This window comes from Microbacterium sp. CFSPD4_SD4, assembly GCF_057364585.1.
The window spans coordinates 1-56,233 of sequence record NZ_JBNFOC010000002.1 but is presented as its reverse complement, the minus strand read 5'-3'; the positions used below and the strand labels follow the sequence as shown (position 1 = coordinate 56,233).

The 56,233-nt window shown below is 70.2% G+C and carries 50 protein-coding genes and 1 pseudogene (1 of these 51 cut by a window edge); 34 read left to right on the top strand and 17 right to left on the bottom strand.

What is annotated here, in order from left to right; genetic code table 11:
- On the top strand, positions 1-1,030 hold the 3' portion of the coding sequence (locus AC2W7E_RS04220) for a thiamine pyrophosphate-binding protein (protein ID WP_485988609.1). It extends 587 nt beyond the left edge of the window; 1,030 of the gene's 1,617 nt are visible here — the last part of the coding sequence; its start codon lies off the left edge, out of view; the stop codon is at positions 1,028-1,030.
- A 32-nt stretch (positions 1,031-1,062) separates the two neighbouring features.
- Complete coding sequence (gene speB, locus AC2W7E_RS04215; protein WP_062637285.1) at positions 1,063-2,010, top strand: agmatinase; 948 nt, start codon at positions 1,063-1,065, stop codon at positions 2,008-2,010.
- A gap of 9 nt (positions 2,011-2,019) precedes the next feature.
- Here speB and AC2W7E_RS04210 read toward each other — a convergent pair whose 3' ends face one another.
- Positions 2,020-2,892, bottom strand: coding sequence for a serine protein kinase RIO (locus tag AC2W7E_RS04210; RefSeq protein ID WP_062765598.1), 873 nt, complete (start codon positions 2,890-2,892; stop codon positions 2,020-2,022).
- A 249-nt stretch (positions 2,893-3,141) separates the two neighbouring features.
- Between AC2W7E_RS04210 and AC2W7E_RS04205 the strand changes: the two genes are divergently transcribed.
- Positions 3,142-4,338: an MFS transporter gene (locus AC2W7E_RS04205; RefSeq protein WP_126893942.1), complete on the top strand. Its 1,197-nt coding sequence runs from the start codon at positions 3,142-3,144 to the stop codon at positions 4,336-4,338.
- 127 nt (positions 4,339-4,465) lie between these two features.
- Here the strand turns inward: AC2W7E_RS04205 and AC2W7E_RS04200 are convergent, their stop codons facing one another.
- The gene (locus AC2W7E_RS04200; RefSeq protein WP_485988608.1) at positions 4,466-5,431 is read right to left on the bottom strand and encodes a helix-turn-helix transcriptional regulator; all 966 of its coding nucleotides are present in this window, start codon (positions 5,429-5,431) and stop codon (positions 4,466-4,468) included.
- An 84-nt stretch (positions 5,432-5,515) separates the two neighbouring features.
- On the opposite strand from AC2W7E_RS04200, the gene AC2W7E_RS04195 reads away from it, so the two are divergent.
- Positions 5,516-5,977, top strand: coding sequence for a DUF3817 domain-containing protein (locus AC2W7E_RS04195; RefSeq protein WP_085605135.1), 462 nt, complete (start codon positions 5,516-5,518; stop codon positions 5,975-5,977).
- A gap of 33 nt (positions 5,978-6,010) precedes the next feature.
- On the opposite strand, the gene AC2W7E_RS04190 is transcribed toward AC2W7E_RS04195, so the two are convergent.
- Positions 6,011-6,814, bottom strand: a complete 804-nt coding sequence (locus tag AC2W7E_RS04190; RefSeq protein WP_249520840.1) for a MerR family transcriptional regulator — start codon at positions 6,812-6,814, stop codon at positions 6,011-6,013.
- 210 nt (positions 6,815-7,024) lie between these two features.
- Here AC2W7E_RS04190 and dnaK point away from each other — a divergent pair, with 210 nt between their 5' ends.
- The 6 genes from dnaK to AC2W7E_RS04160 all read left to right on the top strand — a co-directional run bounded on the left by dnaK (position 7,025) and on the right by AC2W7E_RS04160 (position 12,310).
- Complete coding sequence (dnaK, locus tag AC2W7E_RS04185) at positions 7,025-8,887, top strand: molecular chaperone DnaK (protein ID WP_485988607.1); 1,863 nt, start codon at positions 7,025-7,027, stop codon at positions 8,885-8,887.
- Positions 8,888-8,889: 2 nt separating this feature from the next.
- Positions 8,890-9,534: a nucleotide exchange factor GrpE gene (locus AC2W7E_RS04180; RefSeq protein ID WP_485988606.1), complete on the top strand. Its 645-nt coding sequence runs from the start codon at positions 8,890-8,892 to the stop codon at positions 9,532-9,534.
- Positions 9,535-9,541: 7 nt separating this feature from the next.
- Positions 9,542-10,525: a DnaJ C-terminal domain-containing protein gene (locus AC2W7E_RS04175; protein ID WP_025102669.1), complete on the top strand. Its 984-nt coding sequence runs from the start codon at positions 9,542-9,544 to the stop codon at positions 10,523-10,525.
- Positions 10,526-10,619: 94 nt separating this feature from the next.
- A complete protein-coding gene (locus AC2W7E_RS04170) occupies positions 10,620-11,033 on the top strand; it encodes a heat shock protein transcriptional repressor HspR (RefSeq protein WP_062637270.1) in 414 nt (137 codons plus the stop codon).
- A 47-nt stretch (positions 11,034-11,080) separates the two neighbouring features.
- The gene (locus tag AC2W7E_RS04165; protein WP_025102667.1) at positions 11,081-11,740 is read left to right on the top strand and encodes a GntR family transcriptional regulator; all 660 of its coding nucleotides are present in this window, start codon (positions 11,081-11,083) and stop codon (positions 11,738-11,740) included.
- A 126-nt stretch (positions 11,741-11,866) separates the two neighbouring features.
- On the top strand, positions 11,867-12,310 hold the full coding sequence (locus AC2W7E_RS04160) for a DoxX family protein (protein ID WP_060921594.1): 444 nt from the start codon (positions 11,867-11,869) through the stop codon (positions 12,308-12,310).
- A 4-nt stretch (positions 12,311-12,314) separates the two neighbouring features.
- Here the strand turns inward: AC2W7E_RS04160 and AC2W7E_RS04155 are convergent, their stop codons facing one another.
- Genes AC2W7E_RS04155 through AC2W7E_RS04140 form a run of 4 tightly spaced genes read right to left on the bottom strand, consistent with a single transcriptional unit; the run spans position 12,315 to position 16,167 of the window.
- Complete coding sequence (locus AC2W7E_RS04155) at positions 12,315-12,746, bottom strand: ATP-binding protein (RefSeq protein WP_025102665.1); 432 nt, start codon at positions 12,744-12,746, stop codon at positions 12,315-12,317.
- Positions 12,736-13,068, bottom strand: coding sequence for an STAS domain-containing protein (locus tag AC2W7E_RS04150; protein ID WP_025102664.1), 333 nt, complete (start codon positions 13,066-13,068; stop codon positions 12,736-12,738). The genes AC2W7E_RS04155 and AC2W7E_RS04150 overlap by 11 nt, the downstream gene beginning before the upstream one ends.
- Positions 13,052-15,016, bottom strand: a complete 1,965-nt coding sequence (locus AC2W7E_RS04145) for a glycosyltransferase family 2 protein (protein ID WP_485988605.1) — start codon at positions 15,014-15,016, stop codon at positions 13,052-13,054. Before AC2W7E_RS04145 ends, AC2W7E_RS04150 begins: the two co-directional genes overlap by 17 nt.
- Positions 15,013-16,167, bottom strand: coding sequence for a PP2C family protein-serine/threonine phosphatase (locus tag AC2W7E_RS04140; RefSeq protein ID WP_085605112.1), 1,155 nt, complete (start codon positions 16,165-16,167; stop codon positions 15,013-15,015). Before AC2W7E_RS04140 ends, AC2W7E_RS04145 begins: the two co-directional genes overlap by 4 nt.
- A 198-nt stretch (positions 16,168-16,365) precedes the next feature.
- On the opposite strand from AC2W7E_RS04140, the gene AC2W7E_RS04135 reads away from it, so the two are divergent.
- The 17 genes and pseudogenes from AC2W7E_RS04135 to AC2W7E_RS04055 all read left to right on the top strand — a co-directional run bounded on the left by AC2W7E_RS04135 (position 16,366) and on the right by AC2W7E_RS04055 (position 33,078).
- Entirely contained in the window at positions 16,366-17,286 is a 921-nt protein-coding gene (locus AC2W7E_RS04135; RefSeq protein ID WP_025102661.1) for a carbohydrate ABC transporter permease, read from the top strand.
- A pseudogene (locus AC2W7E_RS04130) lies at positions 17,286-18,238 on the top strand (carbohydrate ABC transporter permease). Before AC2W7E_RS04135 ends, AC2W7E_RS04130 begins: the two are co-directional and overlap by 1 nt.
- A gap of 26 nt (positions 18,239-18,264) precedes the next feature.
- Positions 18,265-19,629: an extracellular solute-binding protein gene (locus AC2W7E_RS04125; protein WP_485988604.1), complete on the top strand. Its 1,365-nt coding sequence runs from the start codon at positions 18,265-18,267 to the stop codon at positions 19,627-19,629.
- 85 nt (positions 19,630-19,714) lie between these two features.
- Positions 19,715-20,200 carry an NUDIX domain-containing protein gene (locus AC2W7E_RS04120; RefSeq protein WP_485988603.1) on the top strand — a complete coding sequence of 162 codons (486 nt, stop codon included), beginning with the start codon at positions 19,715-19,717 and terminating at the stop codon, positions 20,198-20,200.
- Entirely contained in the window at positions 20,178-20,963 is a 786-nt protein-coding gene (locus tag AC2W7E_RS04115) for a class I SAM-dependent methyltransferase (protein WP_485988602.1), read from the top strand. The genes AC2W7E_RS04120 and AC2W7E_RS04115 overlap by 23 nt, the downstream gene beginning before the upstream one ends.
- A gap of 94 nt (positions 20,964-21,057) precedes the next feature.
- Positions 21,058-22,017, top strand: coding sequence for a tripartite tricarboxylate transporter substrate binding protein (locus AC2W7E_RS04110; RefSeq protein WP_231729519.1), 960 nt, complete (start codon positions 21,058-21,060; stop codon positions 22,015-22,017).
- A 59-nt stretch (positions 22,018-22,076) separates the two neighbouring features.
- Positions 22,077-22,616 carry a tripartite tricarboxylate transporter TctB family protein gene (locus tag AC2W7E_RS04105; protein WP_025102656.1) on the top strand — a complete coding sequence of 180 codons (540 nt, stop codon included), beginning with the start codon at positions 22,077-22,079 and terminating at the stop codon, positions 22,614-22,616.
- Entirely contained in the window at positions 22,613-24,283 is a 1,671-nt protein-coding gene (locus AC2W7E_RS04100; protein WP_085605100.1) for a tripartite tricarboxylate transporter permease, read from the top strand. The genes AC2W7E_RS04105 and AC2W7E_RS04100 overlap by 4 nt, the downstream gene beginning before the upstream one ends.
- The gene (locus tag AC2W7E_RS04095) at positions 24,280-25,149 is read left to right on the top strand and encodes a dihydrodipicolinate synthase family protein (RefSeq protein WP_303709339.1); all 870 of its coding nucleotides are present in this window, start codon (positions 24,280-24,282) and stop codon (positions 25,147-25,149) included. Before AC2W7E_RS04100 ends, AC2W7E_RS04095 begins: the two co-directional genes overlap by 4 nt.
- 182 nt (positions 25,150-25,331) lie before the next feature.
- Positions 25,332-26,048, top strand: coding sequence for a FadR/GntR family transcriptional regulator (locus tag AC2W7E_RS04090; RefSeq protein WP_067245866.1), 717 nt, complete (start codon positions 25,332-25,334; stop codon positions 26,046-26,048).
- An 86-nt stretch (positions 26,049-26,134) separates the two neighbouring features.
- Positions 26,135-27,382 carry an ABC transporter substrate-binding protein gene (locus AC2W7E_RS04085; RefSeq protein WP_485988601.1) on the top strand — a complete coding sequence of 416 codons (1,248 nt, stop codon included), beginning with the start codon at positions 26,135-26,137 and terminating at the stop codon, positions 27,380-27,382.
- A gap of 8 nt (positions 27,383-27,390) precedes the next feature.
- Positions 27,391-28,344: a carbohydrate ABC transporter permease gene (locus tag AC2W7E_RS04080; RefSeq protein ID WP_085605087.1), complete on the top strand. Its 954-nt coding sequence runs from the start codon at positions 27,391-27,393 to the stop codon at positions 28,342-28,344.
- The gene (locus AC2W7E_RS04075) at positions 28,341-29,195 is read left to right on the top strand and encodes a carbohydrate ABC transporter permease (protein ID WP_025102649.1); all 855 of its coding nucleotides are present in this window, start codon (positions 28,341-28,343) and stop codon (positions 29,193-29,195) included. Before AC2W7E_RS04080 ends, AC2W7E_RS04075 begins: the two co-directional genes overlap by 4 nt.
- 39 nt (positions 29,196-29,234) lie before the next feature.
- Positions 29,235-30,320 carry a mandelate racemase/muconate lactonizing enzyme family protein gene (locus AC2W7E_RS04070; protein ID WP_025102648.1) on the top strand — a complete coding sequence of 362 codons (1,086 nt, stop codon included), beginning with the start codon at positions 29,235-29,237 and terminating at the stop codon, positions 30,318-30,320.
- A 14-nt stretch (positions 30,321-30,334) separates the two neighbouring features.
- Positions 30,335-31,162, top strand: a complete 828-nt coding sequence (locus AC2W7E_RS04065; RefSeq protein WP_485988600.1) for an SDR family oxidoreductase — start codon at positions 30,335-30,337, stop codon at positions 31,160-31,162.
- Positions 31,156-32,067: a dihydrodipicolinate synthase family protein gene (locus tag AC2W7E_RS04060; RefSeq protein ID WP_485988599.1), complete on the top strand. Its 912-nt coding sequence runs from the start codon at positions 31,156-31,158 to the stop codon at positions 32,065-32,067. The genes AC2W7E_RS04065 and AC2W7E_RS04060 overlap by 7 nt, the downstream gene beginning before the upstream one ends.
- A gap of 27 nt (positions 32,068-32,094) precedes the next feature.
- Positions 32,095-33,078 (top strand): LacI family DNA-binding transcriptional regulator, encoded by a 984-nt coding sequence (locus AC2W7E_RS04055; protein WP_485988598.1) that lies wholly within the window; start codon positions 32,095-32,097, stop codon positions 33,076-33,078.
- Positions 33,079-33,089: 11 nt separating this feature from the next.
- On the opposite strand, the gene AC2W7E_RS04050 is transcribed toward AC2W7E_RS04055, so the two are convergent.
- Positions 33,090-33,803, bottom strand: coding sequence for a hypothetical protein (locus AC2W7E_RS04050; RefSeq protein WP_485988597.1), 714 nt, complete (start codon positions 33,801-33,803; stop codon positions 33,090-33,092).
- Between the two features lie 202 nt (positions 33,804-34,005).
- Here AC2W7E_RS04050 and AC2W7E_RS04045 point away from each other — a divergent pair, with 202 nt between their 5' ends.
- Both AC2W7E_RS04045 and AC2W7E_RS04040 read left to right on the top strand, forming a co-directional pair.
- Positions 34,006-35,523: an FGGY-family carbohydrate kinase gene (locus AC2W7E_RS04045; protein WP_485988596.1), complete on the top strand. Its 1,518-nt coding sequence runs from the start codon at positions 34,006-34,008 to the stop codon at positions 35,521-35,523.
- Positions 35,520-37,154 carry a fucose isomerase gene (locus AC2W7E_RS04040; RefSeq protein ID WP_126893959.1) on the top strand — a complete coding sequence of 545 codons (1,635 nt, stop codon included), beginning with the start codon at positions 35,520-35,522 and terminating at the stop codon, positions 37,152-37,154. Before AC2W7E_RS04045 ends, AC2W7E_RS04040 begins: the two co-directional genes overlap by 4 nt.
- Positions 37,155-37,167: 13 nt before the next feature.
- On the opposite strand, the gene AC2W7E_RS04035 is transcribed toward AC2W7E_RS04040, so the two are convergent.
- Positions 37,168-37,446: a hypothetical protein gene (locus AC2W7E_RS04035; RefSeq protein ID WP_060922290.1), complete on the bottom strand. Its 279-nt coding sequence runs from the start codon at positions 37,444-37,446 to the stop codon at positions 37,168-37,170.
- 115 nt (positions 37,447-37,561) lie between these two features.
- Positions 37,562-39,424 (bottom strand): heavy metal translocating P-type ATPase, encoded by a 1,863-nt coding sequence (locus AC2W7E_RS04030; protein WP_485988595.1) that lies wholly within the window; start codon positions 39,422-39,424, stop codon positions 37,562-37,564.
- Positions 39,425-39,559: 135 nt separating this feature from the next.
- On the opposite strand from AC2W7E_RS04030, the gene AC2W7E_RS04025 reads away from it, so the two are divergent.
- Entirely contained in the window at positions 39,560-40,492 is a 933-nt protein-coding gene (locus AC2W7E_RS04025) for an endo-beta-N-acetylglucosaminidase H (protein WP_485988594.1), read from the top strand.
- A 1-nt stretch (position 40,493) separates the two neighbouring features.
- Here AC2W7E_RS04025 and AC2W7E_RS04020 read toward each other — a convergent pair whose 3' ends face one another.
- From AC2W7E_RS04020 to AC2W7E_RS04005, 4 genes are read right to left on the bottom strand one after another with little or no spacing between them, the layout of a single operon-like run.
- A complete protein-coding gene (locus tag AC2W7E_RS04020) occupies positions 40,494-43,703 on the bottom strand; it encodes a glycoside hydrolase domain-containing protein (RefSeq protein WP_485988593.1) in 3,210 nt (1,069 codons plus the stop codon).
- Complete coding sequence (locus AC2W7E_RS04015; RefSeq protein WP_126893963.1) at positions 43,700-44,632, bottom strand: carbohydrate ABC transporter permease; 933 nt, start codon at positions 44,630-44,632, stop codon at positions 43,700-43,702. Before AC2W7E_RS04015 ends, AC2W7E_RS04020 begins: the two co-directional genes overlap by 4 nt.
- A complete protein-coding gene (locus AC2W7E_RS04010) occupies positions 44,629-45,516 on the bottom strand; it encodes a carbohydrate ABC transporter permease (RefSeq protein ID WP_025102636.1) in 888 nt (295 codons plus the stop codon). Before AC2W7E_RS04010 ends, AC2W7E_RS04015 begins: the two co-directional genes overlap by 4 nt.
- Before the next feature lie 41 nt (positions 45,517-45,557).
- On the bottom strand, positions 45,558-46,859 hold the full coding sequence (locus AC2W7E_RS04005; protein ID WP_485988592.1) for an ABC transporter substrate-binding protein: 1,302 nt from the start codon (positions 46,857-46,859) through the stop codon (positions 45,558-45,560).
- A 177-nt stretch (positions 46,860-47,036) separates the two neighbouring features.
- Between AC2W7E_RS04005 and AC2W7E_RS04000 the strand changes: the two genes are divergently transcribed.
- Complete coding sequence (locus AC2W7E_RS04000; RefSeq protein WP_485988591.1) at positions 47,037-48,341, top strand: glycoside hydrolase 5 family protein; 1,305 nt, start codon at positions 47,037-47,039, stop codon at positions 48,339-48,341.
- Positions 48,342-48,441: 100 nt separating this feature from the next.
- Here the strand turns inward: AC2W7E_RS04000 and AC2W7E_RS03995 are convergent, their stop codons facing one another.
- On the bottom strand, positions 48,442-49,467 hold the full coding sequence (locus AC2W7E_RS03995) for a LacI family DNA-binding transcriptional regulator (protein WP_025102633.1): 1,026 nt from the start codon (positions 49,465-49,467) through the stop codon (positions 48,442-48,444).
- 134 nt (positions 49,468-49,601) lie between these two features.
- On the opposite strand from AC2W7E_RS03995, the gene AC2W7E_RS03990 reads away from it, so the two are divergent.
- Positions 49,602-52,616 carry an alpha-mannosidase gene (locus tag AC2W7E_RS03990; protein ID WP_485988590.1) on the top strand — a complete coding sequence of 1,005 codons (3,015 nt, stop codon included), beginning with the start codon at positions 49,602-49,604 and terminating at the stop codon, positions 52,614-52,616.
- A 100-nt stretch (positions 52,617-52,716) separates the two neighbouring features.
- Here AC2W7E_RS03990 and AC2W7E_RS03985 read toward each other — a convergent pair whose 3' ends face one another.
- Positions 52,717-53,304: a hypothetical protein gene (locus AC2W7E_RS03985; RefSeq protein ID WP_025102630.1), complete on the bottom strand. Its 588-nt coding sequence runs from the start codon at positions 53,302-53,304 to the stop codon at positions 52,717-52,719.
- A gap of 121 nt (positions 53,305-53,425) precedes the next feature.
- Between AC2W7E_RS03985 and AC2W7E_RS03980 the strand changes: the two genes are divergently transcribed.
- Together AC2W7E_RS03980 and AC2W7E_RS03975 are read left to right on the top strand one after the other, a co-directional pair.
- Complete coding sequence (locus AC2W7E_RS03980; RefSeq protein WP_062636139.1) at positions 53,426-54,655, top strand: glycosyltransferase; 1,230 nt, start codon at positions 53,426-53,428, stop codon at positions 54,653-54,655.
- Between the two features lie 5 nt (positions 54,656-54,660).
- A complete protein-coding gene (locus AC2W7E_RS03975; RefSeq protein WP_485988589.1) occupies positions 54,661-55,887 on the top strand; it encodes a glycosyltransferase in 1,227 nt (408 codons plus the stop codon).
- A 4-nt stretch (positions 55,888-55,891) separates the two neighbouring features.
- On the opposite strand, the gene AC2W7E_RS03970 is transcribed toward AC2W7E_RS03975, so the two are convergent.
- A partial coding sequence (locus AC2W7E_RS03970; protein ID WP_485988588.1) for a hypothetical protein occupies positions 55,892-56,233 on the bottom strand: 342 nt, incomplete at its 5' end.

Below are 56,233 nucleotides of genomic sequence, written 5' to 3'. Positions count from 1 at the left end.
CGTCTCCGGGGATCCGATCGCGCTCGCCGAGGCCGCCCGGCTGCTTTCCGCCGCCGGCCGCCCGGTGATCGTGGCCGGTGGGGGTGCGGTGGACGCCGCGCACCAGATCGCCGCGGTGGCGGAGCGGCTCGGAGCCCCCGTGCTCACGACCCTGAACGGCAAGGCGGTGCTCGACGAACGGCACCCGCTCTCGCTCGGCTCGAACCTGCGCCTCGCTGCCGCACGGGCTGTGGCCGAAGACGCCGACGTGCTGCTCGTGGTCGGCTCGAAGCTGGGCGAGGCGGAGCTCTGGGCTCCGCGGCTCGAGGCACGCGGCGCCGTGATCCGCGTCGACATCTCTCCGGAGCAGCGGGACAAGAACCTCACCGCGACGGTCGCTCTCACCGGAGACGCCGCCGCCGTGACCGACGCCCTCCTGCCCCTGCTGCCGGACCCCGCCCGTCCCACCCGCGACCTCACGGCCGAGCGGGCCGCGATCGAGGCCGAGTCGCGGGAGACCGCGCCGGACACCGTCGCGCTCGCCGAGATCATCGCCGACGCCCTCCCTGCCGACGCGATCGTCGCCGGCGACTCCTCCCAGATCGTCTACATGGCGCTCGGCAGCGTGCTGCGGCAGGAGCAGCCGCACTCCCTCCTCTACACGCCGACTTACGCCACGCTCGGCTACGGCCTCCCCGCCGCGATCGGCGCGGCCGTCGCGCAGACCGAACGCCCGGTCGTCACCGTCATCGGCGACGGCGCTCTGATGTTCTGCGTGAACGAGCTCGTCACCGCCGTCGAGCAGCGTCTCGACGTCACCGTGGTGTGCGTCGACAACGGCGGGTACGCGGAGATCCGCCAGAACGAGCTCGACCGGGGCATGACCCCGATCGGCGTCGACCTCGTGCAGCCGGACTGGGCCGCGCTCGCCACCGCCTTCGGGGCGACCGGGCGACGGACGGCATCACGCGCCGACATCGCCCCCAGCATCCGCGCGGCCATCGCCGACGGCGGGGTGCAGCTCGTGCACATCCCGCAGCACGCCCTCTGAGACCCACACCTCCCGACGAACAGGAACGAGAAATGACCGACAACATCGGCCCCGTCGACGCCTCCGTGAACCCGCGGTACTCCGGCATCGCCACCTTCGCCCGCCTGCCCCGCATCGAGGACGTGCCGCGCGCCGACATCGCGGTGGTCGGCATCCCGTTCGACTCCGGCGTGAGCTACCGCCCCGGCACCCGTTTCGGCCCGTCGCATGTGCGGGAGTCGTCCCGGCTGCTCCGGCCTTACAACCCCGCACAGGACGTGTCGCCGTTCCAGCTCGCCCAGGTGGTGGATGCGGGGGACATCCCGGTGAACCCGTTCGACCTCACCGAGGCGGTGACCGAGGTCGAGCGCGCAGCCGTGGCCCTCGGCGACCAGGTGCAGCGCCTCGTCACGATCGGCGGCGACCACACCGTGGCCCTTCCCCTGCTGCGGGCGGTGGCCGCGAAGCACGGACCGGTCGCGGTCCTCCACTTCGACGCCCACCTGGACACGTGGGACACCTACTTCGGGGCCCCCATCACGCACGGCACCCCCTTCCGCCGCGCGAGCGAGGAGGGGCTGATCGACCTCACCGCGAGCTGCCACGTCGGCACCCGCGGACCCCTGTACTCGAAGCAGGACCTCGAGGACGACGAGCGCCTCGGCTTCTCCATCGTCTCCAGCGAATACATCGAGGAGCACGGGGTGGAGGCCGCGATCGACCGCATCCTCACCCGCATCGGCGACAAGCCGCTGTACGTCTCGATCGACATCGACGTGCTCGACCCCGCGCACGCGCCCGGCACCGGGACCCCCGAGGCGGGAGGGCTCACGAGTCGCGAGCTGCTGCGCATCCTCCGGGCGCTGCGCGACCGCGACATCGTCGGCGCCGACGTCGTGGAGGTGTCGCCCGCGTACGATCACGCCCAGATGACCGGGATCGCCGCGAGCCACGTCGTGTACGAGCTGGTGACCCTTCTCGCCGCCCGACTCGCCTCCTGACACCCGGGGTCAGAACAGCGTCCCGAGGAGGTCCGCGAACAGGGCCTCGGCGTCGCACTCCACCCGTCGCCGTGCGAACCAGTCGCACACGTTGACGCAGTCGCGGTGCAGGAGGTCGAGGCCCTGCGGATTCGCGATCACGTCGACGATCTGCGGCAGGTCGATCACCCGCACCCGCCCCTCGTGCACGAGGAGGTTGTAGGCGGAGAGGTCGCCGTGCGCGAAGCCTGCGGCGGCGAAGACCCGCATGAGTTCGACCACCTGCGTGAAGTACTCCTGCATCTCGGCGTTCGACCCGCGCACCTGGGCGAGCCGGGGTGCCGCGATGCCCCGGTCGTCGCCGAGGAACTCCATGAGCACCTCGGTGCCGCTGACCTGCACGGGATAGGGGACCGGGGCACCGCGCTCCCACATCCGGCACAGGGCCTCGAACTCCGCGAGCGACCACTGGGCTGCGGCGACCTCCCGTCCGTGGGCGGTCTTCTTGGCGAGGGCGCGCGTGTCGCGGGTGTTCCGCGTGCTGCGGCCCTCGGTGTAGACGGCGGAGCGCTGGAAGCTCCGGTTCTCGATGCCGCGGTAGCGCTTGGCGGCGAGGAGGGTGCGCTGCGTCGGGTCGTCGGGCACGGCGCGCTCCAGCAGGAACACGTCGGCCTCCTTGCCGGTCTTCAGGATGCCGAGCTCGGTGTCCAGGGCGCCGGCGGAGGTCACCACCCAGGCGGGGCGGGGGTCCGGCCCTCGCTCGGTGGGGGTGGACGAGGGCCAGGTCGTCCAGCGCTGGTTGGCGCCGGGCTCGACCTCGGCGAAGGAGAGGGCGGTCTCGAGGGAGTCGAAGGAGGTGGCGTCGAAGGACGCGGCTTCCGAGGAAGCGGGGGATTCGTTCACGGTGTGGCTCCGGGAAGGGAGGCCACGCGGCGATCAGGAGCGGGTGGCCTCGAAGGGAAGGTGGTCGGCGATAGGCGCGACGACGACAGCGTTCATCTCATCGCCTCCTTCGCTCGGGCTTCCCGGGCGGATCCCGGTGCGTCGTCGAGCCTAGGGGGTCTCCCGGGGGTTGTCCAGGGCCGGACGATCGGTCGGATGCGGCGGACGACCGGTCGGGCGCGCGCCCGCCCCCGTTGCGAGTCTGGAAGCATGACCACGACCGCCCCCGTCCCGACCCTGCCGACCACCCGCGTCGACCGCATCCGCTACGGCGGACTCATCGCCCTCATGGTGATGGGCTTCCTGCTGGTGACCGCCGAGTTCCTCCCCAACGGAGTGCTCACCGAGATGGCGGACGGTCTCGGGGTGACCCCCGGCCAGGCCGGGCAGACCGTCACCGTCACCGCGCTCGTCGGGCTCTTCGTCGCCCCGACCGTCGGCCTCGTGTTCCCCCGTCTGGATCGTCGGTCGCTGCTGGTGTGGATGGCGCTCGCCGCGGCCGTGTCGAACCTCGTGGTCGCGATCGCGCCGAACCTCGTGGTCGTGCTGCTGGCGCGGTTCCTGCTGGGAGCGGCGATCAGCGCCTACTGGACGATGTCGATCACGGTCGCCGCGCGGCTCGCGGGGCCGGAGCACCTCGGTCGCGGGGTGATGTTCACCTCCGCGGGCGTCTCGCTCGCCACGGTCGCCGGCGTCCCGCTCGGGGTCATGCTGAGCGAGGTCGTCGACTGGCGTGCCGTGTTCGCGATCGCGGGAGTGCTCATGGTGGTGCTGGCCGTGGCCCTGCGATGGGCGCTGCCGACCGTCCCGGCCGAGCGGGCGTCGAGCCTGCGTCTGCTCGTCGACACGGTGCGGCGTCCGGGCATCGGACTCGGGATGGTCGGACACGTGCTCGTCGTGCTCGGCCACTTCCTCGCCTACACCTACGTCCGCCTCGCGCTGGAGCGCATCCCGGACGTGGACGCCTCGACGATCGTCGTGCTGCTGGCGCTGTTCGGCGTCGGAGGCCTCCTCGGCAACCTCTCCATCGGCCTCGTGATCGACCGCTCCTTCGCCTTCTTCGCGGTGTTCGCGCCGCTGGTGATCTCGGCCGCCGTGGTGTCGATGGTGCTCTTCTCCGGATCGATCATCGGCATCGGTGCGGTCGTGCTCCTCTGGGGCTTCTTCTTCTCGTCGTGGCTGATCGTCGTGAACACCTGGGTGGGCCACCGCATGCCGGACCGCCTGGAGGCCGGGGGGAGCCTCGTGGTCGTCGGGTTCCAGGGCGCGATCACGCTCGCGGCCGGTGTGGGCGGACTCCTCGTCGACACCCTGAGCATCGAGCTCGTCTACACCATCGGTGCGGTCTCCCTCCTCGCCGGTGCCGTGCTGTTCGGCCTCTCGAACCGCCGCAGCTCCCGCCCCTGACCTCGTGCCCGCCCGGGCTCGACTTCGGAGCAGGCCGACGACACGCCGTGCCCTCGGGCTCGGGGCCGGCGTGTCGCCCCGGATCTCCGAAGCCATGCCCGCCCAGACGGGGGAGGATGTCGTGGGATCAGGCCGGAACGAGGGAGTGCGAGGCGCGCCAGGAGGAGGGAGTCATGCCCGTCCGGCGGCGGAAGGCGCGGCTGAAGCCCTCGTCCGAGGCGTAGCCGAGCTCGCGCGAGACGCTCGAGACCGCCTGCCCGGCCTGGAGCATCCGCTTCGCGGCGTCGATCCGCACCTCGGTCACATAGTCGGCGGGGGAGCGGCCCACGGCCAGGCGGAACCGCTCCGCGAAGGCCGACCGCGACATGGCCCCGACGGCGGCCAGGCGCTCGACGGTCCAGTCCCGTCCCGGCTGCTCGTGGATGGCGTCCACCACGCGGTCGAGGAAGGGGTCCTTCGACAGCGAGGGCCACCCCGCGGGCGCACAGCCGTTGGCCGCCCAGGCCCGGATGACCGAGAGCAGCACGGTGGTCGCCATCATCCGACAGATCAACGGGTCTCCCTGGCGCACCGGGCACGCGGGCGCATCGACCACGCCCATGTTCTCGGCGAGGGCGGCGGCGGCCGGCTCCAGCGCGTCGAATCCGGTCACCGCGAGGAAGGGCGGCAGGAGCGCGGGGAGGGGAGAGGCGGTGTCCGCGAGCTCGATGTCGACGACGAGGAGCGTGGTGTCGGCATCGGCCTCCAGCGCGAAGGTGTCGCCGCGGAGCAGGAGGAAGGCGTCGCCGGCGACGAGTCGATCGCGGTGCCCTGGCTCTTCGACCGTGAGCTGCTGCGACGAGGGGTCCACGTCGAGGCGGCACCCCGTGCCCAGGGGAGGGTGTCCGTGCACGGCGCCGTCGGCGATGTAGACGAGGGTGATCCGGCCAGGCGGCAGCGGGAGGAGTCCTCCGGTGGTCAGCCGCACGCGGCGGGCGATCCCCACCCGCAGGTCCACCGTGCCGAGCACAGCGGACAGCGCATCCGCGTCCACCGTCACCATGCCTTCGGCAACGTCGGCCGCCGTCCCCCTATTCCCCTTCGAATCGCTCACCTTGCTCCATTTCGGCGCCGGATGGGGCCAAGTGGGCGATTCGAAGCGGGATACGCTGGAGGGGTACCCCACCCGAGGAGTTCCGTGTTCCGCACCCCTGGCCGCCTGTACCGTGTCCTCGCGATCGCGGAGGCGATCACCTGGACCCTCCTCATCGCCGCGATCATCGCCCGCGCCGTCGGAGCCCCCGGAGTCGTGGTGACGGTCGGCGGCGGTATCCACGGGTTCGTGTTCCTCGCCTACGCCGCGACCGCCGTCCTCGTCGCGCTCAACCAGCGGTGGCACCCGGGCGTCGGTGTGCTGGCGGTCCTCAGCGCCGTCGTGCCGTACGCCACCATCCCGATGGAGATCTGGCTGCACCGCACCGGCCGTCTTCGGGGCGACTGGCGCCTCGACGCCACCGACGACCCGCGCGACCGCCGCTGGTACGACCGCCTGATGCGCTGGTTCCTCCGTCGCCCCTGGGTGCTCGCGGTGCTGCTGGTCGTGGGCATCGTCGCGCTGTACGTGATCCTGCTGCTGGTCGGCCCGCCCGGGGGCAAGTGACCCCGGCGTCGCCCCGTCTGTGCGGCCTCCGCGTCAGCGGCGCGCGACGGGCTGCTGGAGTTCCGTGACCCAGTCCGACTGGTCCTCCCCGACGGCGCGGACGTAGAGCTCCCGACACGGCCCGGCGTGCACGAGGCCGCGCGCGACCACCTCGGTGTGGATGGCGTGCCAGCTCTCCGCGATCCGCTCCATCGAGCCGAGGTGCACCCCGCAGACGGCGTCCTCCTCGGCGGGGAGTTCGATGATCTCGATCCCGTCGGCGGCGGGGCCGGAGTAGGAGTATCCGGCGACGATCTCCATCCCGTCCGGCAGCGTCCGGTACTGGGCGATCGGGGTGGTGAGGGCGCCGCACTCGTCTCCGATGACCTCGGCCACGGCGTCGAAGGAGGGGCCGACGACCTCGGCGACCGCCGGCTGCTCGGCGACGACGGTGCGCACGGCCGCCAGGCGCACGGCGGGGAGGGGTTTCTGGACGATCTCGATCTGCGACATGTGCTTCTCCTTCTCGATGAGGTGGAGGCGCCGCTCCACATCGACGAGTCGCGCGGCGGCGAGCCGGTGCTCCTGCTCCACCTCGGCACGCCGGATGCGCAGGAGGGCCGCGATCCGGTCGGCGTCGACACCCTGGGCGAGGATCGCCGAGATGTCGTCGAGGCCGAAGCCGAGCTGACGCAGGGCGACGATCCGGTGCAGGCGCTCGAGCTGCGACGGGTCGTACGACCGGTAGCCGGTGAACTCGTCCACGTGGGCGGGTACGAGCAGCCCGGCCGTGTCCCAGTGCCGGAGCATCCGGTGGGTCACCTGGCCGATCTGCGCGAACGCTCCGATGGACAACATGTCTCTGTTCTCCCGTCTGACACCGTGTGAGAGTCAAGCATGGCGGCTCGCGGACACCTGACGGCCCGGCGAAAAACTTGAGCCTGTTCATATCAAGTTCATTTGACAGCGTTTCGGCCCCGGCGTACACTTGAGCCATCGCGACTCAGGTTTCCCTGATCGCCGCAGGTTTCCAGACCACTACAGACTTCCCAACAAAGGAGAGAACACATGGCACGTGCTGTCGGTATCGACCTCGGAACCACCAACTCCGTCGTCAGCGTCCTCGAGGGTGGCGAGCCCAAGGTCATCGCCAACGCCGAGGGCTTCCGCACGACCCCTTCGGTCGTCGCCTTCACCAAGGACGGGGAGGTGCTCGTCGGCGAGACCGCGAAGCGCCAGGCCGTCACCAACGTCGACCGGACGATCGCCTCGGTCAAGCGCCACATGGGCACCGACTGGAGCTTCGACGTCGACGGCAAGAAGTGGACGCCGCAGGAGATCTCCGCGCGCATCCTCCAGAAGCTCAAGCGCGACGCCGAGTCCTACCTCGGCGACACCGTGACCGACGCCGTCATCACGGTCCCGGCGTACTTCAACGACGCCGAGCGTCAGGCCACCAAGGAGGCCGGTGAGATCGCGGGCCTCAACGTGCTCCGCATCATCAACGAGCCGACCGCGGCCGCCCTGGCCTACGGCCTCGACAAGGGCAAGGAGGACGAGCTCATCCTCGTCTTCGACCTCGGTGGCGGAACGTTCGACGTCTCCCTCCTCGAGGTGGGCAAGGACGACGACTTCTCCACGATCCAGGTGCGCGCCACCGCCGGTGACAACCGTCTCGGTGGAGACGACTGGGACCAGCGTCTCGTCGACTACCTGATCAAGCAGTTCAAGGAGACCACGGGCGTCGACGTCTCGGGTGACAAGATCGCCCTGCAGCGCCTCAAGGAGGCCGCGGAGCAGGCGAAGAAGGAGCTCTCCAGCTCCACGTCCACGAGCATCAACCTCCCGTACCTGTCGCTCACCGACTCGGGCCCCGTCTCGCTCTCCGAGACCGTGACCCGCGCGAAGTTCGAGGACCTCACGAAGGACCTGCTCGACCGCACCAAGAAGCCGTTCGAGGACGTCATCCGCGAGGCCGGCATCAAGGTGTCCGACATCGACCACATCGTCCTCGTGGGTGGTTCGACCCGTATGCCCGCCGTCGCCGAGCTCGTCAAGCGCGAGACCGGCAAGGAAGCCAACAAGGGTGTGAACCCGGACGAGGTCGTCGCCGTCGGCGCCGCGCTGCAGGCCGGTGTCCTCAAGGGCGAGCGCAAGGACGTCCTGCTCATCGACGTCACCCCGCTCTCCCTGGGCATCGAGACCAAGGGCGGCATGATGACCAAGCTCATCGAGCGCAACACGGCCATCCCGACCAAGCGGAGCGAGACCTTCACCACGGCCGACGACAACCAGCCGTCCGTCGCGATCCAGGTCTTCCAGGGCGAGCGTGACTTCACGCGCGACAACAAGCCGCTCGGCACGTTCGAGCTCACCGGCATCGCGCCGGCTCCTCGCGGCATCCCGCAGATCGAGGTCACGTTCGACATCGACGCCAACGGCATCGTGCACGTGTCCGCGAAGGACAAGGGCACCGGCACCGAGAAGTCGATCGTCATCTCCGGTGGCTCGTCGCTGTCGAAGGAGGACATCGAGCGCATGGTGCGCGAGGCCGAGGAGCACGCCGCCGAGGACAAGGCGCGTCGTGAGGCTGCGGAGACCCGCAACCAGGCCGAGACCCTCGCCTACTCCATCGAGAAGCTCATCTCCGAGAACGAGGACAAGCTCCCCGAGGACGTGAAGACCGAGGTCAAGGCCGACGTCGATGCGCTCAAGACGGCACTGGCCGGCTACGACGACGAGGCCGTGAAGACCGCGTTCGAGAAGCTCAACCAGTCCCAGTCGAAGCTCGGCGAGGCGATCTACGCCTCCTCGCAGGCGGACGCCGCCGGCGCTTCGGCCGAGGGCGAGACCCCGACCGGTGACGCCCCCTCCTCCGACGAGGACGTCATCGACGCCGAGGTCGTCGACGACGAGGACGAGAAGAAGTAATCATGACGGACAAGAACTTCGACGAGAACGAGGTTCCGGAGGGGTCGGATGCTCAGGCATCCGGCCCCGTGCCGCAGAACCAGGACTCCCGCGAGGCGAAGGCCGCCGAGGGCTCGGACGAGACCCCGGTCAACGCGGCTGCCGAGGCGGAGGAAGGGCTGACGGTCGAGGACATCCTCGGTGCCGCGCAGACGGCGGATGCCGCCGCGGGCGACGCCGCGATCGCCGACGCCGAGAACGCCCTGCTGACCGACCTCAAGCGCCTGCAGGCGGAGTACGCGAACTACCGCCGCCGTACCGAGGAGCAGCGCCAGATCGAGATCGAGCGCGCGAAGGGCGAGGCCGCCAAGGGCCTCATCCCCGTGCTCGACGACCTGGCCCGCGCCGAGCAGCACGGCGATCTGGTCGAGGGCAGCCCCTTCGCCGTGATCGCCGAGAAGGTGCGCGCGGTCGTGGAGCGCCTCGGCGTGGTCGCCTACGGCGAGAAGGGTGAGGAGTTCGACCCCCAGCGTCACGAGGCGATCTTCCAGCAGCCGACCCCCGGCACCTCGAAGACCACGGTGCTCGAGGTCGTCGAGGTGGGCTACCGCCTCGGCGAGGTCGAGCTGCGTCCTGCGAAGGTCGTCGTCGCCGTCCCTGCGGAGTAGGTGATCGATGGCCAGCCAGGATTGGTTCGATAAGGACTTCTACAAGACCCTCGGGGTCTCGAAGGACGTCAGCGACGCTGACCTGAAGAAGACGTACCGCAAGCTCGCGCGCAAGTATCACCCCGACTCCAATCAGGGCGATGCGAAGGCCGAGGCCAAGTTCAAGGAGATCAGCGAGGCGTACTCGGTGCTCTCCGACGCCGAGCAGCGCAAGGAGTACGACGAGATCCGCGCCATGGGTTCGGGTGCTCGCTTCACGGCGAGCGGCTCGGGCGCCGGCGGGTTCGAAGACGTCTTCAGCCGGTTCGGACAGCAGGGGCGCGGCCAGACCGCCGACTTCGAGGACATCTTCGCGATGTTCAACCAGGGCCAGGGCAGCTCGTTCGGCGGTGGCCGGTTCGGGCAGCCGAGCGGCGGCTTCCGCGGCTTCGGCGGTCCGCAGCGCGGCGCCGACGTCACGGCCCGCACCACGCTGGACTTCAGCACCGCCGTGCAGGGCGAGACCATCACCCTGCAGGGAGAGGACGGCAAGCCGTTCAAGGTGAAGATCCCCGCGGGCGTCGCCGACGGGCAGAAGATCCGGCTGCGCGGCCGTGGTCGCCCCTCGCCGGACGGCGGGGAGAGCGGAGACATCGTGGTGCAGATCACGGTGCGTCCGCACCCGGTCTTCACGCGGGACGGCCTCAACCTCCGCGTGGTGGTCCCCGTGACCTTCACCGAGGCGACGCTGGGCGCGACCATCGAGGTCCCGACGCTCGGCGGCGACGTGGTGAAGCTGCGTGTGGCCCCCGGAACTCCGTCGGGCCGCGTGCTCCGCGTCAAGGGTCGGGGTGTTGCGACCGCGAAGGGGACCGGTGACCTGCTCGCCGAGCTCCAGGTCGCGGTGCCCACGCACCTCGACGACGCCGCGCGCGAGGCTCTCGAGCGGTTCCAGGAGCTGGAGCCGCAGGAGAACCCGCGGGCCGAGCTCATGGCGAAAGCCCGCCGTTGACGAGCACAGGCTTTCGCGTCGGGTCAGGCGCTTCCGGAAGGGAGTTGCCTGACCTGGCGCGGCGGCCTGACGTGAAATCAGGAAGGAAGGCGTGATGGACGCGGACACCCCGGTCTTCGCGATCGCCGCAGCCGCCAAGCTCTCCGGCCTGCACCCCCAGACCCTCCGTCAGTACGACCGGATCGGCCTCGTGGTGCCGGGACGGACGCCCGGCGGCTCGCGTCGGTATTCGCACCGAAACATCGAGCAGCTGCGCGAGGTGGCCCAGCTCTCCTCCGAAGGGGTCAGTCTCCCCGCGATCGCCCGGCTCCTCGACCTGGAGGACGAGAACCGGATGCTGCGCGACCGTGTCGTCGCGCTGGAGAGCGCCCTCCGCGCCGAGCGCGAGAACCGTCCCGGCGTGCGGGTGTTCGCCGCCGGATCCGCGGGGGTCGTGCCCATGCCGACCGGCCGCCGCATCCGCCGTTCGACCGAGCTCGTGCTCTGGAGTCCGCGCTCCGGAGCCTGACCGCGCACCCCGGTGTGTATCCTGTCAACTGTTAACAGGAGGTCACCATGACGCAGACCGTCACGCGCGGGGAGTCGCTCGGAGCGCAGGTCGCGCGCGTGCTGCGCCAGCGCATCGTCCGAGGGGAGCTCGCGCCGGGGGCCCGGCTCACCGAAGAGGCCCTCGCCGAGGAGTTCGCCGTCAGCCGCGGTCCCGTGCGCGACGCCCTCACCCAGCTCAGCTTCGAGAAGCTCGTCGAGGTGCAGCGCCCGCGCGGCGTCTACATCGTGGGCCTCACGAGCGACGACGTCGACCAGCTCTACAGCCTCCGGGGCGCATTGGAGCAGCTCGCCCTCTCGCGGGCGATGCGGGTCGACGACGACGACCGGTGGCAGCCGATGGCCGACGCCGTCCAGCGCATGGCCGAGGCCGCGGACGCGGGTGACCATGCCGCCTTCGTCACAGCCGACCTCGACTTCCACTCCCAGATCTACGCCCTCGCCGATCACCCGCGGCTCGAGGGCGCCTGGAACCAGTACCTCCCCACGTTCACGGCGCTGCTCGAGGTCACGATCAACCACGACGAGGACCTGCACGAGTCGTCGGACGATCACGTGAAGCTGCTCGACGTCATGCGCACGGGAGCTCCGGAGGACGCCGCCGCGGTCCTCTCGGCTCACCTCGACGGCGCCCGGGAGCGGATGCTCCACGAGGTCGGCTCCCGCTGAGGCCGCCCCGTCCGCGAACTCCAGGCGTTCAGCGGACGGAAAAGAACGGTTCCTACCGTGGGGGCCAGGGCAAGAGCCCTGGTCCGCGCCCGCGCGGGTGTCCTGCCACGAAGGAAGAACCTCCTCATGACGAACACCACAGCCTCCGCCTCCTCCGCCTCGTCGCTCGGACTCCTCGTCCTGCGCATCGTCGTCGGCGCGATCTTCGCCGCCCACGGCGCCCAGAAGATCTTCGAGTTCACGATCCCCGGGACCATCGGCAGCTTCGCCGGCATGGGGGTCCCGCTCGCCGAGATCGCCGCGCCCGTCGTGGCCTTCCTCGAGCTCATCGGCGGGATCCTGCTGATCCTCGGACTGCTGACGCGTCCGGTTGGCATCCTCCTCGCCGTCGACATGCTGGTGGCCCTCGTGCTCGTGCACCTGCCCGCGGGCCTGTGGGTGACGGCCGGCGGCTACGAGTTCGTCGCCGTGCTCGGTGCGGCGGCTCTGGCGCTCGCGCTCACGGGGGCGGGCCGCTACTCCATCGACGCCGCGGCACTCCGCGGACGAGCACCGGCCTGGCTCGCCTGACGGGTCAGCCGCCCGCCTCGCGCGCCGGATCCACGCGGCGGACGAGGACCCAGGTGTTGCCGAGATCGGTGACCGTGTGGGTGAACTCGTCGAGCGCCGCCTGCGACAGCGCGAGGCCGCGTCCGCTCTCCGCCTCCTCGCCCGGCATCGACACGGCGTCCCAGTCGATCGGTGCCGGCGGGGCGGTGTCGCGGATGTAGGCGCGCAGCTCCTCCGCCGTCACGCGGACGTCGATGCTCAGGACGACGTCCGCGTGCTCGTTGTGCTGCGCGACGTTGGTCGTGACCTCGCTCAGCGCCAGGGTGAACAGCACCTGGTCCTGCGCCGGTACCTCCGGAGCCTGAGTCCAGAGCCGGTCGAGCTCGTCGAGGGCGCGGTCGACGAGGGCGAGCCCGGCGGGCCCGTCGATGTGGAAGGCCCGGATGTCAGCGTCCATCGAACGCCGATTCCGGCGTCGGGTAGTCGCGGAGCACGCGATCCAGGTTGGTGAGGTGGAGGACGGTGCGCACGGCCTCGGGGACGGCGGCGATGCGCAGATCGCCGCCGGCCACCCGGGCGCTCTTGAGGCCGCCCACCAGGGCGCCGAGGCCCGAGGAGTCGACGAACTCGGTGCCGCTGAGGTCGATCGCGATGCGCGGCTGCCCGGCGGCGACGAGGTCGCTCACCGCGTTGCGCAGCAACGGCGCGCCCGAGGCGGTCAGGCGCCCCGTGATCGCGACGACGGCGTACCCGTCCCTGGTGTCAGTGCTGACGTTCATTCGACTCCTTCTCGAGGACCTGCGCGGCGGGACCGCGATAGCGCGCCGCCTGGATGATGACGCTGAGGACGACCAGGTCGTACAGGACCCAGGCCGTGTTGACGAGGGTGCCGGTGCCGTCGCCCGTGCCGACGATGACCCGGGCGACCCCGATGACGAGGGCGACTACGAGTACGACCATGGCGGTGAGCTGCGGACAGATCTCGCGCCAGGGGACGCCGCGCGGATCCCGGCCGTCCTTCCTGGTCACGGCGAAGGACAGCGGCCGGCCGAGCACGACGTTGGCGAAGGCCGTCCAGCACGCGCGGATCCACACGGGGAACAGCGCGAGCGAGTACTGCTGACCTCGCCAGGTCTTCACCCCCTTCGCGACCACGAGGAACAGCGCCTGGTTGACGAGGAAGTACGGCAGGAACCGCACGAAGAAGTCGACCGACCAGGCGGTGACGGGAAGCACCCCGAACACGAGATAGATCACCGGGGCGGCGAGGTAGACGATCGCGGCGAAGCCGGAGAGGTAGCTCCACATCGTCGCGAAGTACATGAGGCGCTGCCCCACCGAGAGTCCGCGCTTGGCCAGGGGGTTGTCGCGCAGCATCACCTGCAGCGTCCCCTGGGCCCACCGCAGCCGCTGCGTGAGCATCGTCCTGAGGTCTTCCGGGGCGAGGCCGTGCGCCAGGATCTCGTGGTGGTAGACGCTCTTCCAACCGAGGGCGTGCAGCTGCATCGCGGTCGCCATGTCCTCCGTCACCGAGATCGTGGCGAGGGGGAGGATCGGCTGGGCCTCATCGGCCCGGTCGAGGCGGAGCGCGTCGAGCAGTCCGCGGACGGCCTCGACGGCGGTGAGGGGGGAGAGGTCCGAGGCGGCCAGAGCGTCGAGCCCGGCCTCGTCCACGATCACCTGCCCGAGCTCGGCGTCGTGCTGCACCGGCAGGGATTCGATCACGGCGAGGTCGGCGCGGATGCCCTCCAGGTCGTGCGCCACGAGGATGCGGGAGGCGTTGTCGACAGCTTCCCCCACGCGCGCGGCGACCTCGGCGACGGAGTCGCCGCCGGCGAGCTCCTTGCGTCCGCGGGCGATCGCGATGCGCAGCGCGCCGAGCTCGGTGGCGAGCGCGGGGTCGGTCGCGGCCTCGGCCTCGCGGGCGATCAGCGCCTCGGAGGTCTTGAGCGCCCGCGCGGCGGAGTCGGTGACGTTCCGCACGTAGCCCACGATGCCGAGCTGCATGAGCGCCTCGCGGCGGAGCACGGCGTTCGACCCGCAGAAGAAGGCCGCATTCCAGCCGTCCTTCCCCTGCTGGATCGGCCCGTAGAACAGCGGCGCCTGGCTGCCGAGCGGATCGGCTTCGTCGACGTTCACGAACCACTGCGGCGTCTGCACGAGGGCGACTTCCGGATCATCGGCGAAGTACCCGAGCGTGCGGTGCAGGATCAGCGGGTCCGGCACCTGGTCGGCGTCGAGGATGAGGAGGAACTCGCCGTCCGTCTGGAACAGCGCGCTGTTGAGATTGCCGGCCTTGGCGTGCCGGGGCTTGCCCGTCCAGTCCTCGGAACGCGTGAGATAGCCGACGCCCGCGGCCCTGGCCTCGGCCTCGAGCTCGGGGCGGGAGCCGTCGTCGAGGATCCAGGTGGAGTGCGGATAGGCGATCCGCTTCGCCGCCCTGGCCGTCGTCATGACGAGCTCGATCGGCTCGTCGTAGGTCGTGATGAACACGTCGACGGTGCCCTGCGGCGGCGATACCGGCGCTGGACGCTCCTTCGCGCGCCACATCGTGAGGCAGAAGAGGAACGTGTCGATGAGGCTGTAGGTCTCGGCGATCACGAGCGGCACCGCGATCCACCAGGCCGACCAGTTCACCGACTCCAGCCACCGCCACGCGACGTAGTTCACGCCGAGCAGGACCGAGAGGAGTGCGAGGACACGGATCGTCGCGAACCGCGCGGTCATGTGTCCCTCCGCACGACGACGACCGTGATGTCGTCGGTCGCGCGCTCGTCGTTCGCGAGCCGCAGAGCCTCGCCGACAGCACCGCCGGGGCCCATCTCTGCGAGGACGCGCTCGACGTGGCCGAACGGGTCGTCTGGATCGAGCACGTCGAGGAGTCCATCGCTGCAGCAGATGAAGGCATCGCCCGGTTCCAGGCGGGTGGTCACCGGAACCCGGGGGTCGACGAGGCCCATGCCCATGCCGAGGGGCAGGTTCGTGGAGCGCAGCGGCGTCCACGACCCGTCCGCCCGGACGACGAAAGCGAGGCTGTGGCCGGCGTCGATGACCTCGAGGTCTCCCGTCTCCGGCTGCAGCTCGGCGACGACGGCCGTGACGAACATCGACGTGTCCGCGAGATCGTCCTCGAGCAGGCGGTCCACCTCGATCACGGCGTCGGACAGCGAGCGCTCCGGCGCCGTCCGCAGGGAGGCGCGCACCGTGGCCGCGACCAGCGCCGGTCCCGTGCCCTTGCCCATCGCGTCGGCGAGGGTCACGCGCAGGGCCTCCCCGTGGCGTGAGAAGTCGTAGTAGTCCCCGGCGAGCGTTCCCCGTGGGGCGGCGCCGGCGGCGATCGTGTACCCGTCGATCTCCGGGTGCACCCGCGGGCGCAGAGCCCGCTGCACCACGGCGGCGTGGTCGACGTCGGCGTCCTGCGCCAGCTCCGTCTGCACCCAGAACGCGAGGTCGCGCAGGAGGTCCTGCTGGGCGTCGGTGAATGTGTGCGGCTCCGTGTCGAGCACGCACAGCGTCCCCACCGGCTCGCCGCCCGGCGCGTGCAGCGGATGGGCCGCATAGAAGCGGAGGTGCGGATCGCCGGTCACGAACGGGTTCTCGGCGAAGAGGTCGGTCGTGCTCGCGTCCTCCACCACCACCGTCCGGTCCTGCGACACGGTGTAGTCGCAGAACGAGTCCTGGCGCGGTGCCTCGTTCCCCCCGAGGCCGATCTGCGATTTGCGCCACTGCCGGTCGCGGTCGATCAGCGAGACGCTGACCATCGGCACGCCGAACATCTCCTTCGCCAGTCGTGCCACCCGATCCACCCGCTCATCGGGTGGTGTGTCAAGGATCCCCAGTTCCTCGAGCGCTGCCTGTCGCCGTCGCTCGTCGAACATTCCCCCGGCCCTCCTCCGTGTTTATTCCCCTCATCCTAGGGAGGAACGTCACCCGGGGCATCAGCGCGCCGACGAGGCATTCAGGCGAACCACAGGAAACGGTTCTGCGCAAGCCCCGAGGGGAACCGGTTCTCCGGATCTAGCATCGCGCCAGGACGGAGCGCCGTGTCTGCGCGTCCTCGGAAAGGAGGCAGGTGGATGCCGCTCAAGACCCGCCAGCGGGACCGGTACAACCGCCGAGAGGCCCTCGCCGGCTATCTGTTCATCTCCCCCTGGCTCCTCGGATTCCTCATCTTCACGGCCGGCGCGATGGTCTACAGCCTGTACATCTCGTTCAGCAGCTACAACCTCGCCACGAACAGCGCCCGCCCGGTCGGCATCGACAACTACGCCAACCTCTTCGAGGATCCGCGGGTGGGCGTCTCGCTCGCGAACACGCTGTTCTATGTGGTGATGGCGGTGCCGCTGGAGATCGTGTTCGCGCTGATCCTCGCCCTGCTGCTCAACCGCGTCGGGCGGGGTGCGGGAGCGTTCCGCGTGCTCTACTACCTGCCGAAGATGACGCCGGCCGTCGCGACCGCCGCCGTGTTCTTCCTCCTCCTGAACGGCAACTCCGGGGCGATCAACCAGTTCCTCCGGGTGTTCGGCATCCAGGGGCCGCAGTGGCTCGTCGACCCCGCGTGGGTCAAGCCGAGCATCGTGATCATGACGCTGTGGACCGTCGCGGGGACCATGGTGATCTTCCTCGCGGCGCTGAAGAACGTGCCCGTCGAGCTGTACGAGGTGGCCTCGCTCGACGGGGCGGGACCGATCAGGAAGTTCTTCTCGATCACCCTCCCGATGATCTCGGGGGCGATGTTCTTCAACGTCATCGTGCTCTCGATCGCCGCGTTCCAGATCTTCGACCAGGCGTACCTGCTGTTCTGGCGGGATCAGAGCAACTCGTCACCGGAGGCGTCCCTCTTCTACGCGATCTACCTGTTCCAGCAGGCGTTCCGGCAGTTCAACTTCGGCTTCGCGGCGGCGATGGCATGGCTGCTCTTCGTCATCATCATGATCATCACGCTCATCCAGGTGAAGGTCGGCAACCGCTTCGTCTACTACGAGGGAGACCGCTGATGTCCCAGACCCTGCGTCAGGTCCCCGTCGAGGCGGAGCCCGAGAAGGCCCCGGGCACGTTCACGACCACCGTCGCCACCCGCTCGCGCTGGCGTCGTCGGCTGCGGCAGCCGAAGAGCCTCGCCGCCCGGATCGTGCTGAACATCATCCTCGTGCTGTTCGCGCTGCTGTTCCTGTACCCGTTCGCGTGGCTCATCGCGGCGAGCTTCAAGCCCCGGGCGAGGTATTCGACAACGCCCTCATCCCGAAGACGTTCGTGCCGGAGAACTACGTCGAGGTGTGGAATCAGCTCCCGCTGCTGAACTGGATGGGCAACAGCATCGCCATCGCGCTGCTCGCCGCCGGTGCCGTCGCGATCTCCAGCTCGATCGTGGCGTTCGGGTTCGCCTACTTCCGCTTCCCGGGGCGCGGCCTGCTGTTCGGCCTCGTGCTCGCGACGATGATGCTTCCCGGCGCGGTGACGATGATCCCGATCTACCTCATCTGGAAGGAGACCGGACTCCTCGGCACCTGGGTGCCGCTGTGGGGCATGAACCTCTTCGGCTCGGCCTTCTACATCTTCCTGCAGCGACAGTTCTTCCTCGGCCTGCCGCGGGAGCTGTTCGAGGCGGCGCGGCTCGACGGGGCCAGCGCCTGGGGACTGTTCTGGCGGATCGCGATGCCGCTGTCGATCCCGTCGTTCGTCATCGTGTTCCTGTTCGAGTTCCAGGCCAGTTGGAACAACCTGCAGGCCGCCCTCATCTACCTCAACGCCGGATCGGTGGACGAGTTCACCGCGCCGCTCGGCATCGCGTACGCCATGACCAAGTACAGCCCCACCGCGGGCGGTCACGGCGACTACCAGTACGTCATGGTCGCCTCCCTCCTGGTGACCCTCCCGATGCTCATCCTCTTCGCCTTCGGGCAGCGCGCCTTCATCGAGGGCGTCGCGACCCAGGGGCGAAAGGGATGACGAACCACAGATCGAAAGGAGCAGTCATGCGCACACGCATGCTGGGAATCACCGCGGTCGCCGCGGCATCCGTCCTCGTCCTCGCCGGGTGCGGCGGGGGAGGGGGAGACGACCAGGCGGCCGACGCCGACTTCGGGGCGGAGCCGAGCGGCACGCTGAAGGCGTGGGGCTTCGAGAACGCCGACGACGTCGGCACCTCGCGCATGGACTACGCCGCCGAGCAGCTGAAGGACGTCGAGGTCGACCTCGACGCGACGGCCTTCGACGCGCAGAAGTTCACCACCCGCATCGCGAGCGGCGACGTGCCCGACGTGGTGCAGATGGACCGCAGGTACGTGACCACGTATGCCGCGCAGGACCTCATCATGCCGCTCGACGAGTGCTTCGCGGCCCAGGACGTCTCGCCGCGCGACCACTGGTACCCCTTCGTCGTCGACGACGTCACCTACGACGACGCGGTGTGGGCGGTGCCGCAGTTCTACCAGCCGCCGGCGATCCTGCTGAACAAGGCTGTGCTCGACGAGGCGGGGGTGACGGCGGACGAGATCGACACCTCGAAGCCCGACGTGCTGCTCGGCGCGATCGAGAAGATGTACCAGGAGTCCGGCGGTGTGCCCACGCGGCTCGGTTTCGACCCGGTCGCGACCGGTCAGGCCGGGCTGTGGATCCTCGGCATGGGCGGCCAGCTCAACGATGACAAGGGGGCGCCCACCCTGGACGACCCCAGCAACATGGCCGGCATCGAGATGCTCAAGCAGATCACCGACGCGCAGGGCGGCTTCGCGGCCGTCAAGAGCTTCAGCGACTCGTTCGACGCCTTCGGCGACCAGAACCAGTTCGTCGCCCAGCAGGTCGGGGCGCAGGTGAACGCGCAGTGGTACCCGAACGTGCTGAGCCCCTACGCCGACCAGATCGACCTCGAGGCCGTGCCGTTCCGGAATGCCGACGGGGAGCCGTTCTCGGTCGCCTCGGGCACCGCGTTCGTGATCCCGGCCGGAGCGGAGAACCCCGCGGCGGCGTGCGCGTGGATGGTCAACCTCACCTCCGACGACGCGTGGAACGCGGCGGGCGAGGCGCGTGCCGAGACCCTGAAGACCGACGGCGGGATCAACACCGGGCTGTTCACCGGGTCGCCGTCCGCCGACCAGTCCATCCGCGAGACCTTCGTCACCGACAGCGGCAACGCCGGCTTCGACCAGGTCATCTCCACCTACTACGACGTGGTGGACTACGGGCAGTCGTTCGGCTCCTCCCCGGCGGGCCAGGAGATCCAGAACGAGCTGAACAACGCCATCACCGCGGCGCTGCTCGGGGACAAGTCGCCCGGGGACGCGCTGAAGGAGGCGCAGGAGGCCGCGATGCGGGCGTACGAGAACGCCACGGCCGGCTAGCCCGGTCAGACGCGGAGGGACGGCGCCAGGCGGGCATTCCCGCCTGGCGCCGTCCTTCGCGCAGGCGGGCGTGGATGATGGTGGCATGGGAATCGACCGCTCCACCATCCGTGTCAAAGCCATGCTGGTCGCTCCGAGCGCGGACGGGATGTCTCACCTCGTCAGTGTCAACGCACCGACCACGGAGAATCCTCGGGGATACCATCGGCTGATCGGGGGGAGTGTCGAACTCGGCGAGTCTTTCCGGGACGCGATAGTCCGAGAGGTGGATGAAGAGCTCGGAGCACGCATCCACGGGCTCGAACACGTCGGGATCGTCGAGAACATCTTCCGCTTCAACGGTGAGATCGGCCATGAGATCGTCGCTCTGTACTCCGGCTCACTCGATCCGGCACCGGGCGTCGATGGTGGGACGCTCACCGAGTCGGATGGCTCGGCGGTACCTGTCGTGTGGCGCTCGTTCGACGACGCCGGCCACGAGGTTCCCCTGTACCCGACCGGAGCGGCTGACTTGATCCGAACGTCGCGCGAGGGGAGAGAGGGCGACCATGGACCAGCGCGAGCTCGATGAGCGGATCCGCGACTACTACGAGGAGCAGTTCGACGAATCGGTGCGGTTGACGACCCGGTCGGCGCAGGGGCCGCTGGAGCACCAGCGCATCCAGGAGCTGATCGCCAGGCACCTCACCGAGGGCCGTGTGATCGATGTCGGAGGCGGGGCGGGTGTCCATGCGCGCTCTCTCCTGGACCGCGGCCATCACGTCACGCTCGTCGACCCGGTGCCCGGGCACGTCCGCGGGGCGGCGGAGCGAGGTGTGGACGCCCGCGTGGGCGACGCGCGCTCCCTGCCGTTCGCCGCGGACAGCTTCGATGCCGCCCTTCTCCTCGGCCCGCTCTACCACCTGGCCGACCGCGCGGACCGTCTCGAGGCGCTCGGCGAGGCCGCACGGGTGGTGCGATCCGGCGGCTGGGTGTTCGCGGCAGGCCTCTCGCGGTTCGTCGGATTCGGTCAACTCGCGCTGGGCGTGACCGACCTCCAGCTCGACGACGAGCACGGCGCCCTGCTGGAACACGGGACTCCCTCCTCGCGGGGTCGCTTCCCGGCGGGGCACTTCCATACGGCGGAGTCGCTCGCCGAGGAGGCCGTCTCCGCCGGACTCGACGTTCTGGAGGTCCATGGCGTCGAAGGGCCCGGCGGGCTGTTGCTGGAGGGGATGCCCGTGGAGGAGACGGCGCTCACGCAGGCGGCCCTCCAGCTGGCACGAGCCGGGAGCACCGTTCCCGGAATCCGGGAGCTGAGCCCGCACCTCCTGGCCGTGTGTCGCGTGCGGTGACTCGGCCACAGTGTTGACTGTTAACAGTCAACACTGGTAGCCTCGCGGTGTCGACAACACGGTCGACCCACGTAGAGGAGCAAAGATGCCCCGCATGCGCATCACTCGGGCGGCCGCTGCCTTCGCCGCCCTCGCCGCCACCGCTCTGGTGCTGTCGGCCTGCACGAAGGTCGACGAGAGCGAGGGGGCCGCCTCGACCTATCCCGAGGACGACATCCGGCTGATCATCCAAGCCAACCCCGGCGGCGGCTCCGACCTGTCGTCCCGCGCGCTCGCCACCGAGCTCGAGAAGATCCTCGGCGTCAGCGTGATCCCGGAGAACATGCCCGGAGCCGCGGGAGCGCTCGCGATGGAGTACGTCGGCTCGCAGGATCCGGACGGCTACGTCATCGGGTTCGCCCCGGTCGAGATCGCGATGCTCAACACGACCCAGAGCGCCGACGTGCTGCCCGACGACTTCGACCTGCTCGGACAGATCATGCTCGCCCCCGGCGTCATCACGGTGGGTGCCAACAGCGGCATCGAGACCCTCGACGACCTCGTCACCCAGGCGAAGTCCGGCGCGGTCACGGTCGCGAACTCCGGCGCCGGCTCGATCTGGGAGGCCGCCACCCTCGGTCTCGGCAAGGCCACGGACGCCGACTTCACCCCCGTCCCCTACGACGGTGGCGCCACGGCGGTCGCGGCCGCCGCGTCCGGTGAGACCGTCGCCGCCGTCTCCGGACTCGGCGAGGCCCTCGCGCAGGGCGAGGCCGTCCGCATCCTCGCGGTCATGAACGACGAGCGTCACCCGGACGCGGAGGACGTCGAGACGGTCGAGGAGGCCATCGGCGAAGAGGTCGTCTTCGGCGGCTGGGGCGGCATCTACGCACCGGCCGGCCTGCCCGACGACGTGCACGACGCCCTCGAGGCCGCCGTCAAGGAGGCCGTGGAGTCCGAGAGCTACCAGAAGTTCCAGGCGGACGCCGGCAACCTCGTGGTCTACCGCGACTCCGCGGAGTGGACCGGGTTCGTCGACGACCAGTTCGCCCTGTTCCAGGATCTCCTGGGCTGAACACCTCCGGTGGGGTCGGCACGCGCCGACCCCGCCGCGTCCTCCGACGAAGGAGCACCATGACCAGCCCCGACACCGCGGCCGAGTCGGCCGCGCCGGGCGGCTACGAGGGGGCGACCGCCTCGCGACCCCTCGAGATCGCGTTCGCCGCCGTCGCCCTCGCGATCACCGCCGGCTATCTCTTCCTCGCCACGCAGATCCCGCTGCGCCGCGAGGCCGCCCCCGGACAGATCGACGCGCGCTTCTGGCCGCTCGTCATCGGCGTGACCGGCGTCGTGATCGCGATCGCCCTGCTCGCCGTGGCGATCACGCGACCGGCACCCACGCGGGAGGACCTCGAGCGCATCCAGCCGGGCGGCGTCCTCCGGGTGGTCGCGACGATCGCGATCGCCGGTGCCTTCATCGCGCTCTGGTCCCTCGGCTCGGTCATCCTCTTCGGCTACCGGATCGAGGTCTTCCCGATCGCCTGCGCCCTGCTCATGGCCGCACTGATGCTCCTCTACGGCCACCGCCGCTGGCTGAGCCTCGTCATCTACTCCGCCGCCGTCACGGCGTTCGTCTACGTCGTCTTCGGCATGCTCCTGAGGATCCCCCTGTGAACGCGCTCCTGGAGGGGCTGAACTCGCTCCTCGACATCTCGATCCTGCTGTACATGGCGGTCGGCCTCGTCCTCGGCTTCATGGTCGGCGCCTTCCCTGGCATCACCGCGACCATGGCCGTCGCGCTCGCGGCCGGCTTCACCATGACCCTCGAACCCGTGCAGGGCCTCGCGGTGCTGCTGACGATCTACGTCGCGGCGAACTTCGGCGACCGGGTGCCGTCCATCCTCATCAACACCCCAGGGACTCCCGCCTCCATCGCCACCACCCTCGACGGCTATCCGATGGCGAAACAGGGCAGGGCCGGTCTCGCGCTGACGATCTCCGCGATCGTGTCGGCCGTCGGCATCCTCGCCTCGCTCGTGCTCTTCTCGGTCGCCGCCGTGCCGATCGCCAGCTTCGCCCGGGACTACTTCAAGTCGCCCGAGCTGTTCGCGCTCGTCGTCTTCGGCATCGCGATCATGATCGGCATCTCGTCCAAGTCGATGCTCAAGGGCATCCTCGCGGGCCTCTTCGGACTCATGCTCGGCAGTGTCGGAACGTACGCCGCTACGGCCGACCAGCGCTTCACGTTCGGTGTGCTGGAACTCGTCGAGGGCGTGAACTTCATCGCCGTCATCATCGGCCTCTTCGGCATCGCCGAGCTCTTCGACCAGCTCCTCACGCACCGGAAGTCGCACGTCCGGCCGATCTCGAGCCTCGGGCGGTGGTGGCCGAACCGCGCCGAGCTGAAGCAGAGCGGACGGGCCACCGCGGTCGGCGGCGCGGTCGGCCTCGGTGTCGGCCTCATCCCGGCGGCCGGCGGCGACATCGCCGGGCTCATCGGCTGGGAGCGGGCGCGCAAGGCGTCAAAGCACCCGGAGATGTTCGGCAAGGGGTCGATCGAGGGCGTCGCCGCGTCCGACACCGCCTCCAGTGCCACGCTCGGCGGCTCGCTGACCACCACGATGGCACTCGGCATCCCCGGGGACTCCGTGATGGCGGTGATGATCGGCTCGATGATCATCTGGGGCATCACCCCCGGGCCCACGCTGTTCACCAACCGCCCCGATCTCGTCGTCTCGATCGTCGGGATCATGCTCGTCGCGACCCTCCTGTCGCTCGCGCTGAGCCTCGTGCGGATGAAGGGCATGGTCAAGCTGCTCGACGTGCCGCAGCCGTATCTGTGGAGCGGCATCCTCATCTTCTGCATCATCGGCACGTACGCCACCTCGAACAGCCTGTCGACGGTCGTCACGATGCTCGTCTTCGGTGTGGTCGGCGTGCTGCTCAAGCGCATGCAGGTTCCGGCAGGGCCCGTGGTGCTCGGTCTCCTGCTCGGTCCGCTCGCCGAGGAGAACCTCGCCCGCACGCTGGCGATCCTGCCGACGCGGCCGTTCTTCGAGGTCGTCAGCCCGATCGCCCTCGTCCTGCTCGCGCTCGCGGTGCTGTCGATCGTGATGCCCGCGATCCGCGCCGCCCGCACGCCCCGGGCAGAGCGGGCCTCGGTGGAGGACTCGATCCTCCACACCGACAGCATCGTGCAGATCGAGAAGGCACACGACGAGCTCGCGGCGCAGCCCGACCTGCTCACCTCCACCGTCCGCAACGTCGACGCCGGTGCGCGCCGGGGACGCGCCGACCGCAAGAACCGCAAGAGCACGACCCCCGAGGAGACCGAGAAGTGACCCGCTACGACATCCTGACCGCCGTCCCGACCGCGTTCCACCGCGACGGGACCCTCGACCTCGACGGGTCGCGTGCGATCTTCCGGTTCGTGGCCGACTCGGGGAACGAGGGCGCCTTCGTCCTCGGCACCACGGGCGAGTTCCCCGCCGTGGACGCGGGCGAGTTCCGGGCGCTCGTGGGTGCCGCGCTGGAGGAGCTGGCGGACCGGATGCGCGTGATCGTGCACGTCGGACAGCCGAGCACCTTCGAGGCCGTGCGCCTGGTCGGCATCGCGAAGGAGCTGGGGGCCACGGAGTTCGCGGCCCTCACCCCCTATTACCTGCGTGCCACGGACGACGCGATCCTCGACTACTACCGCGCCGTCTCGGCCGCCGTGGGGGAGGGGCGCCTCTACGTCTACATCTATCCCGCGCGCAGCGGGAACCCCGTCTCGCCGGAGCTGCTCGTGCGCATCGCCGCCCTGCCGAACGTGGTCGGTGCGAAGGTGAGCGAGCTCTCGCTCGACGACATCGCGGCGTACCGCGCGGTGGTGCCGGCCGACTTCGAGCTCTACACCGGCGCCGACCGCGACCTCATCGCAGCTGTCGAAGCGGGCGCGCAGGGCGTCGTCTCTGGTGTCTCCTCCGTGACGCCGAAGCCCTTCCGCGCCCTTGCCGACGCCGGACGCTCCGGCGATGCGGACGCCATCGTCGCGGCACAGGCCGCCGTGGACGACGTCGTCGCGCTCATCGGCGGCGACATGGCGCGCATGAAGGAGGCGTACCGCGTGCTCGACGTCGTGGACACGCACTGCCGTATGGCCATCGCCGAGCCCTCCGCCGACCAGCGGGCGGCCGTCGCGCAGGTCGTGGCCGCGCACCGCTGACGCGAATCCGGGACACGCACGGACGGGATGCCGCGGCCTTCGGGTCGCGGCATCTCTGCGTATCCCCTCACTTGCTTGTCTGACAAGTAGCGGCGCCCGGAAGGTCACTTGACGACAGGTACACGGACTGTCTAGGCTCATGACCGGGAATTCCGCCGATGTCGCGAAGGAGCGAACGGAACATGTCAGACAAGATCGAGGTCACCGGGTCCGACTTGTCGGACGCGCTCGCGCGACGTCTGGCTCAGCACCTGCAGCGCTCCGGGCTGGAGATCGGCGACCCGCTGCCCACCGAGGCCGAGCTCGGCGCCGTCCTGGAGGTGGGACGGCAGCGTATCCGCGAGGCCCTCAGCGTCCTCGAGGCGTTCGGCATCGTGGTGTCCCGGCAAGGGGCGCGCCGGGTCTGGCGAGGATTCCGCGCCGCCGATCTCGCCACCCGCTGGATCGGCTTCGTCGACGACCCGGAGGCCGCCACCCGGGAACTCCTGGAAGTGCGTCACGCGCTGGAGACGTCTCTGCTGCCTCTGGTGATCCCGCGCCTGCAGCCGAGCGACCTGGCCCGTCTGCGGCTGCTCTCGGAGGAGATGGTGGAGCGCGCCCTGCGCAACGAGAGCTTCGCCGAGCTCGACCAGCAGTTCCACCGCGGGCTGCTCGCGCCGATGGGCAATGCGTTCGTGGATCAGTTCCTGCAGTCCTTCTGGGTCGTCTTCGCCGCCGCGCGACGCGAGGAGCCCGTCGAGGAGGATCCCGCCATCGCCGCGATGCACGGTCGCATCATCGATGCGATCGAGGCCGGCGACACCCGCCGGGCCGTCCATGAGCTGGACGCCCACTTCTACGGTGTCCGCAACCGCTATCCGGACATCGACTTCGGCACCACGGCCGCGCTGCCGGTCTGACCCTCCCCGCACCGGCGCGTTCTGTCGCACCCGTCTTGAAATCGATTTCGCACGACCCTCATCTGATCGACGAAGGAGTACGCATCATGAGATCCACCCGAATCCTCCCCGCCCTGGCCGCCCTCGGCGTCGTCGCCCTCGCCGCCGGCTGTGCCGGCAGCGCCCCGTCAGGGGAGGGCGACGGCCCTGTCGAGATCACGTACTGGCTCTGGCAGGACGACGCGACCGACCCCACCTGGACAGAGCTCGCGGACGAGTTCAACGGCGCACAGGACGACGTGAAGGTCGTTCTGGAGACGATCCCGCTCGACCAGTACCAGAACCAGCTCGTGTCCTCCGCGATGAACGGCACCGGGCCGGACGCCGCCCGCAGCAAGGACTGGTGGCTCGGGCAGTTCGCGCCGCAGGGCGCCATCGCCGACCTCACCTCGTACGTCGACGGCTGGGACGCCTCGGACGACGTCGTCGACTCGCTCTGGGCGACGGGTCAGCTGCCCGGCGAGGACGCGGTGTACATGCTGCCCCACCAGTACACGACGCTCTACCTCTACTACCGCACGGACTACTTCGAGGAGCTCGGGCTCGAGGCTCCGCGCACCCAGCAGGACCTCCTGGACGCGGCGGCCGCCCTCACCGGTGACGGCAGGTACGGCATCGACGTCCGCGGCGGTGCCGGCGGACAGGACCAGTGGCTCGCGTGGATGTACGCCGGCGGGGCGTCGGTCGTCGACGACTCCGGCGAGGTCGTCCTGGACGACGCGAAGGGCGTCGCGGTGAACGAGGACTACCTCCGCATCGTCACCGACCTGCAGGCGGCGCCCCCCGGATCGATCACGGCCGCCTTCGCCGACGTCAAGACGAACTTCGTCGAGGGCCTCACCGGCATGATGATCCACCACCCGGGTTCCCTGAAGGAGCTGCAGGGGGTCTTCGGCGACAAGCTCGGCGTCGTCCCGATCCCGACGGCCGACGGCAAGCCCGGCGCGACGCTCGGCAGTATGAGCGGCAACGTCATCCTCGAGGGCTCCGACAAGAAGGACGCCGCCTGGGAGTGGATCTCCTGGCTGAGCGAGGAGGCGCAGATGGAGAAGATCTCCGCCTCGCCGCAGGGTCAGCTGCCGGTGCTCGAGTCGGTCATCGACACCGAGGCGTACTCGTCCGACCCGCAGCTCGCGGTCGCCGTCGACGCGATCCCCACCGCCAAGACGTGGCCTGCGCTGGAGGGGGTGGCCGAGCTCGCCGCGAAGGAGTGGAACCCGCTCATCCAGCAGGCGTTCCAGGGCGAGATCAGCAGCCAGGACGTGCTGACGAAGATGTCCGACGTGCTGCGCTGAGGATCGACATGGCAAGCTCCACCCTCACGGAAGCGGTCGTCACCGGCCGGCCGGCCCCGCGCCGGCCGGTGACCCGGCCCCGGCGACGCGCGCGCCGCGGCTCGGTCGCCCCCCTCGTCCTGCTCGCGCCGGCGATCGTGCTCGTCGCGGTCTTCGCCGGATATCCGCTCGTCCGCTCGATCTGGTTCTCGTTCAACGACGTGAGCGTCTTCACCGGCGTGCTCGAGTTCGTCGGGTTCCAGAACTTCGCCAGCGTCATCGGCACCGCGGAGTTCGTCCCCACGCTGGGCCGCACGGCGTTCTGGACCTTCGGTGCCGTCGCGCTCCAGCTGATCGGCGGGCTGTCGCTCGCGCTCATGCTGAACAACCGCTTCCCCCTGCGGGGCGTGTACCGCGGGCTCATCATGATCCCGTGGGCCACGCCGAGCGTCCTGGTCGCGCTGATGTGGAAGTGGATCCTCGACCCCAACAACGGCGTCCTCAACCAGTGGCTGCTGAACGCGGGGATCATCGACGCGCCGATCGAGTTCCTCTCGCAGAACAGCACCGCGCTGCCGACGCTCGTGATGATCGACGTCTGGCAGGGCATCCCGCTCTTCGCCATCATGATCCTCGCGGCACTGCAGAGCGTGTCCGGCGAGCTCAAGGAATCGGCGCAGATCGACGGGTGCGGCCCGGTCGGCGTGTTCCGCCACGTCGTGCTGCCCGCCATCCTCCCGACGATCCTCATCACGACGCTCCTGCGCCTGATCTGGACCTCGAACTACGTCGACCTCATCTTCATCCTCACCGGCGGCGGGCCGGGCACCTCCTCGACGACCCTGGCGCTGGAGTCCTATCTGACGACCTACAAGGCCAGCGACTTCGGCGCCGGCGCGGCGTACGCGGTCATCCAGGCCCTGTTCCTCGCCGTCTTCATCGCGCTCTACGTGCGCCTCACCCGGAAGGACACCACGCGATGAGCACGACGACCGCTCCCGTCCGCTTCGGCCGTCTCGCGGGACGGACCGGCTTCGCGATCGCCCTCCTCGGCGTGCTCGCGATGGTGCTCGGTCCCTACATCGTCATGTTGCTGACGTCGCTCACGCCGCGGGACGAGCTCGCCGGCGCCGGAGCGAACCTCATCCCCTCCGAGTTCACGACCGCGTCCTACGCCGAGCTGCTGTCGACGACGCCGTTCCTGACCTATCTGCGGAACAGCCTCACCGTCGCCGCGATCGCCGTCCCGGTCACGCTCGTCGTCTCCACCGGCGCCGCGATCGCGATGTCGCGGTTCGACTTCCGCGGCCGCGGGGCCGTGATGATCGGGCTGCTGCTCGCGCAGATGTTCCCCGCCGTGCTGCTCGTGATCTCGCTGCAGGGGCAGCTGCGCGGGATGGGGCTGATGGACACGACGCTCGGTCTCGCGCTCGTGCACGCCGCGTTCGCCACGCCGTTCGCCACCTGGCTGCTCAAGGGGTTCGCGGACTCCATCCCCCGGGAGATCGAGGAGGCGGGCCAGATCGACGGGGCCTCGTCCGCACAGATCGTCCGCATCCTCCTGCTGCCCCTGCTGCGGCCCGGGATGGTGGCGGCGGGAACCTACGCGTTCATCCTCACCTGGAACGAGTTCCTCTACGCCCTCACCTTCACCTCGCAGACGGCGACGCGCACCCTGCCGGTCGGGCTGCACCTGTTCATCGGCGAGTACCAGATCCGGTGGGACCTCCTCACCGCGGGCGGCGTGCTCTCGGTGCTCCCCGTCGTCGTCGGCTTCCTCCTCGTGCAGAAGCGCCTCGTCGCCGGTCTCGCCGCCGGCGCCGTCAAGGGCTGAAGCTCCCGTCCCCTCCTCGTCGTCCCGGAAGGACCACGCATGAAAATCGAATCGATCGACCTCCAGCTCTCCCGCATCCCCCTCCCCAAGGGGCCGTGGGGAGACCAGATCCATCGGGTGACCCACATCGAGATCATCCTCGCCGACATCACCACCGACACCGGGCTGGTCGGCACCGGGTTCAGCCACACCTCCGGTGTCGGCGGCCAGATGATGATGGCGGCGCTGCGCGAGCTCATCCCGACGCTCATCGGCCGCGAGGTCAATCCGCGGGCCGTCTGGCAGCACTCCTGGCAGCACCTGCGCGACAACGGCCCCGGCGGCACCACCACGCTCGCCCTCGCCGCGATCGATGTGGCGCTGTGGGACCTGCTGGGGCTGCACTACGAGCAGCCGCTCGCGAAGCTCCTCGGCCAGGTGCGCGATCGGGTCGCACTGTACGGCAGCGGCATCAACCTCAACCTGTCCGCCGAGGAGGTCGTCGAGCAGGTCAAGGAGTGGAAGGCCGACGGGTACGCCGCCGGGAAGGTCAAGGTCGGCAAGCCGGACCTCGAGGAGGACGTCTACCGGCTCACCAAGATCCGCGAGGCGGTCGGCGAGTATCCGCTCATGGTCGATGCGAACCAGGGATGGACGTACGGGGAGGCGGTCCGGGCGGTCACCCGGTTCCGCGACCTCAACCTCTACTGGGTGGAGGAGCCGCTGCGCGTGGACGACGTCGCCTCGCACGCGCGCCTCCGGGCCCGCTCGCCGATCCCGATCGGGCTGGGGGAGAACGTCTACACGCTCCAGCAGTTCAACCAGTACCTCCTCGCCGACGCGTGCGACTTCATCCAGGCCGACGTCGGTCGCGTGGGCGGCATCACGCCCTACATGGACATCGCCGCCCTGGGCCGGGCGTACAACGCCCCGATGACGCCGCACTTCGTGATGGAGCTCACGGCGAACGTGCTCTGCGCGGTGCCCAACGCCCTGTTCGGCGAGATGACGGACGGGGGCACGCTCAGCGACCTCGGCGTCATCGTGCCGCAGCGGCCGCAGAACGGGTTCTTCGTCCCGACCGGAGCGCCGGGGAACGGCCTGGAGTACGACCGTGAGAACCTCGCGCGGCACGCGGTGAGCTGAGGGAGACGAACGACATGACGGACATCTTCGACCTCACCGACCGCATCATCCTGGTCACCGGCGGCCTCGGCCAGATCGGATCGGCCTTCGTCCGCGAGCTCCACGGACGCGGTGCCCGGGTGGCCGTGGCATCGCGCACCGTCGACGCCGCACGCCTGCAGGAGGTGTTCCCCGAGATCGCCGACAGCCCGCGCCTCCTCGGCGTCTCCGTGGACATCGTCTCGAAGGACAGCGTCGAGGCCGGCCTCGACGCGATCGTCGAGGCGTGGGGTGCGGCGCCGGACGGCGTGATCAACAACGCCGGTCTGGACACCCAGCCGAGCGCGCGCCCCGAGGTCTCCGGGCCCTTCGAGGACTTCCCCCTCGAGGTGTTCCGGGAGGTGGTCGACGTGAACCTCGTCGGCACCTTCCTCGTCACGCAGGCCGCCGGCGCCCGGATGCGCGCGGCCGGCACGCCGGGCTCGATCATCAACGTCGGCTCGATCTACGGGATGGTGTCGCCGGTGCAGGACATCTACGCCTACAAGGAGGAGCAGACCGGGGTGCCGTTCGTGAAGCCGGTGGCCTACTCGGCGGCGAAGTCGGGGCTGTACAACCTCACCCGGTACTGCGCGACGTACTGGGGCCGACAGGGCATCAGGGTCAACACCCTCACCCCCTCCGGCGTCGGTCGGGACACGCAGGACGCGGCGTTCCAGCAGAACTACACCGCGCGCATCCCGATCGGACGCATGGCGGAGGCGACCGACTTCAACGGGGCCGCGGTCTTCCTACTCTCGGATGCCTCGCGCTACATGACCGGAGCGAACCTCGTCGTGGACGGGGGGTGGACCGCATGGTGACCACCGCGGCGGACCTCGGGGTGCTGATGGCGGCGATCGCCACTCCCTACGACGCGGAGGGGGCGGTCGACACGCGGCTGCTCTCGACGCTCGTGGAGGACTACGTCTCCCGCGGCGTCGAGGGGATCTACTGCTGCGGGTCGTCGGGGGAGGGTCTCCTCCTGTCAGCGGATGAACGGACCGCGGTGGTGGAGACCGCCGTGCGCGCCGCCGAGGGGCGCATCCCCGTCGTTGCCCACGTCGGCGCGCTGTCGACGCGGGAGGCGATCGAGCTCGGACGGCGGGCGCAGCGCGCCGGCGCCTCCGCCCTCTCGATGATCCCGCCGATCTACTACTCCTTCGGCATCGAGGCCGTCCTCGACCACTACCGTGCGGTGCTGGACGCCGTGGACCTCCCGCTGATCGTCTACAACATCCCGCAGTTCACGGGGACCGAGTTCACGCTGGAGACGGCCGGAGAGCTCTTGGGCGATGATCGCGTGATCGGTCTCAAGCAGACCGCGCACAACATGTACGCCCTCGAGCGCATGAAGGCGGCGTTCCCCGACAAGGCCTACATCAACGGGTTCGACGAGGTGTTCGTGCCCGCGCTCGCCGCCGGTGCCCGCGGGACGATCGGCACGACCGTGGGGCTCCAGGTCGAGCTCTTCCAGGCGGCGCGGCGCCTCCTCGACGCCGGCGACCTGGTCGGAGCGCAGCGGGTGCAGAGCCGGATTAACCATGTCATCGCCGAGCTCGTCGCGATCGACGTCTTCCCCGCGGCGAAGTACCTCTCCGGTCGCAACGCGGGAGGTGCGGGAACACTGGGCGACTGCCGCCGTCCGTTCCGGCCGCTCTCGGATGCGGCTCGGACCCGGCTCGATGCTCTCGGAACGACTCTCGATCGATTCCTCGCGGAGGGCTGAGGCTGAAACCGGTTACAGTGGGTGCCCATGGCCACGATCTACGACGTCGCGCGGCGGGCCGGCGTCTCCCCGGCCACGGTCTCGAGGGTCTTCAACGGCACGAGCGTGTCGGAGGAGAAGGCGGCGGCGGTGCGGGCGGCGGCCGAGGAACTGCGCTTCACCCCGAACCGGACGGCGCGTACGCTGCGGACCCAGAGCTCCGAAGTCATCGCCCTGGTGATCCCGGACATCGAGAACCCGTACTTCACCGAGATGGCGCGCGGCGTGGAGGATGCGGCGTCCGAAGCGGGGTATTCCGTCGTGCTGTGCAACTCCGACGCCCAGGCCGAGAAGGAGGCGACGTACCTCCGGATCGCGATCGCCGAGAACATGTCGGGCGTCATCATCGCGACGGCGGACGAGCACTCGGATCTGGGGCCGGTGCGGGCGACGGGACGGCCGGTCGTCGCGGTGGACCGTCGCACGGACGCCGACATCGACGGTGTGGTCATGGCCAACCGGGAGGCGGGCGCCGCAGCGACGCAGAGCCTGCTCGACGCCGGGTATCGGCGCATCGCGTACATCGGTGGCCCCGCGCACATCGACACCGCGGCGGAGCGTGCGGAGGGCTGGCGGGAAGCGCTCTCGGCGATGGATTCCGATCATGACCTCTCCTCGCTCCAGCGCTTCGCCACGTTCCGCGTCGACGGCGGGCGCGCGGCCATGGAGGAGCTCCTCGCGCTGCCGGAGCCGCCGGACGCGGTGGTCGCCGGGAACAACCTCATCGGTGTCGGCGCGATCCAGGTCCTCACGGAGCGCGGACTCACCCCGCCGCAGCTCGGCGTCGCGGTGATCGGGTCGCTGCCCTTCACGACGCTGTCGCCGTCCGCCGTCACCGTCGTGAGGCTCCCCGCGCGCCTCATGGGTGTGACGGCGGCGCGGATGCTGCTGGATCGGATCAAGGGCGACGAGCAACCGGCCCGGACGATCGTCCTCTCCGGCGAGGTGCAGCGCGCGGCCGCGCGCGCCTGAACGGGGCGTCGCTACTGCGAGCGCCAGAACCGCGCTGCGAGGTTCGTCATCTCCTTGTCGAGATCGTCGACCTTCACCTCCAATCGATCGAGGCGGTGATCGAGGCCGTCGAGCCGCGCGGTCATCTCGCCACGGAGGCCGATCATTTCGCCACGCAGCCCGATCATCGCCCCGTGCAGCGCACCCATCGCCGCGCGCAGCCCGCCGACCTCGCGCATCATCACTGCGTGCAGCGCTGCCAACGCCCCGTGGAGTCCGCTGACCTCGTTCGTCATGTCGGTGCGGAGGCCCCCGGTCTCGGTGGTCGTGTCGGTGCGGAGGGTGCCGATCTCGGTCGTCATGTCGGTGCGCAGGGTAGCGATCTCGGTGGTCATGTCGGTGCGGAGGCCGGAGATCTCGGTGGTGACCTCGGTGCGGAGGGCGCCGATCTCGGTGGTCATGTCGGTGCGGAGGGTGCCGATCTCACTGCGTAGTCGTGTGGTCTCGGTGGTCATCTCGGTGCGGAGGGTGCCGATCTCGGTGGTCATGTCGGTGCGGAGGCCGGAGATCTCGGTGGTCATCTCGGTGCGGAGGGTGCCGATCTCGCCGGTCATCTCCCCACGCAGCCCGCCGATCTCCGCACGGAGCACGCGGCCGAACTGCGTCGTCATGAGGGTCATGCCGCCGAGCATCGTCGTCACGAAGATGCCGATCAGCGTCCATACCTGCGGGTCATTCAAGGGCATGCCTCCAGTCTCGATCGGAGGGGTCAGGATGTCACGGTATTCCGGTGCTGAACCGGCGTTTTTCCGGCCGGAGGCGAAGACTGTGGAGACTCTCGATATCGGTCCTCGTGGTGCAGAAGCGGTCGGCTCCTTGCGCCTTGAAATCGATTTCGCGTAGCCTGGGTCCAGGCCTGCACGGCCCGTCGGGATCAAAGGAGAGACCATGCGCTGCACCCTCGGGGTGGACATCGGCACGTCCAGCAGCAAGGGCGTCCTCGTGGACCCCGCCGGCACGATCCTCGCGACGGCGACCCGCGCGCACGATGTCTCCCGTCCGCAGTCCGGATGGGTCGAGATGGACGGCCGGATCTGGTGGGACGAGTTCGTCGAGCTGGCCACCGACCTTCTCGCCGCGGTCCCCGACGCGGAGGTCGTGGGCGTCGGCGTGAGCGGCATGGGCCCGTGCGTCCTGCTCACCGACGAGGACGACGAGCCCGTGCGCCCCGCGATCCTCTACGGTGTGGACACCCGTTCCACGGCGCAGATCGAGCGCATGACGGCGGAGCTCGGCGTCGAGGAGATCACCCGCGTGGGTGGCTCGACGCTCACCTCGCAGGCCGGTGGGCCGAAGCTCGCCTGGGTCGCCGACGAAGAGCCGGAGTCCTGGCAGCGCGCGCGGCGGCTCTACATGCCCGCCTCCTGGCTGGCCCGCAAGCTCACCGGCGCCTACGTCCTCGACCACCAGTCGGCCAGCCAGGTCTCGCCGCTGTACGACATCGAGCGCGAGCAGTGGCACGACCCCTGGTGGCAGCGGTTCGCCGGGACGATCGAGCAGCCCCCGCTGCGCTGGGCCGGGGAGATCGCGGGCACCGTGACCGCCGCTGCAGCGGACCTGACCGGCCTGCCCGAGGGGACTCCGGTCATCACCGGCACGATCGACGCCTGGACCGAGGCGGTGAGCGTCGGCGCCCATGAGGTCGGCGACCTCATGCTGATGTACGGCACGACGATGTTCCTCGTCGCGACCGGGGAGCAGACGCTCCGCACGCCCTCGATGTGGACGACGGCCGGCGCCTTCGCGGGCACGCGCAACCTCGCCGGCGGGTTGTCCACATCCGGAGCGCTCACCGCGTGGCTGAAGGACCTCTCCGGCGCCGACTACCCGGCGCTGCTCGCCGAGGCGGAGGAGTCGGGTCCCGGCGCGAACGGCCTGCTGATGCTGCCGTACTTCGCCGGTGAGCGCACCCCGATCCAGGATCCCGACGCCCGCGGCGTCATCGCCGGGCTCACCCTCCGGCACACCCGAGGAGACCTCTATCGCGCGGCCCTCGAGGCCACCGCGCTGGGCGTGCGCCACAACGTCGAGACCATGCGAGCCGCCGGCGCCGACATTCGCCGCATCGTGGCGGTCGGCGGCGGCACGCAGGGACGGCTGTGGCTGCAGATCGTCTCGGACATCACCGGGCTCGTGCAGGAGGTGCCGCAGACGACGATCGGCGCGAGCTACGGGGCCGCCTTCCTCGCGGCGACCGCCACGGCCGCCGAGGGGGCCGCGCCCGCGATCACCGACTGGAACCCCATCGCCGACACCGTCCGCCCGGACGAGGCGCTGCGTCCTTTCGCGGACGCCCTCTTCGACCGCTACGTGCGCCTGTACGACGGCTCGAAGGACGTCGTCCATGAACTCGCCGCCGCCCAGCGCGACGGATCCCCCACCCCCTCGACCCCGGAGAACTCATGACCGCCTACACCCTGCCCACCCCGGCATCCCGTCCCACCGCTGCGCCGAAGACCGCGTACCTGATCGCCTCCGGCGACCTGCGCGAGTCGGCCAACACGGCCGGCTGGCCCACCCAGGTCGAGCTCGAGGCCGGGGTCACCGGCGTGCTGAACGACCTCGGCTGGGCGGTCGTCCGCGCCAATGAGGTCGACCCGGAGACCGGTCACGGCTTCATCTCCAGCCAGCGCATGGGTCTCGAGGTGTTCAAGGCCATCCCCGTCGACGCGCCGCTCATCGTCGCCGAGGCCGTCTGGCAGTACTCGCACCACGTGCTCGCGGGCCTCCGCACGCACGAGGGCCCGATCCTCACGGTGGCGAACTTCGCGGGCGACTGGCCCGGCCTCGTCGGCCTCCTCGGCCTCAACGCGGGCCTGACGAAGATGGACAAGCCGTACGCGACGATCTGGTCGGTCGACTTCACCGACGACTGGTTCCGCGACGGCATCCGGGAGTGGACGGAGACCGGCGCCATCACCCACGATGCCTCCCACGTGCGTCCGCTCCCCGCACTGCCGGACAGCCCGGAGAAGCAGCTCGGCGAGGCGCTCGCCGCGGAGCTGCGCGCCGAGAAGGCCATCATCGGCGTCTTCGATGAGGGCTGCATGGGCATGTACAACGCCATCTTCGACGACGAGCTCCTCAACCAGACCGGCATCTACAAGGAGCGCCTGTCGCAGTCGGCTCTCTACGCGGAGATGCTGAACGTCACTGAGGAGGAGGCCGACGCCGCCTACGACTGGCTGATCGAGCGCGGCATGACCTTCCGCTACGGCGAGGACGCCGCGACCGAGCTCACCCGCGAGCAGGTGCAGTGGCAGCTGAAGATGTACATCGCCGCCCTCCGCATCGCCGACGACTTCGGCCTCGACGCGGTCGGCATCCAGTACCAGCAGGGCTTGAAGGATCTCGTTCCGGCGTCGGACCTGGCGGAGGGCATCCTGAACTCCACCGAGCGCCCGCCGGTGACCTCGCGCGACGGCTCCCGCGTGCTGCACGAGGGGCGCGCGTTCCCGCATTTCAACGAGGCCGACGAGGGCGTCGCCGTCGATGCGCTCGTGACCGACCGCGTCTGGCGGGCGATGGGGCTCGTCCCCGACAACACTCTCCACGACGTCCGTTGGGGCGAGGACTACGACGGGCAGTTCGTGTGGGTGTACGAGATCTCCGGCTCGGTGCCGGCCTCCCACCTCGGCGGCTGGCAGAACGCGGAGGGGTGGCGCCAGGGTCACGTGTTCTTCCCCGCCGGCGGCGCCACGATCAACGGCGTCTCGAAGCCCGGCGAGGTCGTGCTCTCCCGGGTGTTCATCGCCGAGGGCGTCCTGCAGGCGGACATCTTCCGGGCGTCGGTCGTCGAGCTGCCGGCGGAGGAGACGCAGCGCCGGAAGGACGCGACGAACCCGGAGTGGCCGATCGCCCATGTGGTGCTGCACGGCATCTCGCGCGACCAGTTCATGGCGCGGCACAAGGCGAACCACGCGCAGCTCGTCTACGCACCCGACGCCGAGACCGCGGACAAGGCACTGATCGCGAAGGCCGCGATGTTCGACGGCATGGGCATCAAGGTCAACCTCGTCGGCGACGTGGCGATCTGAGGCCGCGGGCCGGTCACTGCGAGCGCCAGAACCGCGTCGCGAGGTTCGTGAGCTCCCTGTCGAGATCGTCGACCTTCGTCTCGATGCGTCCGAGCCGGGCGTCGAGGCCGTCGATCCGTGCGGAGAGGGTGCCGTCGATGCGATCGATCCGTGCGGAGAGGGTTCCGTCGATGCGGTCCACCTCCGCACGGATCACGCGACTGAGCTGCGACGTCATGAGCGTCATGCCGCCGAGCATCACGGCGGCGAAGACGCCGATCAGTGTCCATACTTGCGGGTCGTCCACGGTCATGCCTCCAGTCTGAGTCCGGGGCCTCAGGCTGTCACGGTATTCCGCGTCCACAGGACCGCGAACACGGGACCTGTGGACGGGAGAGGCGGAACCGCGTGCGGTGCAGGAACAGCGCTCAGGCGGAGGGGCGGAGATCGCTCGGCGGGCCGCTCAGCGCGCGCAGGGCGTAGAGGATCGTCGCGAGGTCGACGAGCTCCTGCACCAGCGCGCCGACGACCGCGGGGATGACGCCGGTCATCGCGACGACCATCAGCCCCACGCTCAGCCCGATCCCGATCCAGATCGCGGTGAGGGCGACGCGGAGGGTGTGCCGTCCGATCGCGACGGCGTCGACGACCTTGGCGAGCGAATCCACGAGGATGACGACGTCGGCGGCGTCCCCGGCGGCCGTCGCTCCCTTCGCGCCCATCGCGATGCCGATGTCGGCCGCTGCCAGCACCGGGGCGTCGTTCACACCGTCGCCGACCATCAGCACAGGCCGTGGTTGCATCTCGGCGGCCAGACGCACCTTCTCGGGCGGCAGGAGTTCGGCGTGGATCTCGTCGATCCCGACCTGCCGTCCGATCGACGCCGCGGTGGTCTCCACATCCCCGGTCAGCATCGCGAGCCGGTCGACCTCGTGCGTCCGCAGCCACGAGATCACGGTCGGCGCCTCCGGGCGGGCGGCATCGGCGAGGACCAGGACCCCCGCGAACCGTCCGTCCACGGCGACATAGGCGGCGGCTTGTCCCGGCGCGAGCTCCGCCCGTACGGTGTCCGGGGCGAGGGACGCCACATACGCCGGCTTGCCGACGACAACCGCGCGGCCGCCGATCGTCGCGGACACCCCGTTCGTCGCGGTCTCGCTCGCCTCCGTCGCCCCGTGCAGCGCCAGGCCTCGGGCGGCGGCGGCGCGGCGGATGCCGTCGGCGAGCACGTGCGAGGAGTACTGCTCGGCCGAGGCGGCGAGTCTCAGGATCTCATCCGCATCGAAGCCCTGTGCCGGACGCACGTCGACGAGCTCCGGCCTCCCCTGGGTGAGCGTCCCGGTCTTGTCGAACGCCGCGGAGCGCACGCGCGCGATCTGCTCGATCACCGCACCGCTCTTCATGATGACGCCCGACTTCGCCGCCCGGGAGAGTCCGCCGAGGAAGGCGACGGGAGCGGCGATCAGCAGCGGACAGGGCGTCGCCAGCACGAGGACTTCGGCGAACCGCGTGGCGTCGCCGGAGAGCGCCCAGGCCGTCCCCGCGAGCACGAGCGCGACGGCGGTGAACGGGATCGCGAACCGGTCGGCGAGGCGCACGATGGGCGCGTGGGAGGACTCGGCCTGGGCGACCAGGGCGACGATCTGCTGGTACTGGCTGTCGGCGCCGGTGCGGAGGGCACGGAGGCGGATGGCCCGGCTGCCGTTGATCGCGCCAGACAGCACCTCGTCGCCCGCGCCGCGCGTCACGGGCAGGCTCTCGCCCGTGAGCGAGGATTCGTCGAACGACGCGCTGTCCGTGAGCAGTTCACCGTCCACGGGGATGATCTCCGCCGGGCGGACGAGAAGCACGGCGCCCACGGCCACATCGTCGACCGGCACCTCCCTCGCCGCGTCCGAGTCCGCATCCTCGGGGTGTGTCAGCACATGGGCGCTGCGCGGCGAGCGATCCAGCAGTGCGGAGAGGTCGCGCTTGGCCCGGCGGCCCGCGAAGTCCTCCAGCGCCTCGCCCCCGGAGAGCATGAGGACGATGATGAGCGCCGCGATGTACTCGCCCACCGCGAGTGTCGCCACCATGGCGACGACCGCGAGGATGTCGAGTCCGACGTGGCCGCGGAGCACGTCGCGGACCATGCCGATGAGCGTCCACACGACCACCGCAGCCACGAAGATCGTCGCGACCCATCGGCCGATGGTCTCTTCGCCTGCGGCGTGGAGCGCCCCGACCACGGCGAAGACCAGGACCGTGAGCGTGATGACCGGATACCGCCAGAGGAGTCGGAGGGCGCGCATGCGTCCAGCATCGTCGGAATCGGTGCGCACCGCCAGCATCCCCTTCCGACACCTGTGCTTAAGCGATATAGTCGGCCGCGAGTCGCGACGTCGCGACCCGATCTCGACAACGACGCCGAAGGAGAAGATCCCGTCATGAGTTCCTCACCCGCACGATCGTCCCGCCTGAGAAGAGGTATCGCGGCAGCAGCGGCGTTCGCCGCCGCCGGAGCCGCCGCCCTCGCCGCCTCGACCGCGGCGGTCGCCGATGCCGCCGCTGCCGACCCGAAGCTCGCCGTCTACGTCGAGGTGAACTCGAACGATTTAGCGAACGTCGCGGACTACACGCTCGCCGAGTCGGGCCGTCCCGCGGTCGATCTGGCCATGATCTTCGCCGCGAACATCAACTACGACGGGGAGCAGGCGGTCCTCCACCTCAACGACCGGGTCACCGAGACGCTGCAGGATGCGCAGAACCAGATCCGTCCGCTGCAGGCCCAGGGCACCAAGGTGCTGCTGTCGGTGCTCGGAAACCACCAGGGGGCCGGCTTCGCGAACTTCACGTCGTACGCGGATGCGGACGCCTTCGCGGCGCAGCTCGCCGACACCGTGACCGCCTACGGCCTCGACGGCATCGACTTCGACGACGAGTGGAGCAACTACGGGGCGAACGGCACCCCGCAGCCGAACCCGCAGTCCTTCGGCTGGCTGGCCTCTGCGTTGCGCGACCGGCTCGGCCCGGACAAGCTCATCACCCTGTATGCGATCGGCCCGTCCTACACGACCACGGACTTCGGCCTCTTCGACGCCGGCAGCGTGCTCGATCACGCCTGGAACCCGTACTACCCGACCTACGACGCTCCCACCGTGCCGGGCCTGGACGACCGTGGCCGGCTCGGCGCCGCGGCCATCGACCTCGCGAACACGAGTGCCTCGACGGCCGCCGACTTCGCTCAGCGCACGGTGGCCGACGGGTACGGCGTCTATGTCGCGTACAACCTCACCGCGACGAACCAGTCGGCCTACCTCTCCGGCATCACCGAGGCGCTGAAGGGCGAGGCGACCGTCTACCGCGCAGCGGCGCGGTGAGTCAGTCCAGATCGAAGAGCTCGATCTGACGGAGCGTGACCTCGGCCTCCGCGCGGATGCGGACGGCCGAGGTCACGACCCGCGTCTCCACAGCGAACGGCGTCGTGCGATCGGGCGCCAGGTCTTCGAGGTGCGTCGTGGTGAGCGGGTGCCAGCGACCGTCGGCCCCCTCCACCTCCCCGCGCAGCACACCGGCCGCGACGGGCTCGCGGCTCGTGAGGGTGATGTCGGTGAGGCCGCGGAGTGAGGGGAATCGCCAGCCCACCCACGAGCCTTCCGGCAGCCGGACCCCCTCGTCACCCCGCGGGTCGCCATCGTCGAACAGGCGCCGCGCCTCGCGGACATCCGCGGAGGCGACGGCCTCTCCCTCTCCGCCCGTGAGGTCGCGGTGCCACGGCTCCGCGTCGAGCGCGTCCTCTCCGGTCTCCAACGCGCGCGCCGGGTCCGTGCCGAACACGAGCTCGAGCACCGCATCTCCCTGGAGCGCGTCGATCGGGAGGTCGGCGGTGGGCAGCGGGCGTCCGTCCAGGCGTGCCTCCTCCACCACGTGGGCTTCGGGGGAGCTCCGTCGCGAGCGGATGCGCAGCGACGAGCCGTCTCCGCGCGCGACCCGGATGTCGTCCGAGAGGGGCGATCCGATGCGCAGAGACCCCGCCGCGAGCTCCAGGGGATACAGGCCGAGCGCGGCCCAGAGCCACCAGGCGCTCATCTCTCCGTTGTCCTCGTCACCAGGGAATCCCTGGCCGATGTGCGCACCGGCGAAGAGACGGCGCGCGAGGCCGTGCACGAGGCGCGCGCTGTGCCACGGCCGGTCGCTGAAGGCGTACATGAAGGGGATGTGGTGGGCCGGTTGATTCGACAGGGCGCACATGCCCGACCGCTGGGCGCGGGCTTCGCGCTGCTCGTGGATGACCGTGCCGTACGCACCGCCGAAGCGCTCGTCGGCGGTCTCCGGCTCCGCGAAGAGGGCGTCGAGGTGCCGGCCGAGTCCGGTCCGCCCGCCGTGCAGCGCCGCGAGTCCCGGCCCGTCGTGCACCGTGCCGACCGACATGCCCCAGGCGTTCGTCTCGACGTTGTCGCCACCCCAGACCCGAGGATCGAAATCCGGCGCGAACGAGCCGTCCGCCGCGCGACCGCGGAAGAATCCGGACGCCGGGTCGAAGAGCACGCGCGCCGCGCGGGAGCGATTCGCGAAGTACCGCGCGAAGGCCCGATAGCGCGCGGCCTGGTCCGTCGCGGCCGCCGATGCCGCGAGACGGGCGGCGAACCGGCCGAGGGCGGCGTCGCTCACGGCGTTCTCGATGCTCCAGCTCATCCCCTCCGGCACGTCGGACGGGATGAAGCCGAGGAAGCGCCCGCGGCCGATGCCCTTGCGACCCCGTCGCGGATCGGGTCCCGGCTCGCACGCGTGGCGCCACCCGCTCTCGAACGCCGTCTCCCGGTCGAAGCGAACGTCCCACCGCGCGGCGTCGGCGTAGATCTGGTCGCTGGAGGTGCCGACCATGCTGTCGACGTACCCGGGGGCGCTCCAGCGGGCCATCCAGCCGCCGCGGCGATACTGGGTGAGCTGCCCGTCCAGCAGGCGTCCGGCCAGCGCGGGGTCGAGGAGCGCGAGCGCGGGCCACTCGGTGCGGTACGTGTCCCAGTAGCCGTTGTTGACGACGAGCTCGCCCTCCGCGACCGGCGCCCCGGTGGTGGTCTCTCCGAAGGTGGTCAGGGGCGCGAACACGTCGGCGAACCGCCATTCCGGCGCGTCCGCGGTGCCTGCGTTCTCCGCCGCCGTGTTCGGATACAGGTGCATCCGGTGGAGTGCGGCGGCGATCCGGGCGCGCTGCTCCTCGTCGGCCAGGCCGCGGAACGGACGCTCGGCATCGGGGAGCGGGGGGATCGTCACGCGACCGAGCAGGCGGTTCCACGCAGCGGCGGCACGAGCGCGGAGCTCGTCGAAGGGGACGGCGGGAGGGGCCTCGAGGGTCAGGTTGTGCCGAGCCTGCGCGACGGAGAGGAACGAGACCCCGACCCGCACCTCGACAGCGCCCCCGGCGCGGACGAAGCCCGCGACCCGGGCGCGTCCGTCGTCGTCCAGGGCGCCGCAAGCGACGTCCGAGGCGCTGGGCACGGTGCCGGCGAAGTAGCAGCGCGGCGCGTTCCCCCAGTCCTCGGGCCCCTCGGGGATCCAGCCCTCGAAGCCGGCGTCGGTGAAGGTGAGTCGGCCGTCGTCCGTGAGCTGGTCGATCACGAACCCCACGGCGGCGTGCGGGTCGTCGCACCGCACGCGGAACGCGGCGGCATGCGAGGTCGCGGTCATCTCGACCTGCAGCCCGTCGCCGAGGTCCGCGGCGTACTCGTGCGGGCGGGCCCGCTCGCTCTCGGGGACGATCCAGCGACGCCGGGCCGCCCTGTCCGACGTCGGCGTCCCCCGGAACGGCATGAGCTGGAGCACCGAGCGGTCGCCGATCCACGGGCTGGGCTGGTGCGAGAACTGCAGGGCTTCGAGACGCCGCCCCGGGGGATCGTCATGCACGAACGGGCGATAGGGCCAGCGCGGATCCTCCGCGTCGGTCGCGGGCGTGACGAAGGTGAAGCCGTGCGGCACGGCGACCGCCGGGATCGTGTTCCCGCGGGAGAAGCGGGGGCCGGAGTGGGAGCCGCGCCGGGTGTCGACCCGCTCGACGGGCGGGAGATCGCCGGGGCCAGGGCGCTCCTCGACGCGGACCTGGACGAAGCCGCTGACCTCGGTGGACCCATCCGGCGCGGTCGCGAGATCGGCGGTACCGAAGACGAGCTCGACCGTGCCCGTGCCCCTCCCGACGGCGAGGGGCGCGAGGGCGACGCTGTCGGCGTTCCACTGCTCGGGCATGCTCCACCGGGCGGCGAACTGCCCCTCGGCCGTGAGCGGGAAGTCGTAGCGGTCGCGGACGGCGGCGATGTCGCTCAGCCGGCTGCCGTCGGCGCTCCGCACGTCGACGGCGACCGCGAGCGCGGCCCAGGGGGCGAGGGTCGCGGCGGGGCCGTCGGCGTAGAACGCCCAGTGCAGCACGGTGTCCGGGGTGAGGGCGATGCCGTCGAGGCCGGGGACATCGATCCGCTGCGCCCCGCGGGAGGGGTCGAACGTGTACGCGAAGACGACTCCGGGGAGCACTCCGGCGTGCGGGCGCGACGACGGAGGATCCGCGGGACCGGAGGCCGGGCGGAGCAGCGGCGCGTTCACCCCTTCAGCGCACCCTCCTGCACGCCCTTGAAGAAGAAGCGCTGCGTGAACGAGAACATGATCACGATGGGCACGAGCGCGATCATGGTGCCGGCGGCGATGAGTCGCGGATCGACCGAGAAGCTGCTGTTGAGGTAGGCCATGCCGACGGTCAGGGTGTACTTGGCCGGGTCGGAGAGCACGATGAGCGGCCAGAGGTAGTCGTCCCACGCGCCGATGAAGGCGAAGATCGCCACGACCGAGACCATGCCGCGGATGTTCGGCCACACGATGTGCCGGATGCGCTGCCACGTGGTCGCACCGTCGACGGTGGCCGCGTCCAGCACGTCCTTCGGGATCATGCGGCACGCGGTGGCGACGAGCAGCACGTTCATGGCGCTGATCGCTCCGGGGAGGAACACGCCCCACAGGGTGTCGGCGAGCCCGAGCGCGCGGATGGTGAGGAAGTTGCTGGTGACCGTGACCTCGCCGGGGAACAGCAGCGTGGACAGCAGGATGCCCATGACGATCCACTTCCCGCGGAAGCGCATGCAGCCCAGGGCGTAGCCGGCGAACGTGGCCAGGATCACGTTGCTGAGCACGGTGCCGAGCGAGACGAGCAGCGAGTGCCAGGCGTAGAGGTAGACGGGGACGATGTCGGCGACCCTCGTGTAGTTCTGCAGCGTCGGATCGCGGGGGATGAGCTCGGGCGGGAAGGAGTAGATGTTCTCCTGCGGTCCCTTGAACGAGGTGGAGAGCTGCCAGACGAAGGGGCCGATGACGAGGAACAGGACGAACAGCAGCAGCGCGTACCGGCCGATGAGTCCGCCGAGCGTGGGCTTGCTGAAGTCGCCGGAACCGCGGCGGCGGAAGATGCGCTCGCGGCCGGACCGCGGTGCCTCCTCCGCGGGCGGAGTGCTCTCCACCGGGGGCGTCGTCAGAGTCGTCATGCGGAGACCTTCGCCTTCTTCTCGCGGTTCATGAAAGCGATCGCCGCGAGCGGCACGAGCGTGAGGAGGAACAGCGCCACGCTGATCGCGGACGCGTAGCCGATGTTGCCGTTCAGGCCCGAGCCCACCTGCCGGATGAGCATCACGAGCGACATGTCGTAGCCGCCGGGGCCGCCCGTGCTCTTGGAGAGCACGTCGAGCTCGGCGAACACGCGCATGGCGGACACCGCGATGAGGACGGCGATGAGGAGCATCGCCCCGCGCACCGACGGGATCGTGACGGAGAGGAAGCGGCGGAAGGAGCTCGCCCCGTCGAGCATCGCGGCCTCGTGCAGCTCCTTGCCCACGTTCCCCAGGGCGGCGAGGTACACCACCATGTAGTACCCGAGTCCCTTCCACACCGTCAGCAGGATCGCGCAGCCGAGCAGCAGCCAGCGGTCGACGAGGAAGGCCATCGGCTGATCGATGAGGCCGAGGAACTCCAGGGTCTGGTTGATGATGCCGCGGCTGTCGAACAGCCAGGTCCAGATGAGGGCGACCACGACGACCGAGGCGATGACGGGGAAGTAGAACGTGGTGCGGAAGAACGAGATGCCGGGGAGCTTCTTCTGCACGAGGAGGGCGAGGAGCAGCGGGAGGATCGTGAGCAGCGGCACGCACACGACCACGTAGATGAGGCAGGTGGTCAGCGCGTTCCAGAACATCTCGTCGCCGAACATGCGCTCGTAGTTCGCGCCGCCGACGAACTCCGGGGTCCGCAGGGGGCGGGCGTCCGTGAAGCTGAGCACGACGGTGTTCAGGAACGGCCAGAGCGCGAACACCAGCACCCAGATCACGGCGGGGGCGAGGAGCAGCCACGGGGTGAACCACTTGTGGGATCTCATCGTCGACCTCCGCTGCCGGGTGCCGGTGTCCGCGCGCATGCTCACTGGTCCACGCGGTTCGCGTTGGCGTACTCGACGATCTTGTCGAGCTGCGTCTTGGCGTCGGCCTCGCCGTTCACGGCCAGGGCGATCTGCTGGGTCATGTAGGTCGCCATGTCCGAGGTCCACTGGAACGGCAGCGCCTTGGCGTCCTTCATCGCGCCGAACACGGTGTCGATCGCGGCGAGCTGCTTCTCGTCCGTGACGGAGGAGGCGATGTTCTCGACCACCTGGTCGCCGCCGTCGGCCGTGCCGGGGGCGGTGCCGACCGCGAGGGAGGAGAACGCGACCTGGTTCTCCTCGTTCGTCGCGAACTCGGCGAACGCGAGTGCGGCTTCCTTGTTGTCGGAGTCGGCGGAGACGTTGAGGCCCTGCACGTAGAGCGGGGCGACACCGAGGCGCGGGGTGGCGACGGTGTTCTCCAGCAGTGCCGGGGCGTCCTTCTGCAGATCGGTCGTGAAGCCGGTGCCGCCGGTCGTGAAGGCGACCTTCTCCTGGATGTACGCCTCCGCGTTGCCGCCGTAGTCGCCGGTCAGTGCCTCGGCGGGCATCGCGCCCGCCGCGTAGGCGTCGGCGTACTGCTCGATGATCGCGGCGGCCTCATCGGTGTTGAAGTCGAACTCGCCCTCGTCGTTGATGACCTCCATGCCGGCGGCGGTGAAGGTGTCGAGCGCCGGGATCGAGGAGAGGAGCTGGACCTTGCCGCCGGACTCCGTGGCGACGTCCTTCGCGAGCGTGAGCAGCTCGTCGACCGTCGTCGGGAGGTTCTCCTCGGTGACGCCGTACGGGGCGAGCTGGGCGAGGTTCCACCAGGATGCGTCGCTGGAGAGGTACCAGGGCAGGCCATAGGTGCCCTCGACGCCGGGGTACTGGCTGTACGCGTCCCAGGCGCCGGCGTTGTACGTCGCCTTCAGGTCCGGATCCGCGGTGTCGAGGTCGACGAGCTTCCCCGCCGCGACGAGGGGGTAGGCGATGTCCGGCGGCAGGTTGAGCACGTCGGGCAGCGTGTCGGCGTTCGCCTGGCTCAGGATCTTCTCCTGGTAGCCGTCGCCGGGCTGGTCGAGCCACTCGACGGTCACGTCCGGGTGCTCCTCCTCGAACGCGGCGATGAGGTCTTCGAAGTACGGGGTGAACTTCTCGTTCTTCAGCGACCAGGTCTGGAACTGGATGGTTCCGCTGAGCTCGCCGGAGGTGTCGATGGGGCCGGCGCCGTTCGAGGCGGCGCCGCCTCCGGTGCAGCTCACGAGCGCCAGGGCGCCGATCGTGAAGGTTGCCAGAGCGACAATGCGTGCGGGAACTTTCATCGTGCTTCTTCCTTGAGGCGGGCGAATCGGCGCAGTCCGACGGAGGGACTACAGCGCTTTAGCAGATGAAACCATCGGATCCGGTCGGTGTCAAGGTGTGCGCTATCGACCGTGGTGCTCAAGCGTTATAGTGGTGCGCATGTCCTCGCGGGAGGGCACGGTCCGAAAGGTGCACACATGACGCAGCGCGGCGCTCTCGACGCCCCACTCCGCTTCGGGGCGAACTACACGCCGTCGACGGACTGGATGCACTCCTGGCTCGACTTCACCCCGGACGACGTGCGCCGCGACTTCGCGGCCCTCGCCGCGCTCGGCCTCGACCACGTGCGCGTGTTCCCGCTCTGGACCGTCCTGCAGCCGAACCGCACCCTGATCCGGGCGAAGGCGATCGACGACGTGCGCGCCATGGTCGACATCGCCGCCGAGTTCGGGCTGGACGCGAGCGTCGATGTCGTCCAGGGGCATCTGTCGAGCTTCGACTTCGTCCCGTCCTGGCTGTACACCTGGCACGACCGGAACATGTTCACCGATCCGAGCGCCCTGGACGGCCAGGCGCAGCTCGTGGAGCGGCTGGCCGGCGCGCTGCGGGACGCCCCGAACTTCCTCGGGCTCACGCTCGGCAACGAGACGAACCAGTTCTCCGCGCACACCCACCCCTCGCCGTGGCCGGTCACGACGGATGAGGCGGGCGCCTGGATCGAGGCGCTGCTCGCTGCAGCGGACCGGGGCGCTCCCGGGCTGCCGCATGTGCACAGCGAGTACGACGCGGTCTGGTACATGGACGATCACGGGTTCACGCCGGCGCATGCCTCCCGCCTCGGCGCGATGACGACCATCCACTCCTGGATCTTCAACGGCACCGCCCAGCGCTACGGCGGGCGCTCCGTCGCGGCGGACCGTCATGCCGAGTACCTCATCGAGCTCTCCCGCGCCTTCGCGACGGATCCCGCCCGGCCCATCTGGCTGCAGGAGGTGGGTGCCCCCTCGAACTGCCTCGACGAGAGCGAGATGCCCGGATTCCTCGAGGCCACCGTGCGCTCGGCTCTCCGCACCGAGAACCTCTGGGGTGTGACCTGGTGGTGCTCGCACGACGTGAGCCGGGAGCTCGCCGACTTCCCGGAGCTGGAGTACTCCCTCGGGCTGATCGACCAGGAGGGGGCGGCGAAGCCCCTCGGCCGCCGGTTCGCGGAGCTCATCCCCGAGCTGCGTACCCGCACCGCGGCTCCGGACCGCCCCACGGCGATCGTCGTGGAGGTCGACGAGCAGGAGGTACCGGTGAGCCGGGCGGCGCTGAGCCCCGGCGGCGCGGTCTTCCAGGCCTGGGTCGACGCCTGCGCCGCGGGTGAGGACCCCGCCCTGGTGACCTCCCGCACCGCACAGGACCCCGCGGCGCTGGAGGCACGCGGCATCCGCCGCCTCATCCACCCCGCCCCGTCCGGGTCCGACGTGACGCGCTACGCCTCCGTCAACACCGTCGTCTGAGTTTCTTCCCACGTCTCTGAGTCGCCGAGACCCCGGGTTGTCGTCGAGACCCCGGGGTGCGTGCGTCGAGAGCCCGGGGTGTGGGCGGGGAGGCGGGGTCTCAGCGGGGCGGAGGTGCCGTGCTCTCGCGAGCGGTGAGCACCGGGGTCGGGCCCTGGACGCTCGGCAGCGTGGTGCCGGCCTCGATCTGCTGCAGCAGGAGCGTGGCCGCCTGCTCGCCGAGCTCGAACGTGTCGCGGGTCATCGCGGTGATCGACGGGTTGATGAGTCCTGCGATGACGGAGTCGTCGAACGACGCGAGGGAGACGTCGCGGGGAACCGCCCGGCCCATCTCCTGCGCCACGCGGAGGCCGGCGACGGCCATCACGTCGTTGTCGTAGACGATCGCGGTCGGGCGCTGCCGGCCGGAGAGCAGCGCGCGCGTCACGGCGGAGGCGCGGGCGGGGGAGAAGTCCGTCGTGATGACCTCGCCGGCGATGCCGTCCGCCGCCATCCGCTCCAGCACCTCGGCGCGCAGGCGGGTGTGCTCCAGTTCGGCCGGACCGGCGACGTAGGCGATGCGCGTGTGACCGAGGGCGGCGAGGTAGGAGAACAGGGTCTCCGCGACGGTGTCGTCGCCGATCCACACGCTGGGCACCGCGCCGTCCGGGGAGGGCTTCGAGCCGATCATGACGGCGCGGGCGTCCAGGGCCGTGATGCGCGCGCCGCGCGGGTCGTCGTCGCGCGGGTCGATGAGGATGATGCCGTCGACCTGATTCGACGAGCGCCACTGCCGATGCACCTCCATCTCCTCGTCGATGTCGGCGACGAGGCGGAGCTGCAGACCGACCTTGCTCTCGGAGAGGCGGGACTCGATGCCGGCGATGAGGTCGGTGAAGAAGGCCTCGGAGCCGAGGGAGCGCGCCGGGCGGGCGAGGGCGAATCCGACCGCGTTGGCGCGGGCGCCGACGAGGGCACGCGCGGCGGAGCTCGGCTGCCAGTGATGCTCCTCGATGATCGAGAGGATGCGCTGCCGCGTCTCCTCGCTCACGCCGGGGCGACCGTTGAGGGCGAACGAGACGGCGCCGGGGGAGACGCCGGCCATGCGCGCGATATCCGCGATGGTCACGCGTTTCCCCGGGGTCATAGGCATCACCCTACTTGATCGGTTTAGCCTCTCGAAAGCAGCGGAGAACGTGCCGTAGACTCCCGTGCTAGATCGTTTTAGTAGCGACGCGCATCGAACCCCATCCCTCACCGTCGAGCCCGGAGAACCCCATCATGCATGACGACACCTCGCTCACCGTCGGCCGCGTCAAGCGGGTCCTCGACGAGCGCATCCGCCCCGCGATCCACTCGGCCGCGGTTCCCCTCACGGTCGAGGCGCATCAGCTCCCCGGAGAGCCCATCGCCCCGGCGGACGGCCTGGCGCTCTCCTTCGCCCCGGCCGCGGTCGGCGAGCTGTGGGGCCCGGCCTGGGGGACCACGTGGTTCAAGCTCACCGGTCGGGTGCCCGCGGAGTGGGCCGGGCGCCGGGTCGAGGCGCTGATCGACCTGGGCTTCGACGTGAACATGACGGGGTTCCAGTGCGAGGCCCTCGCCTACCGGCCGGACGGCACGCCGATCAAGAGCATCAACCCGCGGAACCAGTGGGTGCCGATCGTGGAGACGGCGGCGGGCGATGAGCCCGTCGAGCTCTACCTGGAGGGCGCGTCCAACCCTGTGCTCCTCGACTACCACCCCTTCCTGCCGACCCAGGAGGGCGACGTCCTCACCTCCTCGAAGGAGCCGCTGTACCGGCTGCGGCGCCTCGACCTCGCGGTGTTCGAGCCCGAGGTGTTCGACCTGTCGCTCGACCTCGAGGTGCTGTTCGAGCTGCAGGCGGAGCTCCCTGCCACGTCGCCGCGCCGCATGCGCATCCTGCAGGCCCTGGACGACGCGCTCGACGTGCTCGACCTGCAGCACATCGTGGAGACCGCCGGCGACGCGCGGGCACGGCTCGCGGACGTGCTCGCCGCTCCGGCCGAGGCGAGTGCGCACCGGATCTCGGCCGTCGGCCACGCGCACATCGACTCCGCCTGGCTGTGGCCGGTGCGCGAGACGATCCGCAAGGTCGCGCGCACCACCTCGTCCATGACCACGCTCATCGAGGAGCGGCCCGACTTCCAGTACGGCATGTCGAGCGCGCAGCAGTACGCCTGGATCAAGGAGCACCGTCCCGAGGTGTGGGAGCGGGTCAAGGCCGCCGTCGCCGCCGGACGCTTCCTGCCCCTCGGCGGCATGTGGGTGGAGTCCGACACCGTGATGCCGACGGGGGAGTCGCTCGTGCGGCAGTTCTCGCAGGGGCAGCGGTTCTTCGAGCGGGAGTTCGGCCTCCGGTCGAAGGGCGTGTGGCTGCCGGACAGCTTCGGCTACTCGCCGGCCCTGCCGCAGCTCATGCGCCGTGCCGGGTTCGAGTGGTTCTTCACGCAGAAGATCTCCTGGAACCAGCAGAACGTCTTCCCGCACCACTCCTTCCTCTGGGAGGGCATCGACGGCTCGCAGGTATTCACGCACTTCCCGTCGATGGACACCTACAACTCGCAGCTGAGCGGCATGGAGGTCGCGAAGGCCTCGCGGCAGTTCAAGGAGAACCGCCTCAGCTCGCGGTCGATCGCCCCGGTCGGCTGGGGTGACGGCGGCGGCGGCACGACGCGCGAGATGACGGGCAAGGCCGAGCGGCTGCGCGACCTCGAGGGCAGCGCGCAGGTGGTGTGGGAGCACCCGGACGTGTTCTTCGACGCCGCCAAGGCCGAGCTGCCGAACCCCGCCGTGTGGGTCGGCGAGCTCTACCTCGAACTGCACCGCGGCACGCTCACGAGCCAGCACGCCACGAAGGCGCTGCACCGGTGGGCCGAGCACGCGCTGGTGGAGGCCGAGCTGTGGGCGGCGACCGACGCCGTGCGCACCGGCGCCGCGTACCCGCAGGCCGAGCTCGACCGGCTCTGGCAGGCCGTGCTGCTGCACGAGTTCCACGACATCCTGCCCGGCACCTCGATCGCGTGGGTGCACCGGGAGGCCGTCGCCGTGCTGTCCGACGTGCTGTCGGATGCGCGCGACATCGCCGACGCCGCGCGCCGGTCGCTCGCCGGGGAGGGCGACCGCGAGCTGCGGTTCGAGCCGACCTCGGTGGGTCGGGGGCGCGCGCTCGGCGCCTCGTGGGTCCCTGAACCCGTCGAAGGGCCGGTCTCGCTCGTCGAGGACTCTTCGGCAGGCTCAGCGACCCACCCGGGATGGCGCCTGGAGAACGAACTCGTGTCCGTGCTGGTCTCGGCCGAGGGGCTGATCGTCTCGGCCGTCGACAAGGCCACAGGGCGGGAGACGGTCGCGCCCGGCAAGGCTGCGAACCTGTTCCAGGTGCACCAGGACTTCCCGAACATGTGGGACGCGTGGGACATCGACCGCTACTACCGCAACAGCGTCGATGACCTCACCGCGGTCTCGTCCATCGAGGCATCACTCGTGAACGGTGTCGCGCAGATCGTCGTCGTGCGTCCCTTCTCGGAGTCGACGATCACGCAGACCATCCTCCTCGCGCCCGACTCGCGCACGGTGCTGCTGCGCAACGAGGTCGACTGGCACGAGACCGAGAAGCTGCTCAAGCTCGCGTTCCCGCTCGACATCCAGGCGTCGCATACCGAAGCCGAGACGCAGTTCGGCTACCAGGCGCGCGTCACCCACACGAACACGAGCTGGGAGGCGGCGAAGTTCGAGACCTCGATGCACCGCTTCGTGCTGGTGCGCGAGCAGGACTTCGGTGCGGCCCTCGTGAACGACTCGATCTACGGGTACGACACGACGCGCGAGGTCGGCGAGGACGGGGTCACCACCACCGTGCGGCTCTCCCTGCTGCGGGCGCCGCGGTTCCCCGACCCGGATACGGACCACGGGCTCCATGAGATCGAGGTCGGCTTCGTGATCGGTGCCGACGCCGCGATCGCGACCGCCGAGGGTATCCGCCTCAACAGCACACCCACGGTGATCCGCGGGGAGCGCGAGGTCGAGCCGCTGGTGGAGGTGTCGGGCGAGGGGATCGTCGTCTCGGCCGTGAAGCTCGCCGACGACGGCTCCGGCGACGTCATCGTCCGGGTGTACGAGGCGCTCGGGCGTCGGGCGGTCGGCGAGCTCTCCGTCGGCTTCGACCACCGTGAGGTGCGCGAGGTGAGCCTGATCGAGGACGAGATCGAGGCGCCCCGCCTCGGCGGCGCCCTCCACCTCCGCCCCTTCGAGGTGCGCACGCTCCGCATCGCACGCTGAGCCCCCGGCCTCCTCGCGCCGGGCGCGCCGCGCCGGATCAGAAACGCGCCTCCCCGCCCTTCGGGAGGCGCGTTTCTCATCCCGCCGGGCGGGATCGCTCTCAGGCGGGCGGGAGGCGGAGGACGTCGGGCGACTCACCGCCGGTGAGGTCGTCGGCGATACGGAGGCTGCGGGCCAGCTCGTCGAGCGCGCCGATGAGCGTGCCGAAGCGTTCGCGGTCGCTGCAGACGGCGGTCAGGGTCACCAGATGTGTACCGGTGTCCCAGGTGTAGGTCGCGAAAGGTGGCGCCGAAGGTGAGGGCGGGGTCGGGACCACGAGCTTCTCGCCGACGCCGAGCCGGGTCGGGAAAGAGGTCGTGTCGTCGTACTCCATCGGCATCGACGCGCGGGCGATCCGGATGTCGGGGGTCAGCGCCTGCACGGTCGCCATCGCCACGACGAGGTCGGGCTCCGCCTTCCACGTCCACGCGAGGACCCGGCCGTCGGCCTTCTTCATGAGCATCGGCGCGGCCTGGCTCATCGCCCAGGCTCCGAACCGCGAACCGGGGCGCTCCGTCGCGCCGACCGCGGCGTTCACCTGGCCGAGCAGCATCCGGATCGCGGCCTTGCGATGCCGGCGTCCCCTCCACCCGAGCGAGTCCGTCACGGGTATCCACAGCTGGGGGTCGGCGTCGGCGTGCAGTCGCATGGCTTCACGGTATCGGCCGAGGCTGAAGGGTGCCGGTATGGCTCGGCGTCGGGGACAGGGCCCTCGGGTAGAGTTGCCACCGCCCGACCAGGGCTTCTCCTTGGCCGCCACCCCGTTAGGCATCTCTGTGACCTCCTCCGACGATCCGATCGATGCGTCGCGCGACGCCACCGCCGTACAGCCCCGTCCGCTGAAGATCCTCCTCGGGTGTGACACGTTCGCCCCCGACATCAACGGCGCCGCCCGGTTCGCCGAGCGTCTCGCCGCCGGACTCGTGCAGCGCGGGCACGAGGTGCACGTCGTCGCCCCCAACCAGGCCTACCGTCGCACCGCGCCTCGCACCGAGGTCATCGAGGGGGAGCCGATGACGCTCCACCGCCTGCCCTCCGTGCGCTGGGCCCCGCACGACTGGCTGCGCTTCGTGTGGCCGTGGCGCTCCAAGCACTACGCCCGGAAGGTGCTCGACGCCGTGCAGCCCGACGTCGTGCACATCCAGTCCCACATCGTGATCGGGCGTGGACTCGCGCGCATCGCGAAGCAGCGCGGCATCCCGGTCATCGCGACGAACCACGTCATGGCCGAGAACATCCTCGACCACACGACCATGCCGAAGTTCGTCGACGACCTGGTGCTCAAGTTCGCCTGGGCCGACGCGAAGCGCACCTTCGACCTGACGCGGGCGATCACCACGCCCACGCGTCGGGCCGCCGACTTCCTGGAGAAGACGGTCGAGGTGCGCGGCGTCATCCCGGTGAGCTGCGGCATCGACCGCTCCCAGTACACCCCGGTCATCGCCCCGCGCGAGGAGAACCGGCTCGTGTTCGTGGGCCGGCTGACGGCGGAGAAGCAGGTCGAGGTCATCCTCAAGGCCATGACCAAGCTCGACCCGGCACTGAACACGACGTTCGACATCGTCGGAGGCGGAGACCAGCGCAAGCAGCTCGAGCACCTGACGGCACAGCTCGGGTTGTCGGACCGGGTCACCTTCCACGGCCGGACCACCGACGAGGAGCTGCGGGCGCTGTTGTCCCGTGCGAGCCTCTTCGTCATCGCGTCGATCGCCGAGCTGCAGTCCATCGCGACGATGGAGGCCATGGCATCGGCGCTGCCGATCGTCGCCGCAGACGCCGTCGCCCTGCCGCACCTCGTGCACGACGGCGAGAACGGGCACCTCTTCACGCCGGGAGACGTCGACGACCTCGCCGCGAAGCTCACCGCCGTGCTGACCGCCTCCCCCGGCGAGTACGAGCGGATGCAGAAGGCGTCGCTCGACGGCGTGGCCATCCACGACATCAACCGCACGCTCGACACCTTCGAGGCGCTGTACCGCGACGAGCCGCTGCCCGAGTGACGCGGATGCACGTCGTCTTCTTCGCCGATCAGCACCTCGACTCCCTCGGCGGGGCGCAGGTGTCGATGCGACTGCAGCGGACGTTCCTGGAGCGCGCCGGGCACACCGTGACGGTCGTCGCGCCCCGTATGCACGCACGGCGTGACGACGCTGCACCGTCGGACGGGAACGTCGACCTCCCGTCGCTGCCGATCACCCTCGACCGGGAGTACGCGATGACCTGGCCGGGGCGGGCGACCGACCGGGTCCTCGACCGGGCGATGGCACACCGTCCGCCCGTCGATCTCGTCCACGTGCAGGCCGACTTCTGGGGCGCCTTCATCGGCCACCGCTTCGCCGCCCGGCACGGGATCCCGGTCGTGCACACGATGCACAACCGCGTCGATGTCGGGCTCACCGCGGTCACCCCGCTGCACCGGCCCGTGCTCGCCGTGCTCAACCTGTGGCGCCGCGCCGCCCTCCGCGGCATCGGTGTGCCGGTCGGTGGCAGCGACGGGTGGTCGTACCTCCGAGGTCTCGCGGCGGGCGCCGCCGCCGTCACGGCCCCGTCCGGGCACTTCGCGCGACGCCTGGAGCAGAACGGCGTGGCGCGGACGGTCGATGTCGTGTGGAACGGCATCGACGACGACGTCCGTGCGCAGACCCTCGCAGCGGCACCCGCGGAACGGACGCCGGGGCGCCCGCGCTTCGTCTGGCTCGGGCGGATGAGTCCGGAGAAGCGCCTGCTCCCGTTCCTCCAGGCCTGGGTCGACGCGGGCATCGACGCCGAGCTCGAGGTGATCGGCGGCGGCGGACAGCGCGCCGCGGCCGAACGCATCGTCGCGGGGCGTGCGGACGTGCGGTTCGCCGGCCGGCTCTCGTATGCGCAGACGCTGGAGCGGATCGCCGCCGCCGATGCGCTCGTGCAGACGTCCATCGGGTTCGAGACCCAGGGCATGACGCCGTTCGAGGCGGCGACCCTCGGCACGCCCTCCGTCGTGTGCGACCCCGACATCGCCGCGGAACTCCAGGGCGGGCTCTGGGCGGTGCCGACGACGGACCCGGCCGCCCGCGGGCGAACCGTCGAGGCGCAACGGATCGAGGCCCTCTCCGCGACGCTGCGGCAGGCGGCCGCGGACATCGCGGACGGGACCGCACCCCAGCCGGTGCCCGCCGTGGCGGACGCCTTCCGGCAGTCGTCGCGGACGGCCGCCATGATCGAGGTCTACGAGCGGGTGCTCCTGCGATCCTGAGCGGTCAGAGGAACCCGTAGAAGTTCGACGAGAGCCAGCTCAGCACCATCGTCAGCAGGCCGGCGCCGGAGATGCCGACGGCGATCCCGGCGAGCAGCCGCGGCCCCGGTCGGCGTGCCGCGATGAGGCCGAGCACGAGCGCCGCCCCGTAGCCGAGGAAGGTGAGGATGCCCGATGCCCCCTCGATCAGGCCGATCATGCTGTAGGTCCGGTCCGACATGTAGAGGTACCCGTCTGCGCTCAGTCGAGCCTTCTTCCAGGAGCCCCCATGCCCCGACTGCACTCCGTGGCCGCCGTCACGGCGGCGTGCGCGCTGAGCGCCGCCGCCCTGATCTCCGCCCCCGTC

Excerpts from the sequence above, each read along its gene's own strand:
- AC2W7E_RS04105 (WP_025102656.1), top strand. The coding sequence starts at position 22,077 with ATGACCAGCCCCGACACCGCGGCCGAGTCGGCCGCGCCGGGCGGCTAC.
- AC2W7E_RS04080 (WP_085605087.1), top strand. The coding sequence starts at position 27,391 with ATGGCAAGCTCCACCCTCACGGAAGCGGTCGTCACCGGCCGGCCGGCC.
- AC2W7E_RS04170 (WP_062637270.1), top strand. The coding sequence starts at position 10,620 with ATGGACGCGGACACCCCGGTCTTCGCGATCGCCGCAGCCGCCAAGCTC.
- AC2W7E_RS04025 (WP_485988594.1), top strand. The coding sequence starts at position 39,560 with ATGAGTTCCTCACCCGCACGATCGTCCCGCCTGAGAAGAGGTATCGCG.
- AC2W7E_RS04060 (WP_485988599.1), top strand. The coding sequence starts at position 31,156 with ATGGTGACCACCGCGGCGGACCTCGGGGTGCTGATGGCGGCGATCGCC.
- AC2W7E_RS04065 (WP_485988600.1), top strand. The coding sequence starts at position 30,335 with ATGACGGACATCTTCGACCTCACCGACCGCATCATCCTGGTCACCGGC.
- AC2W7E_RS04165 (WP_025102667.1), top strand. The coding sequence starts at position 11,081 with ATGACGCAGACCGTCACGCGCGGGGAGTCGCTCGGAGCGCAGGTCGCG.
- AC2W7E_RS04040 (WP_126893959.1), top strand. The coding sequence starts at position 35,520 with ATGACCGCCTACACCCTGCCCACCCCGGCATCCCGTCCCACCGCTGCG.
- AC2W7E_RS04120 (WP_485988603.1), top strand. The coding sequence starts at position 19,715 with ATGGGAATCGACCGCTCCACCATCCGTGTCAAAGCCATGCTGGTCGCT.
- AC2W7E_RS04030 (WP_485988595.1), bottom strand. The coding sequence starts at position 39,424 with ATGCGCGCCCTCCGACTCCTCTGGCGGTATCCGGTCATCACGCTCACG.
- AC2W7E_RS04000 (WP_485988591.1), top strand. The coding sequence starts at position 47,037 with ATGACGCAGCGCGGCGCTCTCGACGCCCCACTCCGCTTCGGGGCGAAC.
- AC2W7E_RS04140 (WP_085605112.1), bottom strand. The coding sequence starts at position 16,167 with ATGTTCGACGAGCGACGGCGACAGGCAGCGCTCGAGGAACTGGGGATC.
- AC2W7E_RS03990 (WP_485988590.1), top strand. The coding sequence starts at position 49,602 with ATGCATGACGACACCTCGCTCACCGTCGGCCGCGTCAAGCGGGTCCTC.
- AC2W7E_RS04175 (WP_025102669.1), top strand. The coding sequence starts at position 9,542 with ATGGCCAGCCAGGATTGGTTCGATAAGGACTTCTACAAGACCCTCGGG.
- AC2W7E_RS04150 (WP_025102664.1), bottom strand. The coding sequence starts at position 13,068 with ATGAACGTCAGCACTGACACCAGGGACGGGTACGCCGTCGTCGCGATC.
- AC2W7E_RS04135 (WP_025102661.1), top strand. The coding sequence starts at position 16,366 with ATGCCGCTCAAGACCCGCCAGCGGGACCGGTACAACCGCCGAGAGGCC.
- AC2W7E_RS04090 (WP_067245866.1), top strand. The coding sequence starts at position 25,332 with ATGTCAGACAAGATCGAGGTCACCGGGTCCGACTTGTCGGACGCGCTC.
- speB (WP_062637285.1), top strand. The coding sequence starts at position 1,063 with ATGACCGACAACATCGGCCCCGTCGACGCCTCCGTGAACCCGCGGTAC.
- AC2W7E_RS04180 (WP_485988606.1), top strand. The coding sequence starts at position 8,890 with ATGACGGACAAGAACTTCGACGAGAACGAGGTTCCGGAGGGGTCGGAT.
- AC2W7E_RS04160 (WP_060921594.1), top strand. The coding sequence starts at position 11,867 with ATGACGAACACCACAGCCTCCGCCTCCTCCGCCTCGTCGCTCGGACTC.
- AC2W7E_RS03985 (WP_025102630.1), bottom strand. The coding sequence starts at position 53,304 with ATGCGACTGCACGCCGACGCCGACCCCCAGCTGTGGATACCCGTGACG.
- AC2W7E_RS04015 (WP_126893963.1), bottom strand. The coding sequence starts at position 44,632 with ATGACGACTCTGACGACGCCCCCGGTGGAGAGCACTCCGCCCGCGGAG.
- AC2W7E_RS04125 (WP_485988604.1), top strand. The coding sequence starts at position 18,265 with ATGCGCACACGCATGCTGGGAATCACCGCGGTCGCCGCGGCATCCGTC.
- AC2W7E_RS04110 (WP_231729519.1), top strand. The coding sequence starts at position 21,058 with ATGCGCATCACTCGGGCGGCCGCTGCCTTCGCCGCCCTCGCCGCCACC.
- AC2W7E_RS03975 (WP_485988589.1), top strand. The coding sequence starts at position 54,661 with ATGCACGTCGTCTTCTTCGCCGATCAGCACCTCGACTCCCTCGGCGGG.
- AC2W7E_RS04005 (WP_485988592.1), bottom strand. The coding sequence starts at position 46,859 with ATGAAAGTTCCCGCACGCATTGTCGCTCTGGCAACCTTCACGATCGGC.
- AC2W7E_RS04055 (WP_485988598.1), top strand. The coding sequence starts at position 32,095 with ATGGCCACGATCTACGACGTCGCGCGGCGGGCCGGCGTCTCCCCGGCC.
- AC2W7E_RS04050 (WP_485988597.1), bottom strand. The coding sequence starts at position 33,803 with ATGCCCTTGAATGACCCGCAGGTATGGACGCTGATCGGCATCTTCGTG.
- AC2W7E_RS04145 (WP_485988605.1), bottom strand. The coding sequence starts at position 15,016 with ATGACCGCGCGGTTCGCGACGATCCGTGTCCTCGCACTCCTCTCGGTC.
- AC2W7E_RS04010 (WP_025102636.1), bottom strand. The coding sequence starts at position 45,516 with ATGAGATCCCACAAGTGGTTCACCCCGTGGCTGCTCCTCGCCCCCGCC.
- AC2W7E_RS04155 (WP_025102665.1), bottom strand. The coding sequence starts at position 12,746 with ATGGACGCTGACATCCGGGCCTTCCACATCGACGGGCCCGCCGGGCTC.
- AC2W7E_RS03995 (WP_025102633.1), bottom strand. The coding sequence starts at position 49,467 with ATGACCCCGGGGAAACGCGTGACCATCGCGGATATCGCGCGCATGGCC.
- AC2W7E_RS04085 (WP_485988601.1), top strand. The coding sequence starts at position 26,135 with ATGAGATCCACCCGAATCCTCCCCGCCCTGGCCGCCCTCGGCGTCGTC.
- AC2W7E_RS04070 (WP_025102648.1), top strand. The coding sequence starts at position 29,235 with ATGAAAATCGAATCGATCGACCTCCAGCTCTCCCGCATCCCCCTCCCC.
- AC2W7E_RS04115 (WP_485988602.1), top strand. The coding sequence starts at position 20,178 with ATGGACCAGCGCGAGCTCGATGAGCGGATCCGCGACTACTACGAGGAG.
- dnaK (WP_485988607.1), top strand. The coding sequence starts at position 7,025 with ATGGCACGTGCTGTCGGTATCGACCTCGGAACCACCAACTCCGTCGTC.
- AC2W7E_RS04075 (WP_025102649.1), top strand. The coding sequence starts at position 28,341 with ATGAGCACGACGACCGCTCCCGTCCGCTTCGGCCGTCTCGCGGGACGG.
- AC2W7E_RS04035 (WP_060922290.1), bottom strand. The coding sequence starts at position 37,446 with ATGACCGTGGACGACCCGCAAGTATGGACACTGATCGGCGTCTTCGCC.
- AC2W7E_RS04205 (WP_126893942.1), top strand. The coding sequence starts at position 3,142 with ATGACCACGACCGCCCCCGTCCCGACCCTGCCGACCACCCGCGTCGAC.
- AC2W7E_RS04190 (WP_249520840.1), bottom strand. The coding sequence starts at position 6,814 with ATGTTGTCCATCGGAGCGTTCGCGCAGATCGGCCAGGTGACCCACCGG.
- AC2W7E_RS04045 (WP_485988596.1), top strand. The coding sequence starts at position 34,006 with ATGCGCTGCACCCTCGGGGTGGACATCGGCACGTCCAGCAGCAAGGGC.